Source organism: Uruburuella suis, assembly GCF_004341385.1.
GTDB lineage: Bacteria > Pseudomonadota > Gammaproteobacteria > Burkholderiales > Neisseriaceae > Neisseria > Neisseria suis.
On record NZ_SLXE01000015.1, the window covers coordinates 1 to 56945 of the forward strand.

Annotated in this window: 56 protein-coding genes, 1 other RNA gene, 1 pseudogene and 1 CRISPR repeat array (1 of these 59 running past the window's edge); of the genes and pseudogenes, 25 read left to right on the plus strand and 33 right to left on the minus strand. The window is 54.9% G+C overall.

What is annotated here, in order from left to right:
- A partial coding sequence (locus EV680_RS12020) for a hypothetical protein (RefSeq protein WP_207894304.1) occupies positions 1-282 on the minus strand: 282 nt, incomplete at its 3' end.
- Here EV680_RS12020 and EV680_RS06570 point away from each other — a divergent pair.
- Entirely contained in the window at positions 269-688 is a 420-nt protein-coding gene (locus tag EV680_RS06570) for a hypothetical protein (protein WP_132953950.1), read from the plus strand. The genes EV680_RS12020 and EV680_RS06570 overlap by 14 nt on opposite strands.
- A 252-nt stretch (positions 689-940) precedes the next feature.
- Here the strand turns inward: EV680_RS06570 and EV680_RS06575 are convergent, their stop codons facing one another.
- The 25 genes and pseudogenes from EV680_RS06575 to EV680_RS06695 form a co-directional block, all read right to left on the minus strand.
- A complete protein-coding gene (locus EV680_RS06575; RefSeq protein WP_132953951.1) occupies positions 941-1645 on the minus strand; it encodes a GntR family transcriptional regulator in 705 nt (234 codons plus the stop codon).
- Between the two features lie 204 nt (positions 1646-1849).
- Positions 1850-2266, minus strand: coding sequence for an OsmC family protein (locus EV680_RS06580; RefSeq protein WP_132953952.1), 417 nt, complete (start codon positions 2264-2266; stop codon positions 1850-1852).
- 17 nt (positions 2267-2283) lie between these two features.
- Positions 2284-2778, minus strand: a complete 495-nt coding sequence (rraA, locus tag EV680_RS06585) for a ribonuclease E activity regulator RraA (protein ID WP_132953953.1) — start codon at positions 2776-2778, stop codon at positions 2284-2286.
- 70 nt (positions 2779-2848) lie between these two features.
- Positions 2849-3718 (minus strand): glyoxalase III HchA, encoded by an 870-nt coding sequence (gene hchA / locus EV680_RS06590; protein WP_132953954.1) that lies wholly within the window; start codon positions 3716-3718, stop codon positions 2849-2851.
- Between the two features lie 75 nt (positions 3719-3793).
- Positions 3794-4795 (minus strand): ADP-glyceromanno-heptose 6-epimerase, encoded by a 1002-nt coding sequence (rfaD, locus tag EV680_RS06595; protein ID WP_132953955.1) that lies wholly within the window; start codon positions 4793-4795, stop codon positions 3794-3796.
- A 60-nt stretch (positions 4796-4855) separates the two neighbouring features.
- On the minus strand, positions 4856-5818 hold the full coding sequence (rfaE1, locus tag EV680_RS06600) for a D-glycero-beta-D-manno-heptose-7-phosphate kinase (RefSeq protein ID WP_132953956.1): 963 nt from the start codon (positions 5816-5818) through the stop codon (positions 4856-4858).
- A gap of 61 nt (positions 5819-5879) precedes the next feature.
- A complete protein-coding gene (gene pyrF, locus EV680_RS06605; RefSeq protein WP_132954006.1) occupies positions 5880-6605 on the minus strand; it encodes an orotidine-5'-phosphate decarboxylase in 726 nt (241 codons plus the stop codon).
- Positions 6606-6674: 69 nt separating this feature from the next.
- Positions 6675-7157, minus strand: a complete 483-nt coding sequence (locus EV680_RS06610) for a DMP19 family protein (protein ID WP_132953957.1) — start codon at positions 7155-7157, stop codon at positions 6675-6677.
- A 59-nt stretch (positions 7158-7216) separates the two neighbouring features.
- Positions 7217-8386 (minus strand): lipopolysaccharide assembly protein LapB, encoded by a 1170-nt coding sequence (lapB, locus tag EV680_RS06615; protein ID WP_132953958.1) that lies wholly within the window; start codon positions 8384-8386, stop codon positions 7217-7219.
- Between the two features lie 6 nt (positions 8387-8392).
- Positions 8393-8686 (minus strand): LapA family protein, encoded by a 294-nt coding sequence (locus EV680_RS06620; RefSeq protein WP_132953959.1) that lies wholly within the window; start codon positions 8684-8686, stop codon positions 8393-8395.
- Positions 8687-8819: 133 nt separating this feature from the next.
- A complete protein-coding gene (locus EV680_RS06625; protein ID WP_132953960.1) occupies positions 8820-9713 on the minus strand; it encodes a SphA family protein in 894 nt (297 codons plus the stop codon).
- Between the two features lie 286 nt (positions 9714-9999).
- The gene (gene dmpE, locus EV680_RS06630; RefSeq protein ID WP_132953961.1) at positions 10000-10785 is read right to left on the minus strand and encodes a 2-oxopent-4-enoate hydratase; all 786 of its coding nucleotides are present in this window, start codon (positions 10783-10785) and stop codon (positions 10000-10002) included.
- 159 nt (positions 10786-10944) lie between these two features.
- The gene (locus EV680_RS06635) at positions 10945-12405 is read right to left on the minus strand and encodes a 2-hydroxymuconic semialdehyde dehydrogenase (protein WP_132953962.1); all 1461 of its coding nucleotides are present in this window, start codon (positions 12403-12405) and stop codon (positions 10945-10947) included.
- A gap of 67 nt (positions 12406-12472) precedes the next feature.
- A complete protein-coding gene (locus EV680_RS06640) occupies positions 12473-13399 on the minus strand; it encodes a catechol 2,3-dioxygenase (protein WP_132953963.1) in 927 nt (308 codons plus the stop codon).
- 4 nt (positions 13400-13403) lie between these two features.
- Positions 13404-13751 carry a 2Fe-2S iron-sulfur cluster-binding protein gene (locus tag EV680_RS06645; protein WP_207894305.1) on the minus strand — a complete coding sequence of 116 codons (348 nt, stop codon included), beginning with the start codon at positions 13749-13751 and terminating at the stop codon, positions 13404-13406.
- Positions 13752-13943: 192 nt separating this feature from the next.
- Positions 13944-14141: pseudogene (locus tag EV680_RS06650) on the minus strand (4-oxalocrotonate tautomerase); the annotation flags it as partial.
- 89 nt (positions 14142-14230) lie between these two features.
- Positions 14231-15022, minus strand: coding sequence for a 2-oxo-3-hexenedioate decarboxylase (dmpH, locus tag EV680_RS06655; RefSeq protein ID WP_132953965.1), 792 nt, complete (start codon positions 15020-15022; stop codon positions 14231-14233).
- The gene (gene dmpG, locus EV680_RS06660; RefSeq protein ID WP_132953966.1) at positions 15019-16050 is read right to left on the minus strand and encodes a 4-hydroxy-2-oxovalerate aldolase; all 1032 of its coding nucleotides are present in this window, start codon (positions 16048-16050) and stop codon (positions 15019-15021) included. Before dmpG ends, dmpH begins: the two co-directional genes overlap by 4 nt.
- A 15-nt stretch (positions 16051-16065) precedes the next feature.
- A complete protein-coding gene (locus EV680_RS06665; RefSeq protein WP_132953967.1) occupies positions 16066-16974 on the minus strand; it encodes an acetaldehyde dehydrogenase (acetylating) in 909 nt (302 codons plus the stop codon).
- Positions 16975-17054: 80 nt separating this feature from the next.
- Complete coding sequence (locus EV680_RS06670; RefSeq protein ID WP_132953968.1) at positions 17055-18116, minus strand: NADH:ubiquinone reductase (Na(+)-transporting) subunit F; 1062 nt, start codon at positions 18114-18116, stop codon at positions 17055-17057.
- Between the two features lie 385 nt (positions 18117-18501).
- The gene (locus EV680_RS06675; RefSeq protein ID WP_132953969.1) at positions 18502-18864 is read right to left on the minus strand and encodes a phenol hydroxylase subunit P4; all 363 of its coding nucleotides are present in this window, start codon (positions 18862-18864) and stop codon (positions 18502-18504) included.
- A gap of 74 nt (positions 18865-18938) precedes the next feature.
- The gene (locus tag EV680_RS06680; RefSeq protein WP_132953970.1) at positions 18939-20444 is read right to left on the minus strand and encodes an aromatic/alkene/methane monooxygenase hydroxylase/oxygenase subunit alpha; all 1506 of its coding nucleotides are present in this window, start codon (positions 20442-20444) and stop codon (positions 18939-18941) included.
- 26 nt (positions 20445-20470) lie between these two features.
- Entirely contained in the window at positions 20471-20740 is a 270-nt protein-coding gene (locus EV680_RS06685) for an MmoB/DmpM family protein (RefSeq protein ID WP_243650349.1), read from the minus strand.
- A 20-nt stretch (positions 20741-20760) separates the two neighbouring features.
- Positions 20761-21756 carry an aromatic/alkene monooxygenase hydroxylase subunit beta gene (locus EV680_RS06690; RefSeq protein WP_132953972.1) on the minus strand — a complete coding sequence of 332 codons (996 nt, stop codon included), beginning with the start codon at positions 21754-21756 and terminating at the stop codon, positions 20761-20763.
- Positions 21757-21779: 23 nt separating this feature from the next.
- Positions 21780-22070: a phenol hydroxylase subunit gene (locus tag EV680_RS06695; RefSeq protein WP_132953973.1), complete on the minus strand. Its 291-nt coding sequence runs from the start codon at positions 22068-22070 to the stop codon at positions 21780-21782.
- 330 nt (positions 22071-22400) lie between these two features.
- Here EV680_RS06695 and EV680_RS06700 point away from each other — a divergent pair, with 330 nt between their 5' ends.
- The 3 genes from EV680_RS06700 (at position 22401) to purM (ending at position 25538) form a co-directional block, all read left to right on the plus strand.
- A complete protein-coding gene (locus EV680_RS06700; protein WP_243650350.1) occupies positions 22401-23636 on the plus strand; it encodes a sigma 54-interacting transcriptional regulator in 1236 nt (411 codons plus the stop codon).
- A gap of 60 nt (positions 23637-23696) precedes the next feature.
- Entirely contained in the window at positions 23697-24107 is a 411-nt protein-coding gene (locus EV680_RS12125) for a helix-turn-helix domain-containing protein (protein WP_481557203.1), read from the plus strand.
- Positions 24108-24503: 396 nt separating this feature from the next.
- Positions 24504-25538, plus strand: a complete 1035-nt coding sequence (gene purM, locus EV680_RS06705) for a phosphoribosylformylglycinamidine cyclo-ligase (protein ID WP_132953974.1) — start codon at positions 24504-24506, stop codon at positions 25536-25538.
- Positions 25539-25625: 87 nt separating this feature from the next.
- On the opposite strand, the gene EV680_RS06710 is transcribed toward purM, so the two are convergent.
- The gene (locus tag EV680_RS06710) at positions 25626-27641 is read right to left on the minus strand and encodes an LTA synthase family protein (RefSeq protein ID WP_132953975.1); all 2016 of its coding nucleotides are present in this window, start codon (positions 27639-27641) and stop codon (positions 25626-25628) included.
- A 224-nt stretch (positions 27642-27865) separates the two neighbouring features.
- Between EV680_RS06710 and EV680_RS12185 the strand changes: the two genes are divergently transcribed.
- The 16 genes from EV680_RS12185 (at position 27866) to csm6 (ending at position 44807) form a co-directional block, all read left to right on the plus strand.
- Entirely contained in the window at positions 27866-27991 is a 126-nt protein-coding gene (locus EV680_RS12185; protein WP_279387854.1) for a hypothetical protein, read from the plus strand.
- Between the two features lie 4 nt (positions 27992-27995).
- Entirely contained in the window at positions 27996-28322 is a 327-nt protein-coding gene (locus tag EV680_RS06715) for a hypothetical protein (protein ID WP_132953976.1), read from the plus strand.
- A gap of 305 nt (positions 28323-28627) precedes the next feature.
- The gene (locus tag EV680_RS06720) at positions 28628-29761 is read left to right on the plus strand and encodes an aminotransferase class V-fold PLP-dependent enzyme (RefSeq protein ID WP_132953977.1); all 1134 of its coding nucleotides are present in this window, start codon (positions 28628-28630) and stop codon (positions 29759-29761) included.
- A 110-nt stretch (positions 29762-29871) separates the two neighbouring features.
- Complete coding sequence (locus EV680_RS06725; protein WP_132953978.1) at positions 29872-30108, plus strand: hypothetical protein; 237 nt, start codon at positions 29872-29874, stop codon at positions 30106-30108.
- 14 nt (positions 30109-30122) lie between these two features.
- Positions 30123-32807 (plus strand): type III-A CRISPR-associated protein Cas10/Csm1, encoded by a 2685-nt coding sequence (cas10, locus tag EV680_RS06730; protein ID WP_132953979.1) that lies wholly within the window; start codon positions 30123-30125, stop codon positions 32805-32807.
- Complete coding sequence (gene csm2, locus EV680_RS06735) at positions 32807-33193, plus strand: type III-A CRISPR-associated protein Csm2 (protein WP_207894306.1); 387 nt, start codon at positions 32807-32809, stop codon at positions 33191-33193. Before cas10 ends, csm2 begins: the two co-directional genes overlap by 1 nt.
- Positions 33194-33205: 12 nt before the next feature.
- On the plus strand, positions 33206-33916 hold the full coding sequence (gene csm3 / locus EV680_RS06740; RefSeq protein WP_132953981.1) for a type III-A CRISPR-associated RAMP protein Csm3: 711 nt from the start codon (positions 33206-33208) through the stop codon (positions 33914-33916).
- A gap of 4 nt (positions 33917-33920) precedes the next feature.
- Positions 33921-34856: a type III-A CRISPR-associated RAMP protein Csm4 gene (csm4, locus tag EV680_RS06745; protein WP_132953982.1), complete on the plus strand. Its 936-nt coding sequence runs from the start codon at positions 33921-33923 to the stop codon at positions 34854-34856.
- Positions 34857-34906: 50 nt separating this feature from the next.
- The gene (locus EV680_RS06750; protein ID WP_132953983.1) at positions 34907-36616 is read left to right on the plus strand and encodes an RAMP superfamily CRISPR-associated protein; all 1710 of its coding nucleotides are present in this window, start codon (positions 34907-34909) and stop codon (positions 36614-36616) included.
- Between the two features lie 16 nt (positions 36617-36632).
- Positions 36633-37580 carry a CRISPR system precrRNA processing endoribonuclease RAMP protein Cas6 gene (gene cas6 / locus EV680_RS06755; RefSeq protein ID WP_132953984.1) on the plus strand — a complete coding sequence of 316 codons (948 nt, stop codon included), beginning with the start codon at positions 36633-36635 and terminating at the stop codon, positions 37578-37580.
- A gap of 85 nt (positions 37581-37665) precedes the next feature.
- A CRISPR array of direct repeats spans positions 37666-40132; the repeat unit is 36 nt; unit sequence AATTCAAAAAAGCCCCATCAAATCGGGGATTAAGAC.
- 257 nt (positions 40133-40389) lie between these two features.
- On the plus strand, positions 40390-40704 hold the full coding sequence (gene cas2, locus EV680_RS06760; RefSeq protein ID WP_243650352.1) for a CRISPR-associated endonuclease Cas2: 315 nt from the start codon (positions 40390-40392) through the stop codon (positions 40702-40704).
- Between the two features lie 10 nt (positions 40705-40714).
- Positions 40715-41722, plus strand: coding sequence for a CRISPR-associated endonuclease Cas1 (gene cas1, locus EV680_RS06765; protein ID WP_132953985.1), 1008 nt, complete (start codon positions 40715-40717; stop codon positions 41720-41722).
- A complete protein-coding gene (locus tag EV680_RS06770; RefSeq protein ID WP_132953986.1) occupies positions 41700-41969 on the plus strand; it encodes a CRISPR-associated endonuclease Cas2 in 270 nt (89 codons plus the stop codon). The genes cas1 and EV680_RS06770 overlap by 23 nt, the downstream gene beginning before the upstream one ends.
- A 219-nt stretch (positions 41970-42188) precedes the next feature.
- Positions 42189-42482 carry a CRISPR-associated protein Csx16 gene (gene csx16 / locus EV680_RS06775; RefSeq protein WP_132953987.1) on the plus strand — a complete coding sequence of 98 codons (294 nt, stop codon included), beginning with the start codon at positions 42189-42191 and terminating at the stop codon, positions 42480-42482.
- 31 nt (positions 42483-42513) lie between these two features.
- Complete coding sequence (locus EV680_RS06780; protein ID WP_132953988.1) at positions 42514-43656, plus strand: Card1-like endonuclease domain-containing protein; 1143 nt, start codon at positions 42514-42516, stop codon at positions 43654-43656.
- Positions 43657-43667: 11 nt separating this feature from the next.
- Positions 43668-44807 carry a CRISPR-associated ring nuclease Csm6 gene (gene csm6, locus EV680_RS06785; protein WP_132953989.1) on the plus strand — a complete coding sequence of 380 codons (1140 nt, stop codon included), beginning with the start codon at positions 43668-43670 and terminating at the stop codon, positions 44805-44807.
- 210 nt (positions 44808-45017) lie between these two features.
- Here csm6 and EV680_RS06790 read toward each other — a convergent pair whose 3' ends face one another.
- Positions 45018-45974, minus strand: a complete 957-nt coding sequence (locus EV680_RS06790) for a tRNA dihydrouridine synthase (protein WP_132953990.1) — start codon at positions 45972-45974, stop codon at positions 45018-45020.
- Between the two features lie 104 nt (positions 45975-46078).
- Between EV680_RS06790 and EV680_RS11930 the strand changes: the two genes are divergently transcribed.
- Positions 46079-46225: a hypothetical protein gene (locus EV680_RS11930; RefSeq protein WP_165870918.1), complete on the plus strand. Its 147-nt coding sequence runs from the start codon at positions 46079-46081 to the stop codon at positions 46223-46225.
- Between the two features lie 9 nt (positions 46226-46234).
- Positions 46235-47188, plus strand: a complete 954-nt coding sequence (locus tag EV680_RS06795) for a nucleoside hydrolase (protein ID WP_132953991.1) — start codon at positions 46235-46237, stop codon at positions 47186-47188.
- A gap of 78 nt (positions 47189-47266) precedes the next feature.
- On the opposite strand, the gene EV680_RS06800 is transcribed toward EV680_RS06795, so the two are convergent.
- From EV680_RS06800 to EV680_RS06815, 4 genes are all read right to left on the minus strand, one after another.
- Entirely contained in the window at positions 47267-47779 is a 513-nt protein-coding gene (locus tag EV680_RS06800; protein WP_132953992.1) for a TPM domain-containing protein, read from the minus strand.
- A complete protein-coding gene (locus tag EV680_RS06805) occupies positions 47779-48666 on the minus strand; it encodes a TPM domain-containing protein (RefSeq protein WP_132953993.1) in 888 nt (295 codons plus the stop codon). Before EV680_RS06805 ends, EV680_RS06800 begins: the two co-directional genes overlap by 1 nt.
- A 75-nt stretch (positions 48667-48741) precedes the next feature.
- Entirely contained in the window at positions 48742-49065 is a 324-nt protein-coding gene (locus EV680_RS06810; protein ID WP_425316041.1) for a YnfA family protein, read from the minus strand.
- A 66-nt stretch (positions 49066-49131) separates the two neighbouring features.
- The gene (locus EV680_RS06815) at positions 49132-49722 is read right to left on the minus strand and encodes a LemA family protein (protein ID WP_132953994.1); all 591 of its coding nucleotides are present in this window, start codon (positions 49720-49722) and stop codon (positions 49132-49134) included.
- Positions 49723-50069: 347 nt separating this feature from the next.
- Between EV680_RS06815 and rfbD the strand changes: the two genes are divergently transcribed.
- Positions 50070-50942, plus strand: coding sequence for a dTDP-4-dehydrorhamnose reductase (gene rfbD, locus EV680_RS06820; RefSeq protein WP_132953995.1), 873 nt, complete (start codon positions 50070-50072; stop codon positions 50940-50942).
- 293 nt (positions 50943-51235) lie between these two features.
- On the opposite strand, the gene ffs is transcribed toward rfbD, so the two are convergent.
- An RNA gene (ffs, locus tag EV680_RS06825) (signal recognition particle sRNA small type) lies at positions 51236-51332 on the minus strand.
- Between the two features lie 449 nt (positions 51333-51781).
- Between ffs and EV680_RS06830 the strand changes: the two genes are divergently transcribed.
- Together EV680_RS06830 and EV680_RS06835 are read left to right on the plus strand one after the other, a co-directional pair.
- Positions 51782-55609 carry a DUF3683 domain-containing protein gene (locus tag EV680_RS06830; RefSeq protein ID WP_132953996.1) on the plus strand — a complete coding sequence of 1276 codons (3828 nt, stop codon included), beginning with the start codon at positions 51782-51784 and terminating at the stop codon, positions 55607-55609.
- 306 nt (positions 55610-55915) lie between these two features.
- A protein-coding gene (locus EV680_RS06835; protein WP_132953997.1) for an NADP(H)-dependent aldo-keto reductase crosses the window boundary here: on the plus strand, positions 55916-56945 show its 5' portion. The gene runs 26 nt beyond the window's last position; the window shows 1030 of its 1056 coding nt (coding positions 1-1030); the start codon lies at positions 55916-55918; the stop codon falls past the right edge of the window.

Below are 56945 nucleotides of genomic sequence, written 5' to 3' on the forward strand. Positions count from 1 at the left end.
AAACGCGCCTGCTGCGTTGAAAATGCTCGCAAGGTGTTCAACCTTGCTGTGCTTTTCGCCTTGCAGCCACGCTTTTGCGCTCAAAATCTTACTCGTGGATGAATTGTGAACAGACCCTAGGCGAGCCAACGCAGTTAGGTTATTTTTCGAATGGGTATGAGAAGGAGCAGCGGCGCAGCGGCAAAGCGTGTACACTGCTTTACAGCTTCGCCTATTCGGCTCTGCGCCAATGGGCAAACCCATTCCAACCGTAAAAAGGAAACCGACAATGCCCCAGCTCATCAAACGCGCCGCCCTTCTTTTGGGCACGCTCGCCACATTGGCTGCCTGCCAACACACCCCGCCGAGCGCCGCAGCCGACACTGCGCTTGACGGCCGCTATGCCAGCGAAGGCTACGCCCAACGCGCACAAGGCTACGATTGGGTGATGGTTACCGTGCGTGGCCAAGCCGACAATAAGCTTGCCATCGACATCAATTCCCGCAGCGACATCAAAAAGCCCACTTGCCGCTTCAGCGGCGAAGCCGTAAAAACCGCCGAAAACCGCTATGAAATCGGCGATAAAGGCTCGAGACTGATATTCGTGTTCAGCCCCAACAGCCTGAGCATCGACTCTGCCGATCCCGTGGCTTTGCATTATCCCTGCTCCGGCGGTGCCAGTTTGGCTGATGTTTACCACAAGCTGTAAATAATACCCATTCAAAAAAGTAATATACAAACAGGCAGCCTGTAGGTCGGACTCTCGAATCCGACACTTGTTCGCAGAACAAGGCACGCACATCGCTTTGGCCGTTGGCCAAACGTCGGATTCAAGAATCCGACCTACGCGGATGATGCTGTCGAACTGCTTTTATTTTGTAAGGTTATTTTTTAGAATTGGTATAAAAAGGCCGTCTGAACGCTTTCAGACGGCCTTTTTCACACTTATCAACAAAAAACCTCAGCCGGCAAATTGCTGGTTCAGCCGCTCTTGGCAGCCGCCCAAATGGCGGCGCATCATTTTGCACACGCGCGCACGCTTGCCCTCGCTGAGCAAATCGAGTATTTCTTTATGCTCTTCGTATGAGCCGTTGTTGCGCACCGGTTTGTCGAACACGGCAATCATCAGCGATGAGCGCGCACACAGCGAATTCATCAATTCGAGCAGCACGGTGTTGTCGAGCAGGCGCACCAATTCCACATGAAATGCATTCACCAGGCGCACCCAGCTCACGCGGTCGCCCTGCTCGAATGCGGTTTTTTCTTTTTCGAGCATTTCATAAAGCGGTTGCAGGCGCGCGGGCAGGTCGGGCAGATCCAGCAACATATCCATCACCATTTCTTCCAAAGCAATGCGCAATTCATACACATCTTTGGTTTCTTTGGCATCGGGCACATGCACAAACGCGCCGCGGTTGGGCTGCAAATCCACGATATGATCATGCGCCAGCAGCGACAAAGCGCCGCGCACGGTGTTGCGCGAGCAACTCATTTGGCGGCACAAATCCGATTCGGTCAGCTTTTTGCCCGGCAGCAGCACCCGGTCGGTGATGGCATCCAAAATGGCGGCATACACGCGGAAAAGCTCCGAATCATGGCGCTCTTCGCTGATCATCGACGAGGCAGTCGGCGCATCTACCAGCATGTCATCTTTATTATTTTCCATAAACCATTCTTGCCGTTGAACACGGCTTCTCCATAATAATCGTCATCAATGCCGCTGGGCGGCAGCCTGCCGAATGGCCGGCAAATTTTCGTTATTATAGCCGATTGTTTGCAATGTGACTGATATATAGTGCAGCAAATAAAAAAGCGGAATCTTTCAAAATTCCGCTTGTGCTTTCAGACGGCCTCGGCGCTTTTTCAGGCCTTATGCCGCTGCAATCTCAAAGCTGTGGCTGATTTTGGCGGCTTTGCCCAACATGATAGATGCCGAGCAATATTTTTCGGCCGACATCTGCACCGCTTTTTCAATCGCCGCTTCTTTCAAATCATGGCCGATCACCTTGAAATGAATATGGATTTCGGTAAACACGCGCGGGGTGTCGTCGGCGCGTTTGGCCGTTACCGTGGCTTGGCAATCCACCACGTTTTGCCGCTGCTTTTCGGCAATCAGCACCACATCGATGCTGGAGCAGCCGGCCACGCCCAAAAGCAGCATTTCCATCGGGCTGGGGCCGCGCTTTACACCGCCCTCGGCCGCCGCGCCTTCCATCACCACGCTGTGGCCGGCTTCGGTGCTGCCAACAAAACACATATTATCCAGCCATTTTGATGTTACTTTCATTGGGTTTCCTTGTGTGATTACGATTGGTGCAGCGGCTCGGCAGACACCAAAATGCCGTCTGCATCGCTATAAAGATAGTGGCCGGGAATAAAATCCACCCCGCCGAACGACACGGTGATGTCTACTTCTCCCGCGCCGGCCTTGGCGCTCTTGCGCGGATTGGTGCCCAGCGCTTTCACGCCGAAGGGCATGGTGTTGATGGCTTCGCTGTCGCGGATGGCACCATTGATTACTGCACCCGCCCAGCCGTTGGCCGCACCCGCACCGGCAATCAAATCGCCCATCAAGGCGCTGTAGAGCGAGCCGCCGCCGTCCACCACCAACACTTCGCCCTCGGAATGGCTGTTCATCAGGGTTTTCACCAAGCCGTTGTCGCGCGCGCATTTCACCGTGCGGATTTTGCCGCAGAAATGGCGGTGGCGGCCGAAGCGGTGAAATTGGGTTTCGCACGAAGGCGTGTCGGGGGCGATGTCGATTAAATCGGCGGTGCTGAAATCGTGTTGCTCACTCATGGTTTTCTCCTGAAAATAGGCGGCGCTGCCGCTTTTTTTTATATACGCAAACAAATGTTCAGACGGCCGCTCAACCCAGCTCGGCCGCGCGCGCCAGCAGCACATCGGCGGCCAAAATGCCCAAGGCGTTGGCGGCCAAAGGGCTGTCGCCGGTGAGCAATTGGCGGTCTTGGCACACTTGGCCGCTCATGCCCTCGTTTACCACTTCCATGCCCAACTCTTTGAGTTTTTGCGCCACCAGCCAGCGCAAACGCCCCGGCATATAGCCGATTTCGATGTTGGCACCTTCATCAAGCGCATCGGGAAACACGCACACTTGATAGCCCGCCAGTGCAAAATCTTTACCCGCTTCGGCCAGCGCCACCAGTGCGGCGGGGCCGTGACACAAGGTGATGATGTGGCGGTTGTTTTGCAGCGCCCATTCGAGCACGCGCTTCACCTCGGCGCTGTGCGGCAAGGCATTGAATGCGCCGTGGCCGCCGGGAATAAACACGCCGATATAGGGCGAATCGGGTGCAAGCACTTGTGCCAATACATCGGCCAGTTTCAAGGGCTGCTGCAATTTGGGCAGATAGGTTTGGAAAATACCGGCCACGGCTTCATCGTCTTTGGGCATGGCCCACATTTCAAACTTGGCCGGATTGCCCGACACAGTGGCCACATCGATTTCAAAGCCGGCTTCGTGCAGATGCAGCATGGGCAGCAAGGTTTCTACCGGATGGTTGCCGGTGGAAAAACGGGTGCCGTTTTGCATGGGCAGATAGCGCTCGTCGGCAGCAATCATCAACACTTTGTATTTGCCGCCGGTGTAGGCTTGCGAAAATTGCACGCCGTTAAAATCGGTTTTCGGCGCCACATAAGCATTCAGGGAAAACTCAGACGGGAAAAACGCGTTGTATTCCGCACGGTCGGGCACGGGTTTTTTGCTTAATTCAGTCATTTTCTGTTTCCTTTATGGTGGGGGTGCATCAACAAAAGTATTCAGACGGCCTCGTTTTTTTTCAGACGGCCTTGTTTAAAGATTATTCAACATCCAATGCACATAGCGGCTCACGCCCTCGTTTACATCAAAAAAGTTGCCTTCGTAGCCGGCGGCGCGCAGGCGCGAAATATCGGCTTCGGTGAAGCTTTGGTATTTGCCTTTGAGCGCATCGGGGAAAGGAATATAGCGTATCAGCTCTTCTTTCACCAATTCCGGCAGGCTCAGCGCGCTCTTGCCCTCGGCCACGCGGCAGGCATTCACGGTGGCGGCGGCCAAATCGTTAAACGGTTGGCTCTGGCCTGTGCCCAAGTTGAAAATGCCCGATTGGCCGGGGTGGTCGAAAAAGAAAAGATTCACCTTCACCACATCTTCCACGCTCACAAAATCACGGGTTTGGCCGCCGGCGGCATAGCCGTCGTTGGCGCCGAACAAATTCACATAGCCGTGTTCGCGATATTGGTTGAAATGGTGGAAAGCCACCGAAGCCATGCGGCCCTTGTGCTGCTCGTGCGGGCCGTAAACGTTGAAATAGCGGAAACCCGCCACTTGCGCGGTGAGCCCGTCGGCAATGCGGCGGCGCACCACTTGGTCAAACAGAAATTTGGAATAGCCATACACATTGAGCGGCTTTTCCAATTCGCGCTCTTCACGGAAAATCTCGCCCTTGCCATACACGGCGGCGCTTGATGCATAAAGATAAGGAATGCGCTCATCTTGGCACCAATCGAGCAAATCGAGGCTGTATTGATAGTTGTTGTCCATCATATAAAGGCCGTTTTGCTCCATGGTGTCGGAGCAGGCGCCATCGTGAAACACGGCTTTGATGTCGTGATAAGGCAGCACATGCTCGCGCACTTGGCGGATAAATTCATGTTTGTCGAGATAATGCTCTATTTCGCATTCGGCCAGATTTTTGAATTTATCGCCGTGGGTGAGGTTGTCTACCGCCACAATATCGGTGATGCCGCGTGCATTGAGCGCTTTCACAATATTGCAGCCGATAAAGCCGGCCGCGCCGGTTACGATAATGGTCATCACTTTTCCTTTTCTGCTGAGGCCGTCTGAAAGGTTTCAGACGGCCTGATAAACAAGCCTTTATTGCTCAAGCAAAGCCGCGGCCAATTCGTCAAACGTGCACACCGCCGTGCCGAGCTTGGCCACCACCACGCCGGCGGCGGTGTTGGCCAGATGCATGGCTTCTATCATATCGAAGCCGGCCGCCAGCCCCAAGCCCATGCTGGCAATCACGGTGTCGCCCGCGCCCGACACATCATACACTTCTTGCGCCCGCGTGGGCTGGTGGTCGATTTGGTCTGCACGGTAAAGGCTCATGCCCTCTTCGCTGCGGGTGAGCAGCAAGGCGGCTAAATCCAGGCGGCGGCGCAAGGCTTGCGCTTTTTCGGCCAGCTCTTGCTCGTTTTTCCAGCTGCCCACCACTTCTTTCAATTCGGCGCGATTGGGTGTGAGCAAAGTGGCGCCGGCGTATTTGTCGTAATCGTCGCCCTTGGGGTCGATCAACACGGGCTTGCCGGCTTCGCGCGCCCAATCAATCAACTCGGCCACATGGGTGAGGCCGCCTTTGCCGTAGTCGGACAGCAACACCACATCGTATTCGGGCAGCAAACGGCGGTATTGCGTTTTCACGGCATCGAGAATTTCGCGGTGCGGCGGCTCTTCGAAATCGAGGCGGATTAATTGCTGGTTGCGCGCCACCACGCGCAATTTCACGGTGGTGGCGATATCGGCATCGCGCAGCAGATGGGCGGCTACGCCGTCTTGCTGCATCAGGCTATCGAGCGCGGCGGCGGCTTCATCGTTGCCCACCACCGATAATAAAGCCGCATGGCCACCCAAAGCGGCGATATTGCGCGCCACGTTGGCCGCACCGCCGGCGCGTTGGTCGACATGGCCGATTTTCGCCACCGGCACCGGCGCTTCGGGCGAAATGCGGGACACATCGCCAAACCAATAACGATCCAGCATCACATCGCCCACCACCAACACGCGGGCTTGGGCAAAGCGGTTTTTCAATTGTTTGTCGTCAACATGAAACATCATCGTTTGCTTTCATCTCCATGATTTAATTTTTCAGACGGCCTTTTTTCAGACGACCTGCCTGCTAAACCAGCGCATTCACTTCGCGCAACACCGCCAGCGGGTCGGCGGCTTGCGTAATCGGCCGCCCCATCACCAAATAGCTCGAGCCGGCGGCTAAAGCTTGGGCGGGGGTCATGATGCGGCGCTGGTCGTCTTGATTGCCTTCTGTGTTCAAGCGGATGCCGGGCGTAACCAACACAAAATCCTCACCGCGCTCGGCGCGCAGCAAGGCGGCTTCGTGGGCGGAACACACCACACCGTCGAGCCCGCTTTGCTGCGCCAGATTGGCCAGCGCCGACACTTGCGCCTCAATGCTGCGCCCCACGCCGGTTTCGGCGAAATCCTGCGCATCCATGCTGGTGAGCACGGTCACGCCGATAAGCAGCGGCTTGTGGGCGCAACCGGCCACGGCCTCAGCCGCGGCGGCCATCATGCGCCGGCCGCCCGAGGCGTGCATATCGACCATCCACACGCCCATATCGGCGGCCACTTTGCAGGCTTGCGCCACGGTGTGGGGAATATCGTGGTATTTCAAATCGAGAAAAAGCTTGAAGCCTTGGTTAATCAGGCTTTCGGCCAAGTGGCGGCCGCTGGCGGTGAAAAGCTCTTTGCCGATTTTGAGCTGGCAAGTGTCGGGCTCGAGCCGGCGCACAAAGGCGAGCGTGCTTTTTTCATCGGCAAAATCCAGCGCCACAATCACGGGCATGCGCGCGGCGGCGGAGGGGAAATCGGTGATTAAAGGGTTCATCATGCATTCCGTTATCGAGCGTTCAGACGGCCTTGGCAATAAGCATACAGGCCGTCTGAAACCGGTGTTTCAAGCAAGAAATTTGGCCGGATTCGCCTGCACATATTCGGCAGCGGCGGCCAAATCTTCATCGGCGGCATCGTAATAATCGCCGTCCAGCTCTTCAAAATCGGCAAAGCGCGCGCGTATGGCTTCCAGCGGTGCGCCTTCATCGGCCAGCGCTTCGATGGCGGCACCGTTTTTCTCATAAAGCGCGCGGGCTTGGTCGATTATTTTCGGCGTGGGCTTGATGCGCCAGCGGCGCAGGCTGTCGGCCAGCGGGTTCATAAACACATACTCGCCGTAGCCTGCGGCAATGAGCTGCACAAAACCGCCCTCTTGCACTTGGCTGTCGAGATAGCAATAGGCCATCAGCGTGTGTTGCTCGTCGTTGAGCGCTTCCATCGCGGCCTCGCCTTCTGCTTCGATAAAAGCCAGATAGGCATCGCTGAGCGTGTAGAGAAAAGCGGCCGGGTCTTGCGGGTTGTAATCCGGTGCGGTGAAGCTTACCATATGGGTTCTCCTGCTTTTATTTTATTCAGACGGCCTCAATCGGCAGGCCGTCTGAAACTTTATACTTCAATGCGGTTGGGAGTGAAGGTTTCCCATTTGTTGCAGGCGGGGCAATGCCAGAAAAACACCTGCGATTTAAAGTGGCAGTTGCGGCAGCGATACATCAGCGATTTTTGCAGCTGGCGGCCGATCACGCCGCGCATCATGTCGGCATCGGCTTTCCAGCTGGGCTCCAGCTCGCTGATTTGCAGGCCGAGCAGGCGGTAAACGCCGCCCAAATCGGGCTTTTGCCGCACCAATTCCACCGCAGTTTGCGCCGCTTGCTGCTCGCCGTGCAAGAGCAGCGATTTATCGTAAATCACATTAATCAGGTCGAGCTGCGGAAAGGTTTTCATATAGCCGGTGAGCACATTGAGCCCTTCTTGCGGCAGGCCTTGTGCATCATAAGCGTCATAAAGGCGCTCGCCCACCATGCTCAAATAGGCATGGTTTTGCTTTTCAATCGCCGAATAAGCTTCAACGGCGGCGGCATAATGCCCTTCTTTTTGCTCGATGTCGCCCAAAATCATATTGGCACGGGTGCATTTTTTATTGGCATCGAGCGCTTTTTGCACGGCGGCGCGGGCGGCGGCAAAATCGGATTTAAACAAAGCCGCCTGCGCCAGCTCGCAATAAAATTGGGCGATTTCGAATTGATAGGTTTGCTCGTCGTGGCTGAGCCATTGCGCGGTGGCGATGGCTTTTTCCCAATCGCGGTCTTGCTGGTAGATATTGAGCAGCACTTGGCGCGCTTCTTTGCCCATATTGCCGCTTTCCAGGCCGAGAAAAATCTGCTCGGCTCTGTCCACAAGGCCGGCGCTTTGGTAATTCTGCCCCAATTCAAACAACACGCGCTCGCGCTTTTCGCCCACGGTGTCGGGCGAATCAAGCAGCGCTTGGTGCATGGCGATGGCTTTGTCGTTTTCACCGCGCTGGCGGTAGAGCTTACCCAGGGTGAGGTTGAGGTCATACGATTGCGGCTGCTGGTCGATCACTTCGGCCAATTCGCGTGCGGCTTTGCCGCTGTTGCGGTCGACCAGCGCATCGAGGCTTTTATAGAAGCCCACCGGCACGCTTTTGGCCTGCTTGAGCACGGTTTTCATGTCTACCCGCGCGGCAAACCAGCCCATGGCGAAAAACACCGGCAACAGGATAATCGGCAGCAGCCACATCCAGATTTCGTTTTCCATGCGCGCTTATTCCTTGGCGGCCGCAGGCACGGCCACATCATGGCTGCTCAGGCGGGCGGATTTCTTCACTTCGGCGCGCAGGCGCGCGTTTTCGTTGCGCAGCGAGAGCAGTCGGCCGAAAAGCGCCAGCAGGCCAAACACCGCACCCACCAAAAAAGCACCAAACAACACCAAAATCAGCGGCAGGCTCACTTCTTGACCGGGCAGATAGAAAAACTGCACCGCCTGCGTGTTGCTCACTGCCAGCAGTAAAAACACCAGCAGCACAATAATTTTGATTATCAAATAAACCGTTTTCATCAAATTCTCCGGAGGATGCGGTTGAGGCCGTCTGAAATAATGCACGGCGCTAGTTTAAACGATTTGTGTAAAGCGCACAAAAAAAGCGCCCTTGCCGGGACGCTTTATCATTAAGAAAACCGGAGCCACGGTTTTATTTTGAAAGCGGAAACACCGCTTTGAGCCACACGGCGTTGCCCTCTGGGCGGTTTTGCGCCACCACTTCTTTCTGCCATTTGAGGCTCGCAAACCAGCCTTTGCCGCTGTCGTATTTCACCGAGGGGCCGATGGCGAAGGCGCGGGTTTTGCTGTGGGCGAGCGTTTCGCCGTGTTGTTTGTCGGACGTGGTTTGTTGCAGCGCATAGCCGCCCACGCCGGCCGTCCAGCCGTTTCCGAATGCCCAGCCGGCGGAATAATCGGCGTGCAATTCGTCGCCGCTTTTATAGTCGGTGTCGCTGTTGCGCTGGTTGAAAATATAGCCGATTTTGGCATCGGCCACCACGCCTTTGGGCTGCACATAAGAAACGGCATACACAGGCTCGACGGCCCAATGGTTGGTGCCGATATTGGCCAGATCGTTTTTATCGTAACGGCCGGTGGGCAGATAGGTGTCGAGCGCCACAATGCTGTGCAGCTTGTCGCTGTGGTGGTAGCCCAGCGCTGCGCCGACCACAATGTCGCCTAGGCCGGTTTTGCGCTGGCGGCGGCTGCCGGCTTCCACTTCCAAATCGACCAGCGGCACGATGGTGTGCAGCGCCAAATCGCCGCCGAGCACTTTTTGCGGTGTGACCCAAATCAGGCGCGGGGCTATCACGTTGGCATTGATGCTGAAATTGGGCATGTTGAGGTTATCGCCGTTGTGGTCGTTGAGGCGGCCGGCGTGATAGTGCTGGCCATACACCATGCCATACACGCCCGGCGGCGGCAGCGCACCGGCCATAAAGCCTTCCACGCCATGCGGGTAAATGGATGCGCCGCCTTCGGTGGCATGCGCTTGTGCGGCCAGCGCCAGCAAGGCGATGGCGGGGAAAATGCGGGTGGGGCTCATGGGGTTTCTCCTGGGGGTTGTTGTGTTTTTTTAGGTGGGTTGCAGGCCGTCTGAAAGCTGACGGGAGCGAATTGCCGCTTGAGTTTCAGACGGCCTGATACAAAAACCAGGCAAGCCTTCGGAAACCCTTTTAAACAATATAAAACAAGAACATGCCGAATCTAAACAGGGTTTATGAGCAAACACGCATGCGGTTTCAGCGTGCTGTATAACGCGCGCGTGCCTATGGCACACACCCTACACACGCTTGCGCTACACGCTTGTGCTTACCAAGGCCGTCTGAAACTCAGTTGAAGCGCACGGAAGCTTGGCCGATGCCGCCGACAGACACCGAAAAATAATCGCCCGGCTGCACCCATTCGAGCGGCACCAGCGCGCCGGACAAAATCACTTCGCCGGCTTTGAGGCCGATGCCGAAGCGCCCGAGCGTGTTGGCGAGCCAGGCCACGCAGTTCACCGGGCTACCCAGCGCGGCCGCGCCGGCGCCGGTGCTGATGATTTTGCCGTTTTTCTCCACCACCATGCCGCAGGTGGCCAAATCAAGCTTGCGCGGGCTCACGGCGGTGTCGCCCAAAAGCAGCACGCCGCAGGATGCGTTGTCGGCAATGGTGTCTTGGATTTTGATTTGCCAACTTTCAATGCGTGAATCCACAATTTCAAAACACGGCATCACGCATTCGGTGGCGGCGAGCACATCGGCGGCGCTGATGCCGGGGCCCATAAGGTCTTTTTTCAGAATAAAGGCGATTTCACCTTCGGCGCGCGGCTGTATCATGCTTTGGCCAACGTCGATTTCCTGCCCCTGGCTATACACCATTTTGTCGGTGAGGTAGCCGAAATCGGGCTGGTCCACGCCCAGCATGTGCTGCACGGCATGCGAGGTGAGGCCGATTTTTTTGCCGACGATGCGCTCGCCCGCATCGAGGCGGTGTTGCAGAAATTGCAGCGAAATCTGATAAGCATCATCAATGCTGATGTCGGGCGCTTGCTCGGTGAGCGGGCGCACGCTTTGGCGGCTTTGCATGGCTTGGTAGAGCATGTGGCCGTAGTGGCGGATATCTTCCGGATTCATGGTTGGCTCCTTTGAGGCCGTCTGAAAAAAGGTTCAGACGGCCTGTTTTGTGTGGGTATGTTGATGCGCTTGTGCAGGCTGAAAAGCAGGTGCGCGGCTTTCGGCCTGCGGCCGAATGTCGGATTCGAGAATCCGACCTGCGGGTTTCAGACGGCCTCATCACATTTTGATGCAGATATTCTTCAGCTCGGTGTAAAACTCCAGCCCGTGCACGCCGCCTTCGCGGCCGATGCCCGATTGTTTGGCGCCGCCGAATGCGGTGCGCAAGTCGCGCAGAAACCAGCTGTTTACCCACACGATGCCGGCCTCTATCTGCTCGGCCACGCGGATGGCGCGGCTGCTGTTTTCGGTCCAGATGGCGGCGGCCAGGCCGTAGCGGGTGTCGTTGGCCAGCGCAATGGCTTCTTCTTCGCTGTCGAAGGGGCGGATGTGGCAGCAGGGGCCGAAGATTTCTTCGCGCACCACGCGGGCATCGTCGGAGAGGCCGGTCCAGATGGTGGGCGAAATCCATGCGCCTTCATTGAGTGCGGCACCCATATCGGGCACGCCGCCGCCGATTTCCACGGTAGCGCCCTCTTCTTCCGCAAGCCGGTAATACGACAGCACTTTTTCGCGGTGCTCAAGGCTTACCAAGGGACCGAAATTGGCTTCCGGATCATCGGGGCGGCCGGGCTTGAGCTTGGCGGTTTCTTCTTTCATGCGGCGCAAAAAGGCGTCAAAAAGCGGCCGCTCCACATAGATGCGCTCGGTGCCGAGGCACACTTGGCCGCAGTTGACAAACGCCGAGCGCATGCTGCCTTCCACCGCTTTTTCCAAATTGCAGTCGGCAAACACAATGGCCGGGTTTTTGCCGCCGCATTCGAGCGAAATATTGCGCAAGCCCACCGATGCGGCCTGCATGATGATTTCGCCGGTGCGGGTTTCGCCGGTGAAGGTGATGGCGTCGATGCCCGGATGGGCGGTGAGGAAAGCGCCGGCCGAATCGGGGCCGAAGCCGTGCACCACGTTAAACACGCCCGGCGGCACGCCGCATTCGTTCATCACTTCGCCAAGCAGCGTGGTGGTGGCGGGGGTTTCTTCAGATGGCTTCACCACCACGGTGTTGCCGCAGGCGAGCGCGGGGCCCACTTTCCAGGTCATCAGCAGCAGGGGCAGGTTCCACGGTGAAATCACGGCAATCACGCCTTTGGGCGTGCGCTGCCCGATGTTGAGCGCGCCGGCGCCGTCGGGCGTGTCGAGACGGAAGGCTTCGGTGGGGTGGTTGGCCAGCGTTTCCGAGAAAGCTTTGAAATTGGCCGCGCCACGCGGAATATCAATGTGCGCGGCCATTTTGTGCGGCTTGCCGGTGTCGCGGCATTCGGCTTCGAGAAATTCATCGAAACGCTCGTTGATGCGCTCGGCCACTTTGTTGAGCAACTCGATGCGCGCGGCTTGGGTGAGCTTGCCCCAAGGCTCGCTCAGGGCGGCGCGGGCGGCGGCCACGGCGGCATCCACTTCTTCCCTGCCCGCTTCGTGCACAAGCCCTATCAGGCTGTTGTCCACGGGGCTGCGGTTTTCAAAAGTTTTGCCGCTTTGCGAGCCGATATACACGCCGTTGATAAAATGTTTGAATTCTTGCATGGCTGGTTTCCTGAATAAAAGTAATCTTTCAGACGGCCTGATAAAGATTCAGGCCGTCTGAAAACATTTAAGTCAACACCGACAAAAAGCGCTCATTAAGCTGGCGGTCGTGATAGAAAATGGCTTTGCCCAGCTCTTGCGCATCCCAGGTGATCACGGGGTGGTCTTGATAGCGGTAGCCGCCGCCGGCAAACACTTCGTTGCGGTTGCCCGAGGGGTCGAAGAAATAAATCGTCTGCCCCTGCGTGAGGCCGTGGCGGGTGGGGCCGATGTCGAGCGAAGTGTCGGTCATGGAAATCAGGTCGGCCGCCATCAACACATCCTGCCAAGTGTCGAGGTAAAACGAAGCATGGTGAAACTTGCCTTTTTCGGCATGCTTGATAAAAGCCACATCGTGCGCTTTCATCGACACGCTCAAAAATTGGGCAATGCGCTCGCCATCGGGCGTGAGCACCTGCTCGGCCAAATCAAAGCCCAACACTTCGTTAAACAATTTAAACGTGCCGTCGAGATCATCGCCATAAAGCAGGCAGTGATCGAAACGGGTGGCCTTCATACCTTTCAAATCGCGCGGCCAAGCTTCGGGGTTGTGGCTGCCGATGCCGTAGCGGTCGTTTTGCTCTTTGTCGGCATAAAGCTCAAACACATGCCCCGTGGGCGCGGTGAAGCGCACGCGCCGGCCGCAGCCGGCCAACTCACCCGCTTCGATTTCGGCCACATCCAAGCCGCCGAAAGCTTCCAGCTCTTGCTTCAGCTTACTGAGCGTGGCGTCGTCCACCACCTTGAATGCCATAAAATCCATGCCCGCGCTGTCGGCTTCGCGCAACACCACCGAAAATTTGTCCACTTCGGTCAAGCCTTTGAAATACACGCGGCCTTGTTCATCTTGGCCGGCCTCAATCAGGCCGAGCAAGTCGCGGTAGTGGGCGATGGCCTCTTCCATATCCAGCACACGGATTTGCACGTGGCCCGGACGCATTACACCTTTTCTCATCTCGCTACTCCTTTGGTTTTATTTCTGTGGGGGTGCCGGCCGGCACAAACGAATCGCGCCGCACCGGCTCTTCGGGCGATATTTCCATATCGCTCTGGGGAAACACCCGGCAGGCCAGCACCACGCCCTGCCGGAGATCTTCTTCATTAATGTGCGCCTTGCTCATGGCTTTGCTGCGAAATTGCCCCGACCACACACGCACCCGGCACACGCCGCAGCCACCGCCACGGCAGCCCGCGGCCACATCCCGATTGCAGCGGCGCTCCAACGCGGCCAACAGCGATTTACCCTCGGGCACCTCCACACACAGCGGCGGCGCGGCTTCTTTTTTGATGCAGACAACAGGGCACACTTCACACCTCCTGATATTGAAATATTGTTTTTTAAACAAGTGCTTATTCAATTTAAGGCCGTCTGAAACTTTTTTCACCGAGCCGCCAAACGTGTGCGTGGCTGCGCCACATACCCTACCGCGGGGCAACGCTTGCTTGTTTCATGTGCGGGGTGTGTGCCATCGGCGCGTACGCGTTTTTCGGGTTAAACCCTAACGCCCGCGCGCTTTGGCCGATTCACCGGCGATGCCGAAATGCTGTTTGGGCATTTCATTAATCAGCACCCGCACCGATTCTTTCGGCGCATCGAGCGCGCGCACCAGCGCTTCGGTTACTTCACGAATCACGGCTTCTTTTTGCGCATCGCTGCGGCCTTCCATCATGTGTATCTGCACAATCGGCATGTTTTTCTCCTTATTCCCATCCCCAAAAGCAACCTTGCTGCGTTGTTTCGCCTTGCAAGCTTACTTTTTTGAATGGGTATGATTTGTGAACCGTTTTACTCAACGCGCCCGCTGATGCTGCCCAAGCCCTGATAGCGCACGCTGAAAGAATCGCCTTTGTTTACCTGCACCGCCGCGGTGATGGCGCCCACCATCACAAAGCTGCCGGCCGGCAGATATTCGCCGCGCTCGGCCAGCATATTGGCCAGCATCGCCACCGAAGCGGCGGGGTGGCCGAGCACGGCGGCACCGGCACCGGTTTGCACCACTTGGCCGTTGATTTCCATCACCACGCCCAGCGTTTTCAAATCCAGCTCATGCACCGGCCGGGCGCGGCCGCCCGTGATAAAGCGACTGGAGGAAGAGTTGTCGGCAATCACCGATTTCAGGTCGAATTTGAAATCTTTGTAGCGCGAGTCGATCACTTCCAGCGCCGGCACCACAAAATCGGTGGCAGCGAGCACATCGCCGATGTGGCAGCCGGGGCCTTTCAAATCGGCTTTGGTCACAAAAGCCAGCTCGGCTTCGATTTTCGGGTGGATGAGTTCGTCATACACAATCGCGCCGCCGTCGGGCACGCTGAAATAGTCGGCCAAAAAGCCGTAGCAAGGCTGGGCAACGCCCATCTGGCTCATTTTCGCCCACGAGGTGAGCCCCATTTTCATGCCCACGATTTTGGTGCCGCGTGCTTCTTTGCGGCGGCGGATCGCCCACTGAATATCAAACGCATCTTGATAATCCATATCGGGAAAATCATCGGTGATTTTGGTCACTTCGAAAGCCTGCAATTCGGCGTTTTCCAAGTGCTCGGCCAATTCTGCAATCTGCAGGGTGTTTAAGGTGCTCATGCGCGGTGTCCTTTCTGTTTGGCCATGGTTAAGGCCAAGTCTTCAATCATGTCTTCCTGCCCGCCCACGGTGCCGCGGCGGCCCAATTCCACCAAAATATCGCGCGCGCTCACGCCGTATTTCTGCTCGGCGCGCTTGGCAAACAGCAAAAAAGAGGAATACACGCCGGCATAGCCCAGCGTGAGCGCGTTGCGGTCGATGCGGATCGGGTGCTCCATCATCGGCACCACAATGTCTTCGGCCGCATCCATGATTTTGTAGAGATCGATGCCGTGCTCGGCACCCATGCGCTCGAGCACCGCCACCAACACTTCCAGCGGCGTGTTGCCCGCGCCTGCGCCCAGGCCGGCCACGGAGCCGTCGATGCGCAGCGCACCGGCTTCCAGCGCGGCGAGCGAGTTGGCAATGCCCATGCCCAAATTGTGGTGGCCGTGAAAGCCGATTTCGGTTTCAGACTTGAGCGCTTGGCGCAGTGCGCCGATTTTTTGCGACACTTCATCAGGCAGCATGTAGCCCGCCGAATCGGTGCAATAAATGCAGTTGGCGCCATAGCCTTCCATCAGCTTGGCCTGCGCCACGATTGTTTCAGACGGCACCATATGCGCCATCATCAAAAAGCCCACCGTGTCCAGCCCCAAATCGGCGGCTTTGCTGATGTGTTGCTGCGACACATCGGCCTCGGTGCAATGGGTGGCCACGCGTATGCACGACACGCCCAAATCTTTGGCCATCAAAAGGTGATCCACCGTGCCGATGCCGGGCAAAAGCAGCGCGGAAACCTTGGCCTGCTTCATTTTCGGCACCACCGCGCCCAGATAGGCTTCGTCGCTGTGGGCGGGAAAACCGTAATTAAGCGAAGCGCCGCCCAAGCCGTCGCCGTGGGTGACTTCAATCATCGGCATGCCGGCTTCATCAAGCGCCGTGGCCACGGCCACCATTTCATCCAGCGAAATCTGATGGCGCTTGGCGTGCATGCCGTCGCGCAGGCTCATATCGTGCAAAATGGCTTTTTTACCTTGCAAATTCATGGTTTTCTCCTTAATTCAACGCGCCGGCAGTTTCAGACGGCCTTGAGCCGCTTCTTCGGCAAACATCTCGGCCGTGCGCAATGCGGCGGCGGTCATGATGTCGAGGTTGCCGGCATATTCGGGCAGAAAGTCGCCCAAGCCGCGCACTTCCATAAACACCGACACTTTATTGCCGTCAAACACAGGGCCATTTACCAGCGTGTAGCCCGGCACATAGCGCTGCACTTCGGCCACCATCTGCTTAACCGATTCGGTGATGGCCGCCTGATCGGGCTCGGTTTCGGTGAGGCAGTGAATGGTGTCGCGCATCATCAGCGGCGGCTCGGCCGGGTTGATGATGATGATGGCTTTGCCCTCTTTCGCGCCGCCCACCGAAGCCACGGCCGCGGCGGTGGTGCGGGTGAATTCATCAATGTTGGCGCGCGTGCCCGGCCCCACCGATTTGGACGACACCGTGGCCACAATTTCGCCATACGCCACCGGCTGCACGCGCGACACCGCCGCCACAATCGGCACCGTGGCCTGGCCGCCGCAAGTGACCATATTTACATTCATTTCCAACTTATCGGCATGCGCGCGCAGATTCACCGGCGGCACGCAGAAAGGGCCGATGGCTGCGGGCGTGAGGTCTATCATCATCACGCCCAATTCATTGAGCTTGCGGCTGTTTTCCGCGTGGGCATAAGCCGAAGTGGCATCGAAAGCGATGCGGATATCGTCGGCCAACACATGCTCAAGCAAGCCGTCCACACCCGTGGCGCAAGCCTTGATGCCCATTTCGGCGGCACGTTTGAGGCCGGCGGATTCAGAGTCGATGCCCACCATCCACACCGGCTCTATCCATGCCGAGCGCTGCATTTTCATCAGCAAATCGGTGCCGATATTGCCCGGCCCGATAATGGCCGCTTTTAATTTTTGGTTCACGACTGTTTCCTCTTGTATTTGGCTTTCAGACGGCCTCTGATTTCATACAGGCCGTCTGAAAAGCCTTGTGGTTTGCCAAATCAAATCTTTTTAAACAAAGCCGAACGGGTGGCGCTGCTGCCGTCGGCGGCGGTGAGAAAGCGCTCCATATGAATATCGCGCTCAAACAGGCGGCTCTGCATCAGCGTGGACACGGCCGCATCAATCATCGGCGGCGGCCCGCACAAATAAGCCTTGTGGCCGCTGCATCGGCGGCTGAAATAATCGGCCACGGCTTCGTGCACAAAGCCGTGAAAGCCCTGCCAGTTATCCTCCGGCAATGCGGCGTTGAGCGCGGGAGGAATATAGTGAAACTGCTCATGCGCCGCGGCCAGCGCTTCAAAGCGCTCGCGGTGGTAAAGCTCGGCCACATTGCGCGCGCCTTGGAAAAGATAGATTTGGCGCGCATCGCCCTCTTCGATTAAATCGAGAATCATCGCTTCGGGGCTCGACAAACCGGAGCCGCCGGCGATAAAAATCACATCTTGCGCATCGGATTTGCGCACGAAAAACTGCCCGTAAGGCCCTGATAAATCGAGCGTGTCGCCCACTTTCAATTGCTCGTGCAGCCAAGTGGTGGCCGCGCCGCCTTCCACCTTGCGCACATGCAATTCAACCGTGCCGCCCTGCGAGGGCGGGTTGGCAATCGAAAAAGCGCGCGTGCCCTCCACGCCCGGCACTTGCAGATTGATGTATTGCCCCGCCTGAAACGGCATATAGCGGTCAAGCTTGAGCGTGATGCCCAGTATGGTGGGCGAGAGCATGGCCAGCGCCCTTACTTCGGCTTGATAATCCTGCACCGGATGGCCGGCGAAATCGGGGTCGACATCAATATCGGCTTCGATGGTCATATCCGATTCGGGCAGGCAGCAGCAGGCCAACACCTTGCCCTCGTCGCGCTCCACATCCATCAGCGCAAACGAAGAAGCATTGCCCGCATCACCAAAGCCCTCGAGCACCTGCACTTTGCAGGTGCCGCAAGTGCCGTGGCCGCAGGCAAACGGCAGCCACACGCCTTGGCGCAGCGCCGCAGCCAGAATGGTTTGGCCCTCTTCCACTTCGATCACATCGCCGGTGGGCTCAACAGTTACTTGATAGCTCATGGCTTGTTTCCTTATTTCCCATCACAAATCGCTTGGTTTTCAAAAAGCGGCGGTTTTCAAATCTGCCGGTTTGCACGCTCACCCCCCATATCAACTGCGTCGGTCGGGTTCTCGAATCCGACACTTGTTCGTAGAACAAGCTTTTCAGGGTTGCGGCGAATGTCGGATTCGAGAATCCGACCTACAGCTGAAGCCCGAAATGTTTCAGACGGCCTTACACGCTTATCACCTACTATTCGGGCGGGTACAAATGCTTGAACAGCTGCAATCTTTCAGACGGCCTGTCATCCAACCCCCTCACCCTCAGGGAAAAGGCTGGAGTGAGGCTGGCAAACCGCAGGTTTACATCACCCCACATGCCATATCGCGCCAAATCCCTACCCGCTCACACGCCGCTGCCCTGCCAGCCGTTGAGGCCGGGGGTTTTGAAACGCAGCAGCGATTTATGGTCGAAGCCGAGCTCAGCCAGGGTTTTGCCGTCATCGGGCTGCAAGGGCGCATCGTTGAGCTGCCATTGCACTTCGCTCCATTTGATGTGCTCGAAATCGGGATGCTGGCCGAAGCCTTCTGCCAGCACTTGCTCGCGCAAGGCCTGAAAAGGCATATCGGGCGGCAGCGGAAAGGTTTTGGCGGCGCAAAACAGCAAATGCTCGTCCCAGCCCACATAAACAATAATGTTGCCGCCGAAGTTTTCGCGGCGGTCGCGGATGTCGCCGCGGTAATCGGGGGTGATGGCTTTAACCGGCATGGTGTTTCTCCTCAGTTTTGTTGTTTTGTTTTCAGACGGCCTGTGTCGGCTTGAGGCCGTCTGAACGTTTGGGTTTAAGCCGCGCCTTTTTTCCATTCGTTCCAGCGCCGCTCGTCGGGCGAGCCTTTCATGTCGAGGTTGTCGGCACCCACATTGATGCGGTAATACTCACTCAACACTTTTTCCAAATCCGCGCCCCCACAGTTGCCCTGCAAAATCTGGTGCACCGGCAGCCAGGCTTGGGCGAATTTTTCAGGCTCGTTCACAAAAATATCGTGACAGCCGTCGGAGCACATGTGGTAGCGCTCGCCTTCAAACATGGCGTTGCGGTAGCTGATTTGGCCGGGGTCGCTCTGCATTTCGGTGAAGCCCATCGGCACTTGGCACACTTGGCACAGCTGCGGCAGGCCGCTGGAATAAAAGCGCTTGCCTTCGGCTTCCATTTTTTTGGCCAATTCCCAACGCGGGCGGTAGTATCGGTCGAAAGTTTCAGGGTATTTTTCGCTCAGCCAATCGAGCTCTTCATCGGTGGGAATCCAGGTGTGGAAGCCCGCCGCATGGCCGAAGTTGTAGAAAATCCACCACGCTTGATGCGAAATGTGTTCTTTTTCTTTTTCAATCACTTCGCTGTATTTGGGCGCGCGGATGCCGTAGCGGGCCAAATCTTTGAAAAGCGCGCCGCCGGCTTCTTCGAAATACACTTCCCAAGCTTCTTTCCACGACATCACTTTGTTGGGCAGCATGTAGTCCATCATCATCGCCACGATGGAAAGCAGCCGCGTGCCGCGCCAAAACCATTTGTCTATCCACATTTGCACGATGGGCAGGTTGTCTTCGTGCTGCTCAAGCAGGAATTTGATGATTTCGAGGCCGAGCGTCATGTGGCGGGCTTCGTCGGATTGGGCGCTGAAGCCAAACGTCACCGTGGCCATGTCGCCGTTGTGCGCCGCGCCCGACATAAAGGGCACAAACAAAAGATTGGTCAGCACGTATTCAAACGAAAAGCTGATGGCGAGCAGAAATTCAAACGGCCCGGCCGAGCGCGCGTCTTCAAAAAACGATTTGGGCACGGAGAGATACCACACGCGGTCGTGCATATGGCTCCAATCCTGAAAGCCGTCGAAGAATTTGTTGTAATGGCTCATGGCGTGGATTTGCGTTTGCACATGGCGCAATTCGTCGATCGACTGCATCTGGCAGGCAATGCGCGCGCCGATGCCGCCGAATTGCCGCCCCACATGGGCATAGCCCTGAAAAGCCTGATATTCGAGCGGGGTTACGCCGGTGAGGAAAATCTTGATGGCGTTGAGATAGCGCGGGTCGGAAATATTCATTTGGCCGTTGTTTTGCGCAAATGCATCGAAAATGGCATAAAGTTTTTTCTCTTTTTCGGCTTGGTATTTCCAATAAGCATCCATGGTGAGGCGGAATGGGTCTTCCCATTTCGACCAATCGGTGATTTTGATGCCCTCGAAATCTTCATAAGGGAATGCCTGTTTGCGCTCTTGATAGGAAAATTCCCAATCCAAATCGCGGGTGAGCAGGCGGTATTTGTCTTTAATATTGAGCTTGGCTGCCATTTGTGTTTTCTCCTCTGCCCAGCCGCTTAGCGCTGCCAGCTCAGGCTGAATTGTTCGTCGTCTTCATCCACGTTGCCGCCGATGGTGATCAAATTAAGATGCAATTCCTGCACATCCCAGCTTTGGCCGAGCTTCTCTTCCACCGTGCTGCGGCGCACCACCAGCGAATCTTCGCGCTCCATGCGTATCATCGCGGGCTGGTAAATCACGGTCACGTTGGGGTTGTCGGCTTCCACCGCTTCCACGATGTAGCGCGACAAATCGTTGTCTTGCAGCGCCAGATATACTTTCGACATCACTTTCTCCTTATCTTTTTTCAGACGGCCACGCCGGCTTTGGCGGCGCGTTTGCCGATTTCTTCTGCCGCAGCGCTCATTGCGCCCTCTGCCGCATCGCCCAGCAAAGCTTCGGCCACTTCGCCATAAGCCGCGGCCACTTGCGGCTGCCATTTTTCCAGCCAGCCGGCCAGCAAGGCGCGGTTGGCTTCACTCTCGGCGGCGGCGGCTTTAAACACGCTGTCGCTCCAGGCGGAAATGTCTTTCAGGCAGTCGTGCATAAATTCGGTGAGCATGGCCATATCGCGCGCACCTTGTCCGGCCAACGCCTGCTCGAGGCCGGTGTAGAAAATCTGGCGGATGTGGCTGTCTACCAGCAAAGCCTGCACCCAAAAAAGCGCAAACCAATCTTGCTCCACCAGCATCTCTTCGCACAAAGCGCGCACGCCCTGCCAAGCCGGGTGGCTCATCCATATTTCTTTGGCCTCGGCCAGCGATTGGCCGCTGTTACCGTCGAGCAGCAGGCCGATGCGCGACAAGTATTGCGCCATGCCCATCCGGTCCATGCCGGCATAAAGGCAGGCCTGCGTGATGGCGGTGCCGTAGCCGTAGGCCGCGCCCGACATATGGTTCAGATTGGCGGTTTGCTCCACATGCCGCAGCGGCAGCAGGCCGAACACCACCGCTTTGCGCGCTTCTTCGCCGATAAAGCCGGCCAAATCGCGCTTTTCGAAAAAAGCATAATTGTGTTCGGCCGCATCCTGCATACGGGCGCGGTTTTGCACATAAGCGCCGTAGTAAAACTGGCGCGGGTCGCGCAAGGCATACCAATCGGCCATTTCCAGCGCGGTGTAGTGCTTGTCGTTCAGCTCTTTTTGCGGCTGCCACAGCGGCCGATAGTGAAAATTGGCGGTGGCCTGCGCATCATAAGTGGCTTCCTGATAGCGGGTGGCCGGCTTTTCACCGAAACGGCGCGCAATATTGGCATAGGTGTGGCGCACCGGCGCGATGGTGGCGGTTTTGATTTCCAGAGTCATACAAAGCTCCTGCAAGATGGGTTTCAGACGGCCTGCTGCTCTTGATGCAGCGGCCCCACAAGGGTGTTTTCGCCGTAGCGCCATTTTTCGGCCTCGGCATCGTTTTGCGCCATTTGCGCCGCACTCATTTCCACCACTTCGTTGTGGCGGCAGAAATCGGCAAAGCTTTGCGGCGGCATAATCAATTCCACATAAAGCGTCGGGTCGTTGATGGCAAAATCAAACTCCACAAAACGCGCCCCCGGCTCACTGCGTATGCGGATGTATTTCACCAGCCCGCCGGCAGCCTGATTTCTTAATTTATTTTTTTTCATACATTTCTCCCGAAAAATCCAAGCAGCTTTACATTTAGCAAAGCAAATCATGTGCCAACTTTTAAAAAACAATATACAATATTGATATATAATCAATTTATTATTTAACCCGCTAAAAGCCCCTATTTTTTATCCGGCTTTTTTCACCATTTGATCAAATTCAAAAAAGCCGTTTAAGCATTTGCTCAATTTATCTCATTTACATAAAAATAATACCCGCCGAAAGCATTGACACCCCCGATTCAACGGTGCCACTATCACAAAAAACATCCGGCCAACGCCGCTTTCGGCGCCGCCGGAACATAAAAAAAGCCATGCAAAGGAAGGAATATGAACGCACAAAAAAAAGCCGCCCATTGGGCGCAAGATTTGCTGGATGAAATCCGCTTCGATGTGGAAAACGGCAAAATCTGGTTTCACGGCGAGCGCATGCTGCTCAGCCACGCTTATGCCTTGTGGCAATTTCGGGAAGACTTAATCGAATCGCTCGGCATGGCGCGCGCCAAGCGCTTTTTGCTGCGCTACGGCTATTACGCCGGCATGCAGGATGCCCAAATCGCCAAAAAAATCCGCCCGCACCAAAGCATAGAAGAAGCCTTTGCCGCCGGCCCCCAGCTGCACACCATACGCGGCATGGTCAAAGTCACCCCGCGCCTGCTTTCGTTTGATGTGGAAAAAGGCCTCTTCAAAGGCACGTTCGACTGGCACGACTCTTTCGAAGTGAGCTACCACAAAAAGAAGCACGGCATTTCCAAAGAGCCGATCTGCTGGACGCTCTTGGGCTATGCCAGCGGTTACACCAGCTATTTTCTGGGCAAAGAAATCGCCTTTAAAGAAACCTTGTGCGAAGCCATGGGGCACGACCATTGCCACATCATCGGCAAAACGGTAGACGAATGGGAGGGCGAAACCGATCTCGAGCGCTCGTTTCTGCCCGATTCCATCGAAGAAGAGCTTTTCAGCCTGCGCAACGAAATCAACGAATTAAAGCAGCAAAACCACCACGATTTACTCGACAGCACCCAATTATTCGATGCCGTGGGCGAATCGGCGGCTTTCCGCCAAGTGTGCGATTTACTGGAAAAAGCCTCGCAAAGCAAAGTGAGCGTGTTGCTCGAAGGCGAAACCGGCGTGGGCAAAGAAGCCTTTGCCAAAGGCCTGCATGCCGGCAGCCGCCGCGCCGACCAGCCTTTTGTGGCCGTGAATTGCGCCTGCATTCCGCCCGAATTGGTGGAATCGGAATTATTCGGCGTGGAAAAAGGCGCGTTTACCGGCGCCGTGCAGAGCAAGCCCGGCAAATTCGAGCGCGCCCATTCGGGCACTATTTTTTTGGATGAAATCATCGAGCTCTCGCCACGCGCACAAGCCGCCCTTTTGCGCGTGCTGCAAGAGGGCGAGCTCGAGCGCGTGGGCGGCAGCCAAACCCGCAAAATCGACGTGCGCGTGGTGGCGGCCACCAATGAAAACCTGCTCGAAGCCGTGCAGCAAGGGCGCTTTCGTGCCGATTTATATTACCGCCTCAACACCTTTCCCGTGTTTATCCCGCCCTTGCGCGAGCGCCGCTAGGATATTCCGCTGCTGATTCAATATTTTCTGAAAAAATACACCGCGCTTTATCAGAAAAACATCCCCGGCATCAGCGACTACGGCCGCGAGCTGCTGCTCAACCACCCGTGGCCGGGCAATATCCGCGAGCTGGAAAACGTGATCGAGCGCGGCGTGATTCTCACCGACCACAACCGCCCCATCCAAGCCGAAGCCCTGTTTGCCGGCCTCGCCGCCGCGCCCGCCCTCCTAGCCATTTCCGCCCAAGCAGGCACCTTGGCCAGCGCCCCGGCCGGCAGCAGCAACGAAGCCTATATCCAAAACCTGCTCGAAACCGATTTCAACCTCGATAAATGGAACGAGCAAATCATGCTCGCCGCCATCAAACAAAGCGGCGGCAATATTTCCGATGCCGCCCGCAAGCTCGGCATCAGCCGCCCCACGCTCGCTTATCAGTTGAAAAAATACCGGCAGGAAGATCTCAATCCCTAAACCGCCATTGCATGATATAGTTAAATGAATGAAAAACTTATACAAAAATAAGAAATTTAGCATCATGTGTAGGGTGTGTGGCGCAGCCACGCACGCGGTTTAAACGGCTTCTGCATATGGCTTGCTACATGCGCCTGTATAAGTTTTTCTTTCATTCCACTATATTGAAAGGCCGTCTGAAAAGTTTTCAGACGGCCTTTGCCAAACCCAAGCCTGCCGCTTCCCAATATTGCACTCAAAGAAGCGCTGAATAACGCATTGCGCCGGCGTTTTTCAGAGCCTCCTTAAAAACCCAACCTCAGGCCGTCTGAAATAATTTCCCCGCCAAGCGCAAAGCCGCAGCGAAATCGGGTAAAATACGCCCGATTCCACCTGACCGAAAAGGCCTTGTTTAAAATGAGCAATTCACTGAGCTACCGCGATGCCGGTGTCGATATCGACGCGGGCGACCAATTGGTTGAAAACATCAAACCTTTTGCCAAGCGCACCATGCGCCCCGAAGTGCTGGGCGATTTGGGCGGCTTCGGCGCGCTGGTGGAAATCAGCAAAAAATACCGCAACCCGGTGCTGGTGTCGGGCACCGACGGCGTGGGCACCAAACTCAAACTCGCTTTCGATTGGGACAAACACGACACCGTGGGCATTGATTTAGTGGCCATGAGCGTAAACGATATTCTCGTGCAAGGCGCAGAGCCTTTGTTTTTCCTCGATTATTTCGCCTGCGGCAAACTCGATGTGGCGCGCGCCACCGATGTGATTAAAGGCATTGCCGCCGGCTGCGAAGAATCGGGCTGCGCGCTGATTGGCGGCGAAACCGCCGAAATGCCCGGCATGTATCCCGAGGGCGAATACGATTTGGCGGGCTTTGCCGTGGGCGTGGTGGAAAAAGACCAAGTAATCAACGGGCGCAGCATCGTGCCCGGCGATGTGGTGCTGGGCTTGGCCTCCAACGGCGCCCATTCCAACGGCTATTCGCTCGTGCGTAAAATCATCGAACGCGACCAGCCCGATTTGGATGCCGAATTCGACAACGGCCAAACCCTGCGTCAAGCCATCATCGCGCCCACCCGCCTTTATGTGAAGCCGATTCTGGCCGCGCTCAAACAATTCACCATCAAAGGCATGGCGCACATCACCGGCGGCGGCATCACCGAAAACGTGCCGCGTGTGCTGCCCGAAAACACCGTTGCCCAAATCGATGCCAAAGCGTGGCCGTTGCCGAAGTTGTTCCAATGGCTGCAACAAGGCGGCAATGTCGAAACTCAAGAAATGTACCGCACCTTCAATTGCGGCATCGGCATGGTGGTGATTGTCGCCGCCGAAGATGCCGAAGCCGTGCAGGCATTCTTGGCCGGACAAGGCGAAACCGTGTATCGCTTGGGCGAAATCCGCAGCCGCGTAGGCGACGAGCACCAAACCCAAGTTGTTTAACAATCAACATCAATCAGGCCGTCTGAAACAAGTTTTACAGCAATTTTGAATTGTGCTGTAAAACTTGTTTCAGACGGCCTGATTATTTTACATCTGCTGCGTTACCATCCGGTTGAGCTGCCAATTTAGAAAGTCGGCATATGCGCTGCCTTTATCGATCAAAGCCTGCTCGTCGGCCGTCGGCGCTTCCGCTTTGGCTTCCGCACGCAAATCCGCGCTGTTTTGCCAACGCCGGTATTCGCGGCTGCTCAAATTGAAAAAGCCGTGTTCCGTCAACAACACCTCGCTATTGTAGCCATAACCGCACCACGGTGAAGAGGGTTCTGCCGCCACCAGATTGCAGCCGTTTTGATAATAATCGCGCTCGGATAAGGAAAGCGCATACAAGGTCGGCATCACATCTTTATGCGAGCCTGCCCGTTGGGGCCTGTAAACCGCTTCGTTGCGGTATTCGGGCGGCACATACAGATAAAACGGCACAGCGTGCCCCAGCGCCGTTTCGTTGGGCTCGGGATAGCCGATGGCGCGCATATTGTGGTCGCCCGTGGCCGCAATCACCGTATGCGGCGCGTGTTGTTTCACTTCGCTGATAAAGCGCCCCAATTGGTCATTGCTGTAGCGGAACGTGTTCAGAATTTCATTTAACGCTTCACCTGTCGCCAACTGGCTCAAACGGCTTTGCTCTTGGTTGTCCAACTTAAAGGCCAAGCGTTGATGCGGCGCAGGCAATTTATAAGGCGGATGATTGGTCATCGACATCATCATCACAAACACCGGTTTGCCGCTTTGCTCCGCTTCGGCCAACACCTCTGCCGCATAACGGAACATATATTCGTCCGGCACGCCCCAAGTATCTGATTTCGCTTCGGGATAGCGGGCTTTCAGCGTATTCTCATCCACAAAATCATCTACACCCAAATGCGTGAGAAAATTATTGAAATCGCGCCAGCCACCGTTACCCGCCGTAATATACATCGTGCGGTAACCTGCATCATGGTAGGGCTTGAACATATTGCTGATGAATGATTTATTTTTCGCTGTAGATTGGCTCAAATTCAGCTTGGGACTGCGCACAAAAAAGCGGTGCAGCGAATCGCTGGTGCCGTCGCCCTCGGAAACAAATTTGCGGAACACCCAATCTTGCTTAAAGTGCGGTGCCAATGCGCCCATCAAATCACGCTGCGGCGTATCCAACTGCAAGAGATGGCTGCCCATACTTTCCATCACCGCCAACGCCACATTCGGGCGGTGCGCCTCCACCGCAGCGTTATGCGGTGTTTTTACCACAAATTGCGACAACGCCGCCGATGCCGCCGGCTTGCCCTGCAAACGGCTGATAAGCTTGATTCCGTCTTCATCAGAAACCTCATCAAAAGAGCCGCTGTTCTTATATTCTTTACGCGCCCAATCCAAGGAAATCAAAGCATTGGGCACCAATCTGTTGAGTTGCGATGCCGCAGAAATCTGTGCCGAATCCTGCCGTAAAGGAAACTTACCCATCGAGCCGCGAATGCCCGCCGCCAGCAACAATAGCGGCAACACCGCCAAAACAGCTTTCAGCCAAAGGCCGTCCGTCTGCCGGACACGCTCTCCTGCCCGCAAACGCACGCGGGAAAGCAGCTTGTACCCCGCCCCCCCGACCACAGCCAAGCCCAGCAATACGCTTAAAACAGGGAAGTCAGACCACATGGTTTTCAACACCGCCGCAGGGTCCTCATCGACCAATCCGAACACAAACACATCAAACTGGCGCTCATAAACCCCGAAATAGAACACATTCGCCACCGTTGCAGTGAGCAGCAACAACAAAAGCCCGAGCAACAGCTTGTTTTGATGGCGGTCAAACCAGGCAGCCGATTTCACAGTTGCCAAACAGGCCGCCCCCAACAACAAAGGCAAAGCCACAACAATGGCACTGATTTTAATATCAAACTGCAATCCCTTGAAAAACATAGCAAAAACATCGGCCGCATATTCGTTTTTCACCGTATCCGACACATAGCGGTAAAATAAAAAAGCACGCCCCAGCCCCAAAATCAGCAACGACAGCAAAAACACCGCCAGCCATTGCACCAACCATTTTTTATAAAATAAATACCGCATTTCCCATCCTCAAATAACAGCCCGAGCTTTAAATAACAGCCCGAGCTTTCAGACGGCCTCAGGCTTACCGTATATCATCAAGCGGCACATTATACTGACATTTATCATCCGCCCGACAGCGGCAAATAATACCAATTCTAAAAAAATAAGATAACAAGGCGGCGAGCCGAAAATAGTGTAGGAAATTCTAGCGTTGTTTACAGTATTTGAAAGACAATACTGCAATGAGCATCCTCAAACACACCCAAGCCGAACACCAACAAGCCATGAGCGATTACGTTACCCGACATTGGGCGCAATACCGCGCCGGTGAAATCGACTTTGCCCAAGCCAAAGCACTGGCCAAATAAGCCAATGAACAAACACAACCAATCCGACATTCTCAGCATCAACCAAGTGCAGCTTTTGCTCTCTGAAAAGCGCACCTCGCTCTCGGTGATGCGCACCGGCATTGCCATGCTGGCGCTGCCGCTCTCCATTTTCAGCGCCCTGATTGCCACCTCCAAATATTACGAAATCACCCATGTGTGGCCGCTTTTGGCGCTGGTGAGCAGCATCAATCTGCTGCTGATTGCCTTTTCCGCCTACCTGATTATCCGCTCGCTGCGGCGCATGCACCGCTACGACCAAGCCATCGCCGCCATCAAGCGCGAACATGAAACGCTGAAAAAGCTGATTTGAGCACAGCAGGCGAGTTTTGAGCCAAAACATTGCCGCGTGATGAAATGTGAACAGACCCTATAGATACGGCAACTAATTATTGAATATTCACATCCTCTTGCCCGCAGCAGAAACCTGTTCCCTCTCCCGTGGGAGAGGGCTAGGGAGAGGGCAACAAGCCAAAGGCTTGTTTGCCGGTATCTGAAAATGTTCAATATTTAATTGCCGAATCAACAAGGTCGTCTGAAAACCCGTTCAGACGGCCTTTAAGCTTATCCGCAATAATGCTAATATCCGCCACACACCACAACAAACGGAGAAACTGCATGACCACCCTGCCCCGCCCCGAAATCGATGAACACGGCCTGCTCGAATATTCCGTGGTTTACACCGACCGCGCCCTCAACCACATGTCGCAAAAGTTTCAGACGGCCTTGCGCGAAATTTCCGCCACGCTGAAAAAAGTGTATGGTGCCGATTATGCCGCCGTGGTGCCCGGCAGCGGCACGTCGGGCATGGAAGCCGTGGCCCGACAATTGGCGCGAGATGAAAAATGCCTGATTATCCGCAACGGCTTTTTCAGCTTCCGCTGGACGCAGATTCTCGAGCAAGGCCGCATCGCCGCAGACACGCGCGTGTTCACCGCCCGCCAGGCCGACGAAGCGCAAGCGCCGTTTGCGCCCGCGCCAATCGAAGAAGTGGCCGCTGCCATCGCCGAATACCGCCCTGCCGTGGTGTTTGCCCCACATGTGGAAACCGCCTCGGGCATTATGTTGCCCGACGATTATATTCAAGCGCTCGCTAAAGCCGTGCACGCCGTGGGCGGCTTACTCGTCATCGACTGCATCGCCTCGGGCTGCATCTGGCTTGATATGCAAAAGCTCGGTATTGATGTGTTGATTTCCGCGCCGCAAAAAGGCTGGAGCGGCTCTCCCTGCTGCGGCCTGGTGATGCTGAGCGAAGCCGCTTATCAAAAAGTGCAAGCCACTGAATCCGACAGCTTCTCGCTCGATTTGAAAAAATGGCTCGCCATCATGGCCGCTTTTGAAAACGGCGGCCACGCCTATCACGCCACCATGCCCACCGATGCGCTTCTGATTTTGCGCGAGGTGATGCAGGAAGCCGAAGCCATCGGTTTCGATAAGCTCAAAGCCGCACAAACCGAATTGGGCGCAAAAATGCGCGCACTCTTGGCCGCACAAGGCTTCCCCAGCGTGGCCGCGGCCGGCTTCGAAGCCCCCGGCGTGGTGGTGAGCTACACCACCCATCCCGAAATCCAAAACGGCAAAGCTTTTGCCGCACAAGGCATGCAGATTGCCGCCGGCGTGCCGCTGCAATGCGGCGAACGCAGCGATTTTTCCACCTTCCGCTTAGGCCTTTTCGGCTTGGACAAGCTGCAAAACATCGAGCGCACCGTGGCCGCATTTGCCGATATTTTGGCGCGGGTGGAAAACGCTTAAAGCCAATACTGCAAACAGGCCGTCTGAAACGTTTCAGACGGCCTGATATATTGTTGTTTCTACTGTTCTTCAACACAAGTACGATTAGGCCGCAGGCCGTAATCGTATACATGGCTGTTCCCGCACCGCCGTCTTATACCAATCTACCAATTCAAAAACAAGCTGCCAAGGCAGTAAACCGAAGACAATACGGATACGGCAAGGCAGCGGGGTTATTTTTTGAGCCGGGTATTTTAGTTGAAATGAAAGCTTCTAAAAATACACAAATTTGTAAGACGGCAAAAAGTGTATATGTTTTGATAAACTGTATAAAAGTTCCAAAATTAATTCAATTTAACATTAAGTGAAGCGGAGTATTTCTATGCATTATGCCACCGCCAAAGTTGCTTTTGCTGTCTATCTGTATGGTTTGGGCAAATTTGCCGAGCGCGCCCGGCCGGAAGTGCCGGATGAAACGTTGCAAACCTATATCCGGATGTATTGTCCGGGAAAGTTTGCCGATGGCAAACCATCTGATATCCACACCCACAAGCATGCCGCCTACACTGCGTTGGCATGGGATATTCTAGAGCGGCATGCGCCGGATTTGGTGCGCGGCGATATGTATCCGTTTGCCGGCCGTCAAGCGGGTGAAGACAAAACCGATTCGCTGCTCAATGCCTCGGCCATGCACCACAAGCCCGACACCTTTCTGCAATGGATTATCGCCACAGCCGAGCGCGTGGCTTCCGGTTTCGAGCGGGAAGAATTCGAGCGGCACAACCAAACCGACGGTAACCAAGGCCTTAATCCCAAAAGCAAAACCGGTAAAAACCATGATCAGGCGCGCTTGCTGACCCTGTTTGAACAAATTTCCTTAAATGGTGAAGTGAGGCCGTCTGAAAATGCCGGATTGGATTACTGCTATCCGCTCAAGCCCCTATCGCCCGAAGCCATTTTCCCGCAATGGCGCGACACCGCCGAGCCGGCTGATAACGCACAGGCGCAAAAGGCATACCGCGACTTATGGCAGGATTTTCTACACAATTTGAAACGCATTCCGGCTTCACACCGCAGCAACTGGAATTTATGGCTGGATCATTTCGATACCCTATGGCAAACCTACACCCAGGCTATTCCTGCGGCAACCGCATTTGGCATGAAACCCGAGGTATCGCTGTATGACCACAGTAAAACCACCGCCGCGTTGGCGGCTGCTCTATGGCGCTGGCACGAAGCGGAAGGGAAAACCGATGTCGATGCTGTTTCCGCACTCAAAAGTCGCAGCGATTGGGACGAACAAAAAATCCTGTTGATACAGGGCGACTTTTTCGGCATTCAAAATTTTATCTTTGCCTCAGGCAGCCAAACCAATAAAAAAGCGGCCAAACTCCTGCGCGGACGTTCGTTCCAAGTTTCTCTGTTTGCCGAACTGGCTGCACTGAAAGTATTGCGCGCCTGCGCCTTGCCGCCGACTTCGCAGATTCTCAATGCAGCGGGCAAATTTATGATTGTTGCGCCCAATACTGCTGAAGTGCGCGAGGCTGTAACAAAAGTGCGCACAGAGATTAACCAGTGGTTTTTGCAACACAGCCTCGGCCAAGTGGCCCTGGGCCTGGCAACCCAACCCGCCGCTTGCAGCGATTTTGTTGATAAAAAGCGTTTCAAGGCACTGGTCAAACAGTCTTTTGAAGTGTTGGAACAGGCCAAATTGCAACGCTTCAATTTAACCGGCGCAGCGCCTGCCGTGTTGAATACCGATTATGAAAAAGGTGTTTGCCTTTATAACCAGCAACTGCCGGGTGAGGAAGGTGAAAAAAATCATGCTGTTTCCCGCCTTTCACAAGATCAAATCGATTTAGGCAGCGAGCTTACCCACAAAGAGCGCCTGATGGTGCTGGATGGTGCAGATGAGGTTTCAGACGGTGTTCATACCCGCAAGCTCAAGCTGCCGATATTCGGCTTTACCGTGGCCTTTACCGAAGAGCAAGACATCAGCGGCAAGTTCGGCAACCAAGCTAGAGCGGGCAGCCTGTTGCGCTTTTGGGATTTCAGCCTGCCGCAAAACATCCGCGATACCTTATGGCACGGCTATGCGCGGCGTTATATCAATGCCTATGTGCCGCACTTTAGCGAAGTTGATGAATGGCCGTGCAACAAATACGCGCCCGTTAAAGACACGGAAGATGCAGAAGAAGTGCGCGAAAGCAGCCCGAAAACCTTCAGCCATCTGGCCTGCGAAGAACGACACACAGAAAACGGCGACACCTTTGCCGGCAAAGTAGCCATTGCCGCGCTCAAAGGCGATGTCGACAACCTTGGCAATATTTTCCAGCAAGGCTTGAGTGAGCCGACTTTTGCCAAAATGGCCGCCTTGTCGCGGCAGATGAACCACTTTTTCAGCCTGTGGCTGCCCGCCTATTGCGCCGAATGTTATCCCAACACCTACACTGTATTTGCCGGCGGCGATGACTTTTTCCTTATCGGCCCGTGGCTGCAAACCCAAAAGCTGGCTGCCGATATGCGCATGCGCTTTGCTGATTATGTGGCAGGCAATTCAGGCATCACATTCAGCGCAGGCATTGCCGTGACCAAGCCCGGCCTGCCCGTAGGCAAGCTGTCGGCTTATGCCGAAGAAGCGCTGGAAGCCGCCAAAGCCTATCCGGAAAACAAACAGGAAGCCACCAAAGGATACGGCAGCAAAAACAGCATATGCCTCTATGGGCAAACTGTATCGTGGCAGCAATGGGGCGATATTCAGACGGCCTTTGAACGGATAGGCCGTCTGAGAGAAGACTACGGATTAAGCACCGGATTTATCTACAATATGCTGCAATTTAGCGAACAGGCAGAAGCAGAAAAAAGCGGCAATATCGCCGCCGGCATGTGGCGCAGCCGCTTTGCCTACCGCATCCGCCGCCACGTAAACGACAGCAAAAACATGACCGACAAAAACAACGGCTATGCCCGGCTTACCGAAGCCTTTTACCAAAACGGCATTGGGAAATTGGGTGCGAAATACCGCATTCCCCTGTTTAACCACTTCTACCTACTGAGGGCAAAATAATGGAACTGAATAAGATCAAACTGGACAAGCTGGAAATTGATATTTTCAGCGACACTGCCAGAAATGCTGCCGAACATATCAGCCAGAATAAGGATAAAAACAAATCCACCCAACTGCGTAAATTCTACGATGAGCTGACCATGTGGCACGACAAAGTGTTTCAGGCAGCCTCACGCGAAGAAGCCTATCAAAACGCGGCCCCGTTTATTCAAATGCTGAAAGCCAAAGCCGCTTATTCCAAAGGGCGAAAACATGTGGACGATAATTTTGTTGACGTTTTCAACCAAATCATCGGCCAAATCCACAGCCCCGACAGCCTGAAAAACGCCAAACTGTTTTTTGAAGCCGTGCTCGGTTTCCGCAAAGCCAACGAAGAGAAAAAATAACCGGAGAACATCATGCAATTAACCAATATCCACATTCTTGAAGCCACCCTGATTTTAGAAACCGGCCTGCACATCGGCGGCGGCGACAGCGAAATCCACATCGGCGGCATCGACAACGAAGTCATCAAGCATCCCGTCAGCGGCGAGCCTTATATTCCCGGCAGCAGCCTGAAAGGCAAAATCCGCAGCCTGCTCGAATGGAAAAGCGGCGCAGTGCAGGAAGCTCCGCTGGGCAAAACAGAATACGACCGCGCCCAAAACGAACAACAGCAAGCCGTTAAAGCCATTTTGCAGCTGTTCGGCATCAGCGGCGACACCCAAAACGAAGACTTTCAAAAAGAAATCGGCCACACCCGCGTATCCTTTTGGGATTGCCCCTTGAATAAAGACTATGCCGACCGACTTCGCGAAGACAACCTGCCGCTCACCGAAGCCAAAAGCGAAAACCGCATCAACCGCATCGCCGGAACAGCCCAAGACCCGCGCCAAACCGAGCGCGTGCCCGCCGGTGCCCGATTCGACTTCAAGCTCACCATTAAAGAATTCGACGGCGATGACAAAGCCCTGTTCGACACCCTGCTGCAAGGCTTGAAACTCTTGGAATGGGACAGCCTTGGCGGCAACGGTTCGCGCGGCTACGGCAAAGTGGCCTTTACCGCGATCACGCGCAATGGCGAAGACATCAGCTCATGCTTTGCCGCCATCCAACCTTTTGCGAAATAACATTATGCAAGCATACCGATTGATTATCCAACCCGAAACCGCCTTCGGCACGCCGCTGGTGGGCGACACCCTGTTCGGGCAAATCTGCTGGGGCATCGTCGAGCAATACGGCGAAACGCGGCTCGAGCAATGCCTGCAAGGCTATACCGACAAGCGCCCGTTTCTGATTGTTTCCGATGCCTTGCCCAAAGACCATCTGCCGCTGCCTACCCTGCCGTCGGCCTACTGGCAGCAAGATGGAGAAACCGACCGCAAAAAGCTCAAAAAACGCCAATGGCTGCCTGAAACCGCTTTGGCAGAAAGCAGCCGCCGCTGGCAGATGCAGGCTAAAAGCAACCATGAACTTGCCCCGCACCTTATCAGCCGCCACAGCCAGCCGCACAACAGCCTCAACCGCCAAACCCACACCACCGGCGCGGGCGGGCAGTTTGTCCCGTATGAAAGCGAGCAAATCTGGTATGCCGCAGAGCATGACTGGCAGATTTACCTGCTGCTGGACGAAGGCCGTCTGAACGCTGCGCAGTTGCAACAAATATTGGAAAATATCGGATTGAGCGGCTACGGACGCGATGCGGGCGCAGGGCTGGGCAAATACCGCATCATCAGCCTTGAAGCCACCGATTTATTTAAACGCCACGCAAAAGACAACGCCGTGTTCACCCTTGCCAACAGTTGCCCGCAAGACCTGGGCTACAATGCCGAGCGCAGCTATTACCACACCCAAACCCGATTCGGCCGCCACGGCAATGTGCAGGCCACCGCCGGGCAGCCGTTCAAACAGCCTGTATTGATGGCGCAAACCGGCGCAGTATTCAGCGGCGCGGTTTCAGACGGCCATTATGTCGGGCAAGGGATAACAGGCATTTCCAAAAGCCAGCCGCAAGCTGTGCAGCAAGGCTATGCCCCCGCGATCGCCTTTACGCTTGAAACCGATAAATAAAAACTAAACCGCTGCTTTCAGACGGCCTAGAAGAAAAAACGGAGCGCATCATGCCGCAAAATTTTCTACAAAACCACCAACTGTATCTCACCCCCTTATCGCCGCTGCATTTAGGCACAGGCGAAGACTACGAGCCAACCAATTACGTGATTTCAGACGGCGCACTGTATGCCTTTGATCCGTCGCAAGCTGCGCTTACCCCGCAGCAGCGCAACGAACTGCTGCAAACGGCCCAGCGCGGCGACACCTTGGCGATACAGAATTACTTCAAAAAGCACGGCAGCACATTTGCCGATTGCGCCTACAAAATTGTGGGGGTAAGCAGCGCCTTGGCAAGCGAATATGAGAAACTGGGCAAAGTGGCCAACCGCGAGCAGAGCGGTCAAAAAGTGGGCAATAGTTTTATAATTGAGCGCACCGCCGTCAATCCCGTCAACCACCAGCCCTATATCCCCGGCAGTGCGCTCAAAGGCTGCCTGCGCACCGCCTGGCTTGACCAACTGGCCGAAAAGCAGCCTTACAGCAAAGGCAGACCCAGACAAAACGATGCCGCCCATTATGAAACCGAATTGCTTGGCAGCTTCGCTTCAGACGGCCTGCGTCTGCTCAAAACTGCCGATTTTACGGCAAACGGCACTATCGCCACCCAAATCCAATATGCGGTTAATAAGAAAAAGCACATCGTTTATAAACGCGATATAGATGGTGTTTTTGTTTTAGATGGCAATGGCAACAAAATTATTGTGCAGGCCAAAGGTGTGACCGGCCGCCGCGAAACCATCCAACACGGTCAATACCGCGCATTTGGCGGAAGCTGCACCCTGCAAAGACTGCTGTTGGCGCATAACCCACCTATCAAACAGCCCAATGCAAGCCTGCCCAAAACACCACTACAAAACCTGCAACAAATCGCCCAAAATGCCAACCGCTATCATCTCAAACGCTTTGAAGCCGAAAACAGGCTGCTCGACGAGCGCGGCCTGATTCATCCGGAATGGCTGCAACACACCCGCAATCTGCTGGCTGCATTGAAGCCGCAGTTAGACGATGGCGAAATCATGTTGGTGCGACTGGGCAAACATGGCGGTGCAGAAAGCAAAACCCTGAGCGGCTTGGCACAAATTAAAATCAACGAAGGCAAAGATCCGGAGACCGGCAGACAACGCAGCAGTTTTCAGCAACACACCAAAACCGTGTGGCTGGCCGCTCAAGCCGCCACCGAAACCCACGGCTTGTTACCGTTTGGCTGGGCATTGGTTGAAATCGACCCGCAAGGCGGCAATGCCGCCCTGCAAAACTGGTGTCAACAAAACAGCAGCCATTTGAACGACATTCAAGCCCTGCAAGCCAAGCTGCACGAACGAAAACAAGCCGCAGCCGCTCAGAAAGCCGCCATCCGCGCAGAAGCCGAAGCTGCCGAGCGTGCCAAAATCGAACAGGCCGCCGCCGAACAAGCCGCTGCCGCCGCTCACGCAGCCGAGCTGGCCGCCATGAAACCCGCCGACCGCCTGATTGCCGACTGGACGCAAAAGCTGCGGGACTTCCCGTTCGACCCCCGCAACGACACCGCCAGCAACGTTTTTTTCAACCAACTGAAAACCGCATGGGAACAAGCCACCGCCGAGATGGATGACAACAGCAAGCAGCAAATCGCCACCGCCTTCTCGTTCAAAAAACTGGAAAATCTCAAACGAGGCTTTTTTATCAACAAGCGTGAAAAAGAAATCAAAGCCATGTTAAAACAACTGCGCGGTGAATAAAGGCCGTCTGAAAACCATGAACCCTAAAAACCCCCTCAACCTCCCCGCCGAGCTGCCCATCGCCCGTTACCGTTTCGGCTTTGCGCTGGAAAGCGAAATGCGTCTGCCCGAATATGCCGGCTCCACCCTTCGCGGCGTATTCGGACATGCCCTGCGCCGCCTTGCCTGCATGACCCGGCAAAAAGAATGCAGCGGCTGCCCGCTGCTGCAAAGCTGCCCCTACAGCCGCATTTTCGCCACCCCGCCCAACCCCGCACTCGGCAAAAGCAAAAGCCAAAATCCGCCGCAGCCCTACATTATCGAAGCCCCTGAAGATGGCAAATATCATTATAAAAGCGGTGAAACCTACCATTTCAACCTTGTGCTGATCGGAGGTGCCCGAGCGCAACTGCCCCTGATTGCCTTCGCTTTTGCCCAAGCATTCGAGCGCGGCATCGGCGCAATCAAAGGGCGTGGCAGCTTGCAACACATCGATATCGAAACCGCACAAGGCTGGCAGCCGGTATTTTCAGACGGCCGAATTCAGGAGCACGCCAACAGCCTGATTCTGCCCGAACGCTATCCCACCGCAGCCACCCTGCATATCCGCACCCCCATGCGCCTGCAAAGCAAAAACAGCGTATTGGGCATACACCGCATCAGCGCCGACATCCTTCTGCGCCAACTCATGCGGCGCACCTCCGCCATCGCCACCGAACACTGGGCACAGCCGCTCAATGCCGATTTCCCGCACCTGAGCCGCGCAGCCGCCACAGTCAGCGCCACCGGCGAATTACAATGGCGCGACTGGAGCCGCTATTCCAACCGCCAACAACAAGCCATAACCCTCGGCGGCATCACCGGCACTTGGCGGTTTGACCATTTGCCGCTAGAATTCGCCCAATTGCTGCATATCGGCCAATGGCTGCACATCGGCAAAGAAACCGTATTCGGCCTCGGCCGTTATCAGTTAAGCGATGGTTAAATCATGATTAGCTTTATTAAGACAGAAAAGTCCGGAAACAGCATTTTCAACCTTTTGATTAATCTAAACAAAACCACGCCCTGCTAATTCAAAAAAGCCCCATCAAATCGGGGATTAAGACCTCCGCTACACCCTCAGGCAGGTAGTGCTTGGAAATTCAAAAAAGCCCCATCAAATCGGGGATTAAGACTACTGCACGACTACCGTTCTTTCTGTCGCACTTCGAATTCAAAAAAGCCCCATCAAATCGGGGATTAAGACCGCGCATTGTCATACACCAGCGCATTGCCATACAATTCAAAAAAGCCCCATCAAATCGGGGATTAAGACGGTTGCGCCATTCCCATTTCGCATCTTCGATTTCAATTCAAAAAAGCCCCATCAAATCGGGGATTAAGACATTTTGATGGTTTTGCTCATGCGGCGCGGCCTATAATTCAAAAAAGCCCCATCAAATCGGGGATTAAGACATCATACCCGTCTTCACCCATATAACTATATGAAAATTCAAAAAAGCCCCATCAAATCGGGGATTAAGACTGTTTTACTCATGGCTCTACTCGATAATTAAGAATTCAAAAAAGCCCCATCAAATCGGGGATTAAGACGAGTACTTCCTTCGCAGCCTCCAGCAAGCGTTCAAATTCAAAAAAGCCCCATCAAATCGGGGATTAAGACTCGGTCAATATTTCGGGTTGCTTTTTGCGTTCAAATTCAAAAAAGCTCCATCAAATCGGGGATTAAGACTGTGACATCCGTTTCAACTGAAACGTTCTTATGGAATTCAAAAAAGCCCCATCAAATCGGGGATTAAGACCTCGGGTTTCAGGCGGTATTCCATGTTGTCATAAAATTCAAAAAAGCCCCATCAAATCGGGGATTAAGACAAATGTGGCCGTGACGGTCACACGAATACGCGTAAAATTCAAAAAAGCCCCATCAAATCGGGGATTAAGACTTAGGCGCTTTAGGCGCTGCCTTAGCGGCTGTAGAATTCAAAAAAGCCCCATCAAATCGGGGATTAAGACGTCACGGGCTCTCCATTGATGTACATCTCGGCAATTCAAAAAAGCCCCATCAAATCGGGGATTAAGACATAGAGCGTCAAACCCTCCAGCGCTAGCTCCTGAATTCAAAAAAGCCCCATCAAATCGGGGATTAAGACTCCAAAGTTACTTCTAAGATCCTGTCGGTATAGAATTCAAAAAAGCCCCATCAAATCGGGGATTAAGACTATCAAGATGTCTACGATTGGCCTAAAGCGCGACAATTCAAAAAAGCCCCATCAAATCGGGGATTAAGACTGCGCGGATTGTTGTATTTTCCCGTTGATTCACAATTCAAAAAAGCCCCATCAAATCGGGGATTAAGACGCATCAAGCCCCTTGGCCTGCTCGTGTGCTTGCAATTCAAAAAAGCCCCATCAAATCGGGGATTAAGACGCATTTGGTTTTCTTTAACGCCATATTCTTTTAATTCAAAAAAGCCCCATCAAATCGGGGATTAAGACACATCATACCCGTCCTCACCCGTATCCCAGTAGGAATTCAAAAAAGCCCCATCAAATCGGGGATTAAGACGTAGTGGTTGATGCTGCTACCGTCCAAAGTTACCAATTCAAAAAAGCCCCATCAAATCGGGGATTAAGACGTAATTCTTTAGCAGCACTTACTGATTCCATTTTCTAATTCAAAAAAGCCCCATCAAATCGGGGATTAAGACACCCGAAGCCCGGCTATGTTTTGGGTGCCGACGAAATTCAAAAAAGCCCCATCAAATCGGGGATTAAGACGTTGCTGGCCGCCGAATAGTGGCCTGTGTTGCAATTCAAAAAAGCCCCATCAAATCGGGGATTAAGACGCAGGCCGTCTGAATGGCAGGCTATGCCCTATCAATTCAAAAAAGCCCCATCAAATCGGGGATTAAGACTTTTATATTCCCTTCTTTAACGGTTGGTTTTAAAAATTCAAAAAAGCCCCATCAAATCGGGGATTAAGACCCGATGCACTTGCCTATCGCGCGCGCATCGAGGAATTCAAAAAAGCCCCATCAAATCGGGGATTAAGACCGGTATTTTTTATCTTCATCATATTGTTTTTGCAATTCAAAAAAGCCCCATCAAATCGGGGATTAAGACCCCATGCGGTTTCTCTTTTGTCGCACAAATCTTGTAATTCAAAAAAGCCCCATCAAATCGGGGATTAAGACGCATGCCACCGCCCAATATTGGCGCAAATGCCAAATTCAAAAAAGCCCCATCAAATCGGGGATTAAGACGCCACGTCGGTGCTGGTGGCGGTGATTTTGCAATTCAAAAAAGCCCCATCAAATCGGGGATTAAGACACCTGAAAAAGATTGGCGCCGGTGAGCTTTTTGAATTCAAAAAAGCCCCATCAAATCGGGGATTAAGACGCATTGGCTCTACTCCATCAAAAAAGCCGCTATTCAATTCAAAAAAGCCCCATCAAATCGGGGATTAAGACAGAAAACTAACTCCGTCTGAGGTAAGATTAAAAATTCAAAAAAGCCCCATCAAATCGGGGATTAAGACTCGGGCGGCGGTTTCTTCTGCCAGCCCGGTTAAAATTCTTAAATTTTAAAAATGTTCAAGTTTTAATTGCCGCTTCTATAAGAAATAACAAACTGCCTGAAATATTTAGAACTTAATTGTTTGTTTTTAATGTTTTATTTTTTCAGACGGCCTGAAAACACCGATAAAGAGAAAGCCGGCAAATTGATACAGATAACATTTATCTCACAAATTTGTATGGCTGGCGAACGGCAAAATAAAGCCATATCATCGTGGATATGCAGTTTATTTGCTGCCGGTTTTCAGGAAATGATGCGATGAAAAGGCATTTATATTTATGGGCTTACGATATTTCCTGCAACCGTTCACGGCGGCAGGTGCGGGAAATTTTGCGCGGCTATGCGGTGGGCGGGCAGAAGTCGCTGTTTGAATGTTGGTTAACAGAGCGGGAATTGGCAGCTTTATGTGCAACGCTGCCGGCCTTACTCGGCAAAAATGACCGGCTGCAGGTGGTTCGTTTGAGCGAATCGGCACAGCCGTTTTTTTATGGTTGTGCGAAAAGTATGGCTTATGAGCCGTTTGTAATCGGATAGGGGGGAAGAGATGGCAACTTTATTTATCGACCGCAAGGGCTTGTCGCTGCGAGTGGATGGGGCGGCACTGGCATTTTATGATGGGGAAAAACGGGCGGGCACGGTGCCGCTTAAGGTGCTGGAGCGGGTGTGTATCCGGGGTGATTTGCAGCTTTCGGCTTCGGTGTTGGGCAAATTGGGTGAGCAGGGTGTGGGGGTGTTGGTGTTGAGCGGGCGCAAACGTGCGCCGGTGCTGCTGATGCCGAGCTTGCGGGTGGATGCGCGGCGGCGGGTGGTGCAGTTGCGCTTGTCGGCGGATGAGGATTTCTGTTTGCAGGCTGCGCGTGGCTGGGTAGCGGCGAAAATCAGTGCTCAGGCGGCTTTGTTGGCGCGGTTGGCGGCGCGTGATGCGGTGCGCCAAGCGCGATTGGCGGCTGAGGAGCAGGTGTTGGCCAATGTGGCGGCGCAAATCGGCCGGGCTGCGGATTTGGCGGCCTTGCGTGGCTTGGAGGGGGCAGCGGCGGCGCATTATTTCGGTGGTTGGGGCAAGATATTGCCGGATTCGTGGGGCTTTTCGGGGCGCAACCGCAGGCCGCCGCGTGATGCGGTGAATGTGGTGCTGTCGCTGGGTTATACGATGCTGCATTTCGAGCTGGTGCGGCAGATTTATCTGGCGGGGCTGGATCCGTTTGTGGGCTTTTATCACGGGGTGGCGCACGGGCGGGAATCGCTGGCGTCGGATTTGCTGGAGCCGATGCGGCCTATTTATGATGAATGGGCGCTGGCTTTATTGGCCGATGGCGTGCTGCGGCCGGAGGATTTTTCGATGCGCGGCGAGGGGTGTCAAATGGGCAAGGCGGGTAGATTGCGCTTTTATGGGGCGTTTGAAACAGCGGCAAAAGGCTGGCGGCCTTTGATGTATCGTGCCTGCATGGATTTGCTCTCGGCTTTGGGCGCAGCTGCGGGTGAAACGGAGGGATTTGTGCCGTCTGAACTGATGATATTGGAGCGGGAAGATGCGTTGGCTGATTGCGTATGATGTGGTAAAACCGGCGCGTTTGCAGCGGATATACCGTTTGCTGTGCGGCCATGCGCTGCCTTTTCAGGAGAGTGTGTTTCTGCTGCGCGGAACGCAGGCGGATTTTGAGGTGTGTATGGCGGCCTTGTTGCCGCTGCTGCATTGGCAGAAGGATGATTTACGGGTGTATCCGCTGCCTAAGGGCGGTTTGTGCAAGGCTTTGGGAAAGGCGGGGCTGCCGGATGGTGTGTGGCTGCATGGGCAATGAGCAAACAAAGTTGTGCAACTTTCACGCCGGTGTTTTGTTGGGGATAATGTATTTTGTCAGTTCGCATCAAAGGGAGATTATCAAGGTCGTTATTGGTCGCAGTATGCGCTATTAAGCGCAAACGCGGGTAGCCGGTAGCAACAGGCTTTGGGGCGGTGCGGTACCTGAAAACTATTTTTCAGAGTATCAAGGCTTTTCAGCAGAGAATTGGGTAATAATATGACGGTTTATTTTGTGTCGCGCCATGAAGGCGCAGTTGCGTGGATTAAACAGCAGCCGCAATGGCAGGTGGATGTGTTTGTGCGCCATTTTAATCCGGCCGATATTGCGGTGGGCGATGTGGTGCTGGGCACGCTGCCGCTGCATTTGGCGGCAGAGGTATGTGCACGCGGTGCGATGTTTTATTTTTTAACGCTGCCGCAAACGGCCGATGGGCGTGGTTTGGAATATTCTGCCGAGGAAATGCAGCAGATGGGCTGCGGCTTGCAATGTTTTGAGGTGCGGGCGTTGTAGGCCGCCTGAAAGAGAATAAAGGAAGAAAATCATGAGAAATTTTGATGTGCATGTGTGTTTGGTGTCTAAGCAGCCGTTGCCTAATTTGATTCCGATATTGGTTTCCGACCCGAAACCGAAAGAGGTGATTTTGTTGGTCAGCCATGAAATGAATGAGCGCGCCGGCTGGCTGGAAACGGTGTTAAAAACATATCATATTCATGTATCGAAAGTTTCAATTGCTGATTCTTATGATAAAGAAGCTTTGGAAAATCAAATGCTTGATTTGAAATTGTTTGAAAATTATACAAGTCAGAATATTTTGATGAATATTACCGGCGGCACCAAGTTGATGGCCATCAGTGCTTATAGCGTGTTTTCCGCCAATGATTCAGTCTGTGCTTATTTTGTGGAGCGCAGCAATGAGTTGGTCTATTTGGATCAGGCGGGGCAAAAGTTTGTTTTAGAGCCGAAATTGAAAATTAAAGATATTTTGTTGGCGCATGGTTATGAGTTAGTGGGCAAGCCGTTGCAGCAATTGCCGATGAATAAGCCGCATTTGACTAGAGAGTTGGTTCAAGGCGACTTCGGTTCGGCGATTTCGGCTATCAACGGTGTGATATCGGATAAAAAGTTAACGGCAGATTTTCCGGAAAAAGGTGATAAGGAGCGGATTAAAACGGTTTTGGATAAATTTGAGCGTGAAGGATTGCTGCAATATGATTTGCAGCAGATTACCTTTACTGATAAGGCGGCTTTGAAATATGTCCATGGTGGCTGGCTGGAAGAGCACGTTTTATCGGCTGTTAAGGACATCAAGGGATTGCAGGACTATGCCTTGGGCGGCGAAATCATCAAGCTGGGGGCGACCGCTTCAAAACAAAAACAAGATGGAAAAGCGGACAACGAGCTGGATGTTATTGTTTTGATGAATAATAATTTACATATTATTGAGTGTAAAACGGTAAATTATACAAGTCCTTTCAATAAGGGAGAGGGAAACAATGTGATTTACCGTTTGCAGGCTTTTCAAGAGCAGGAATTGGGCGGTTTGAAAACCAAAGTGGCGTTGGTGTCTTATCGTGATTTGGACGAACCAACCAAAAAGCGTGCAAAGGACAATCAAATCCCCTGTTATGAATCTAGGAATATAGTGAATCTGAAGAACAATTTGGAAGCTTGGCTGAAAAAATAGAGCAGACTTTAATGGATATTAAACAAAAAATCCTTGTTGCGGTTACGGGAATGTCGCCGCAAATCGTAACCGAAACGCTTTATGCGCTGCACACGCAACACCAATGGCTGCCTGAAGAAATCCATGTGCTGACCACGCAGACGGGGGCGGAAAATATTATCGGTTCTCTGCTGGGTGAGAACGGCTTTTTCAGGCGCCTGTGTGCGGAATATGCTTTGCCTGCTATCCGTTTCGATACGGATTGTATTCACGTGATTCAGGGGGAAACAGGTGAGCCGTTGGCGGATATCCGTTCGCCGGGGGAAAACAATCTGGCGGCCGATCAGATTGTACGTTTTATTTATGATCTGTGTGCCGATGAGCAAACCGAATTGCACGTGTCGATTGCCGGTGGCCGCAAGTCGATGGGGTTTTATATCGGCTATGCGTTGTCGCTGTTCGGGCGGCGGCAAGACAGGCTCTCACACGTATTGGTGGAGGAGGCCTTCGAGCAAAACCGTGAATTTTTCTACCCGCCCAAACATAGCACACCGCTGAATACGGAACGCTTTGGTATGCGTGATGCGGCAAAGGCGCAGGTAATGTTGGCCGATATTCCGTTTGTACGAATGCGCGAGGGTATGCCTAAATTGGCTTTGGCCGACAATTGGAATTTTTCACGGGCAGTGGCGCTCACGCAGCAAAGCCTGAGTGATTTCAGCTTGGTGGTTGATTGTTCAAGCATGAGTATTATTTGTAGTGGCTCAAAACCGATTAAGCTGGATGTACAACACTTCAGCCTCTACAAAACTATGGCCGAGTTTAAACAGGAAGGCTTGGCTTGCGCGGTTGGAGATAAGCAATTACTGGAACGATACTGGAAAAATTACTGTGGGTTTAAACCAGGTTGGCAGAGCCACAGTAAGCAGATACAAGAGGATATCAACAAGGCAAGAAAAGAATTTGACAAAGAATTATTTCTCGACGAAAAGCCAAAAATGGAGCGGATTTTTCATGAGAGTAAATCACGCATCAAAAAGAAATTGGAATCGCATTTGAACGATTATGCCCGATATTATGAGATTGAAAGCCGGGGTGGCAATAGCCAGAAACAATATCAATTGGCTACGCCGAAAGAAAACATCCAGATAGTGGGTTTGAAAAAAAGCTAGCCGTATAAACCAAACCGGGAGTATTTAAAAATCGGGAATGTTTAAAAATCTGTGTCAATCCACTAAACTTGTTCCAACAGGGGACAACACATGAACAAACCCGCCTTCGCGGGTGCGACGGGTATCCGGTTTTGTAAAGGTCTCATCCTGCCAAGCCAAAGGCCGTCTGAAACGTTTCAGACGGCCTCATCTTTGCCAATTCAACCAAGCTTAATCAAATGCAAACTGCGCCAGCGCGCGCTTCACTTCATCGGCTTCTTTCAGGGTGCGTATGCCGTCAAACACTTCCTGCGCCTGCGGATACACGCGCTTCATCATGCCCAGCCATTGCTTCAGCCGCGCCACCGGATATTTATTGTTGGCTTCTTTGGCCAAACACAAATCGAAAAAAAGCCGTATCCAGCCCATAATTTCGGCAAAATCTGCCTCTTCCACCGCGCCGCCTTGCGTATATTGGCGGATTTGGCGCGCCAAATCGGGGCGCATCACCGCGCCGCGCCCGAGCATAATGCGCTCGCAGCCGCTCTCTTGCCGGATGGCCAGATAATCTTGCAGGGTAAACACATCGCCGTTGGCAATCACCGGTATCGCCACCGCATCGCGGATTTTGCGCACCCAAATCCAGTGCGCCGGCGGCTCGTAGCCCTCCACTTTGGTGCGCGCATGCACCGCCAGCGCCGAAGCGCCGCCCTCGGCAATGGCCAGCGCATTTTCCAGCGCCAGCGATTTATCTTCAAAACCCAGGCGCATTTTGGCGCTGAGCGCGATGTGTTCGGGCAGCGCCGTGCGCAGGGTTTTCACAATATGGTAAATGCGCTGCGGCTCTTTGAGCAGCACCGCCCCGCCCTGATGCTTGTTTACCGTGGGCGCGGGGCAGCCGAAATTCAAATCGATTTTGTCGGCACCGAAGCGCACCGCTTCGAGCGCATTGGCCGCCATGTTTTCCGCATCGCTGCCCAAAAGTTGCACCGTGCACGGCACACCGGCAAAAGTGCGGTTGCCCTGCGCGATTTCCGGCACATATTTCAGCCAGGTCGGGCGCGAATGCACGGTGTGTGTGATGCGCACAAATTCGCTCACACATTCGTCAAACCCGCCGATGCGCGTAAGCAAATCGCGCATCACGTCATCCACCAAGCCCTGCATGGGCGCCAAAATCAATTGCATAGAAACGGTAGGCCGTCTGAAACGGCAGCTTAAACATAAAAGCCGTATTGTACCGTTGTATCGGCTGGGTTACACTTTCATTTTCAACCCCCGCATGGCCGGCCATGAAAACCGTGCTGTTTGCCCTGATGTTGATGGCCGCTTTTGCTGCCGGCATGTATACCGAGCGTTTTTTGGCACAAGATGCCTGCCTCGACCAAGGCGGCGTTTATCAACACAATAATTGCCGCACCGAACCACCCCAGCCTTAGGAAATCAATATGTCTGAAAAAATCCGCCTGATTATCGACACCGACCCCGGCCAAGATGATGCCGCCGCCATTTTGATGGCACACGGCTTAGCCAAACGCGGCCTGATTGATTTTATGGCGCTCACCGTAGTGGCCGGCAACGTGAGCCTGCACCACACCGCCACCAATGCACGCATCATTTGCGACTGGGCCGGCGAAAAAGATTTTCCCGTGTATGCCGGTGCCGGCAAGCCCTTGCTGCGCAGCTTGGTAACCGCCGAAGAAGTGCACGGCAAAACCGGGCTCGACGGCGTGGAATTGCATGAGCCTGCCTGCCCCTTGCAGCCGGTGCACGCCGTGCCCTATCTGATCGACACCTTGCGCAAAGCCGATGATGCGAGCATCACCATCTGCCCCATCGGCCCCTTAACCAACATCGCCCAAGCGCTCAGCCTCGCGCCCGATATCGGCCGCGCGATTAAAAACATCGTGCTGATGGGCGGCAATTATTTCGAAGCCGGCAACATCACCCCCGCGGCCGAATTCAATTTTTATGTCGACCCGCATGCCGCCCAAGTGGTACTGCAAAGCGGCGTGCCCATCACCATTTTGCCGCTCGATGTCACCCACAAAGCCACCATCACCACCCCGCGCATGGATGTGCTGCGCCAACAGCCCAACGCCAACGGCAGCCGTTTGGCCGGCATTTTGCAAAGCTACGAGCGCTTCGACACGCAAAAATTCGGCCTCGAAGGCGGCCCCCTGCACGACCCCTGCGCCATCGCCTATGCCGTGTTTCCCGAATTTTTCAGCGGCCGCGATTGCCATGTGGCGGTGGAAACCCAGAGCGAGCTCACCATGGGCGCCTGCGTGGTCGATTGGTGGGGCACCACCGGCAAACCGGCCAATGCGCATTGGGTAACCGATGTCAACGCTAATAAAATGTTCCACGAAATGGCCGAATCCATCAGCCATCTGCCTTAAACCATCGCGCAAAAACAAAGGCCGTCTGAAACTTTTTTCAGACGGCCTTTCACACAATATTCCACACAAACCGCACGCTCAGCGCAACACCACCTCATTGGGCAATTCATCGAAATCCGCCGCTTGTGCGCGCGGGAAATGGGTGCTCAGAATCTGCGTCACCTCTTGCAAGCCCGCCACCAAGCCGCTCACAAACGCCTCGCGCCGGAAATCCGCCAGCATGGTTTGGCACACATGCTGCCACTCTTCCTCGGCCACTTTGGCAGAAATGCCCCGGTCGGCCACGATTTCCACCGCGTGATCGGCAAACGACACATACACCAGCACGCCGCTGTTGTGTTCGGTGTCCCACACGCCCAATTCGCCAAACCATTGCCAAGCGCGGGTGCGCGTGTCCAAGCCTTTGAGCACAGCCTCGCTGCTGTAGCGCGATTCAATCACAAAACGGATCTGGCCGGTGTGGTTTTGCTCCGACAAGCCGATTTTTCGGCTGATGCGCGCCAAATCAGCACCGGGAAAATAACGCTCCACGCGTGCGCGCGGGTGCAGCCAATGCTGCCACAAACGTTTGAATTTATTTTGCTCCTGCATTACCACCCTCCCGATGCGCCGCCGCCGCCGAAGCCGCCACCGCCACCACTGAAACCGCCACCGCCGCCAAACCCACCGCCGCCGCTCCAGCCGCCACCGCCGCGCGTGCCGCCAAAACCGCCGCCGCCCAGCCCGCCGCCGGAAATAAACGCGCCGCTGCCCAGCACAAAGCTCACCACGCTGCCCAGCAGCGCCACCAACACAGCCGCCACCACGCCCCAGCCCAACACCGCCACCGCCACGCCGAACACCGCGCCGCCGGTGAGCAGGCTGCCGAGCGTGCGCCCGAAAATCGCTTTCAGAAAGCCGCCCACAAAAAAAGGCACAATCAGCAGCATCATCCAGCCATCGCCCGAGCCTTCGCTGCGGGTTTGGGCGGCGGGCGCGGGCAAGGCTTCGCCGGCAATCAATTTTTCAATTTGGCTCACCGCCGCATAAATGCCGGCATCGGTTTGGCCTTTTTGCAGATAAGGGCGCAACACATCATCAAGAATGCGCTTGGCATACACATCAGGAATCGCGCCTTCCAAGCCGCGCCCCACCGCCAAATGGGTTTTGCGCTCATCGCGCACCAGCAGCAGCAACACCCCGTCGCTCACCTCTTTGCGCCCCGGCTCATATTGCTGCATCGCGCGGGCGGCATAGTCAAACGGCGTTTCCGGTGCAATCGAGGGCACGGTGAGCACGATAATCTGGCTGCCTTTTTCGCGGCTGTATTGCATCAAATGCGCATTGAGCTCGGCGCGCGCTTCGGGCTGCATCATCTGCGCGCTGTCGAGCACCGGCGCGGTGAGCGGCGGAATCGCGGCCAAATCGGCCGCCCACAGCCACGCCGCGGCCAGCAGCATCAAGGCAAACGCGCTTAGGCGTTGAAAGGCAGATAACATGAATATCCTTTTGATTTCAAGTTTTCAGACGGCATCCATCTGAAAAGGCCGTCTGAAAAAAGGCCGTCTGAACAATTATGAGCGCGCGCCCAGCATAATCACCGCCATGCCGCTCAAACACAGCGCTGCGCCTATCCAGTCGGTGGTTTGCGGCTTAATGCCGTCCACCGCCCACAGCCACAGCAGCGCCATGCTGATATACACGCCGCCGTAAGCGGCATACACGCGGCCGCTGGCGGTCGGGTGCAGCGTGAGCAGCCAGGCAAACAGCGCTAGGCTCGCCGCCGCCGGCAGCAGCAGCCAAGGTGAGCCTTGCTGGCGCAACCACACATAAGGCAGCCAGCAGCCCACAATTTCAGCCAGCGCCGTGGCGGCAAAGAGTAAAAAAGTTTTCAGCATCATCATATATTTCAGACGGCCTATCATGCACAAGCAGGCCGTCTGAACCATTCGGGCGCAAGCCGTTTAAAAGCTTACTTTAGGCGCATCCGACACCGCCGCTTCGTTTTCCACGCTGAAATTGGCGCGTGCCTTCATGCCGAAAAGCTTGGCGGTGAGGTTTTGCGGAAACTGGCGCAAGGTGGTGTTATACGTTTGCACAGCCTTGATGTAGTTGTTGCGTGCCAGCGAAATGCGGTTTTCCGTGCCCTCAAGCTGCGCCTGCAAATCGCGGAAATTCTGGTCGGCCTTAAGCTGCGGATAATTTTCCGACACCACCAAAAGCCGTGAGAGCGCGCTGCTCAATTCGCCCTGCGCCTGCTGATATTGCTTGAGTTTTTCCGGGTCGGCCGCATCATCGGCCGTCATCTGAATGCTGCCCACTTTGCTGCGCGCTTCCGTTACCTGCGTAAACACTTCCTGCTCGTGCGTGGCATAGCCTTTTACCGTGTTGACCAGATTCGGAATCAAATCGGCGCGGCGCTGATATTGGTTGAGCACTTCCGACCAGGCCGCATTGGCCGCCTCGTCTTGCGACTGCATGGTGTTGTAGCCGCAGCCGCTCAATGCAAACAATGAGGTAAACACGGCCATCACGGCCAGCCATTTTTTCAACATAGGATTTACTCCGTAAAATCAGGAACAAGCGAAAATGCACACGCACCACGCACGGCAGAGGGCAAATCACACCCACCTCAAAACAGCCCTGCTGCATAGGCTCGCCGCCTTGCAAGCTTACTTTTTTCAATGGGCATCAGGCCGTCTGAAAACAACCGCTTGAGTATAACCCAAAGCCGCCGCCGCGCAAACCGGCCGCCCAACACGCATCTATCAAACAAACGCGCGGCTACATTTCACTACCATTTTCAGACGGCCTGTTTCATAATAAGACTTTTCGATAAGACATTCGGCAACCCGCCCGCTTTCCGTCAAACCCCAAGGCAAACCCAGGAGGAATCCACCCGATGAGAATTTTACTGACCGGCTCGAAAGGCCAGCTCGGCCGCTGCTTTAAAGACCGCCTGCCCGAAGAATGGGAGCTGATTGCCGCCGATTCAGCCACCCTCGACATCACCGATGCCGAAGCCGTGCTCAATATGGTCAAAAATTTCCAACCCGACGCCATTGTCAACGCCGCCGCCTACACCGCCGTTGATTTGGCCGAAAGCCAGCGCGCCAAAGCCTTTGCCGTCAACGCCGCCGCCGTGGCAAGCCTGGCCGCCGCCGCCCGCGCCGTGCATGCCAAATTCATCCACATATCCACCGATTATGTGTTTGACGGCAGCAGCAAAGTGCCCTACACCGAAACCGCCCCGCCCGCACCCCAAAGCGCCTACGGCCAATCCAAGCTCGCCGGCGAATTGCTGGCGCTGGCCGCCAACCCCGACAGCGCGATTGTGCGCAGCGCCTGGATATTCAGCGAATACGGTCGCAATTTCGTGAAAACCATGCTCGAAGCCGCCGCCGAGCGCGACGAGCTTTATGTGGTGCAAGACCAAACCGGCTGCCCCACTTATGCCGGTGATTTGGCGCAGCTGCTGATTAATATGCTGGAAAAAGCCACCTTCCCGCGCGGCATTTTCCATTATTGCGGCAACACCTCAACCAGCTGGCACGGCTTTGCCGAAGCCGTGTTCCACACCGCCGCCACCCTCAACCCCACCTTCAAAACCCCGCACCTGCACCCCATCGACACCAGCGGCTACCCCACGCCCGCCCCGCGCCCCGTTTATAGCGTGCTCGATTGCCACAAAGCCTGCCAAGAGCTGGGTGCCGCTCCTTCCGACTGGCAAAAAGCACTCGGCAGCGTGGTGCGCAAATTGAATACTCAAGCATAAACATACTGTGCATAAATCAATACAGGCCGTCTGAAAAGTTTCAGACGGCCTTTATTTATCTGGCAAACAACGATTTTTTAAAACGTTTCCCATGCTTCATTCCGGCGAAGTGCGCAGGTCGGATTCTCGAATCCGACGCTTGTTCGCAGAACAAGGTTTTCAGGGCGGCAGTAAATGTCGGATACAAGTATCCGACCTACGGCTTTCTTGGCTGTTTGAATGGTTTCAGACGGCCTGATTTCCCCACACCAAAAGCCAAACGCCGCAGGCAAAAGCTGCGGCGTTTTCAATGAGGTGGCGAGCCAAACCCCTGGCACTGGCGCATCAGAGTGGGCTGCTGGCTTCCGCCCCTGACCCGTTGTCCCAACTTACCATGCAGGGAGACCCGCCGTAAAAAAGCTATTATAGCCGCCCTATTGCCTTGCGCACAAGCCCGAAATCCGCCCAATCGTAAACAGCCGTCTGAAAAAAGCCGCACCGGCGCTGCACTTGTCAACAATTTCTCGCCGCCAATATGAGCCGCATGCATGCTGTCCGCCATATTTTTCCATTGAAAAGTCTTTGAAATGACATTACATTCAAACTTTCCCTTTGGCTTTCAGACGGCCTGCTTTTTCTTGAGGCCGTCTGAAAAAAAAAGCAAACATCTGCCAAGCGCCGCCGCATAAAATCCTTTAAAATAGCGGGCACACATGTTTGATACCCATTCAAAAAAGTAAGCTAACAAGGTGGAAGCCTGCGACAGTACACACGTACGGCAAGGCGAGCCAACGAAGTTAGGTTATTTTTTTGGATTGGTATGAGCACACACGAAAATAATACGGAACGGACACAACACAATGAGCAACACCGCCCAGCGCATCCGCGAAATCCCTTATAACTACACCTCATATTCCGACCGCGAAATCGTCATCCGCCTGCTCGGCGATGATGCGTGGAACACACTGCAAACGCTGCGCAGCCAGCGCGTAACCGGCCGCTCGGCGCGCATGTTGTTTGAAGTATTGGGCGATATTTGGGCGGTGGTGCGCAACCCCTATCTGGTTGACGATTTGCTCGACCACCCCGCCCGCCGCGAAGCGCTGGTGAAAGAAATGCGCCACCGCTTGGGCGAAATCCACAAACGGCGCGACGACAACGAACAAGTGGCCGCGCTGGTGCAGGCGGCCGAAGCGGCGGTGGCGCGCTTCGACGGCAGCTTTGACGAAACCAAAACCCGCCGTGAGCAAATTCTCAAACGCCTGAGCAAAATCACCAAAAAACACAATATTATGTTTGACGGCTTGGCGCGCGTGTCGCATGTCACCGACGCCACCGACTGGCGCGTGGAATATCCCTTTGTGGTGGTCAACCCCGACACCGAAGCCGAAGTGGCGCCCTTGGTGCGCGCGCTGATTGATTTGGAGCTCACCATCATCCCGCGCGGCGGCGGCACCGGCTACACCGGCGGCGCGGTGCCGCTCGATGCCATGAGCGCGGTGATCAACACCGAAAAGCTCGATAAACACAATGGCGTGGAATATGTCGAGCTGCCCGGTCTCGAAGGCCGCCGGCCGGTGATTCATTGCGGCGCGGGCGTGGTCACGCGGCGCGTGGAAGAAACCGCCAATGCCGCCAAGCTTGTGTTTGCGGTGGATCCCACTTCGGCCGATGCTTCCTGCGTGGGCGGCAATGTGGCGATGAACGCAGGCGGCAAAAAAGCGGTGTTGTGGGGCACGGCGCTCGATAATCTGGCGTGGTGGAAAATGGTCAACCCCGCAGGCGAATGGCTCAAAATCGAGCGCGTGCGCCACAATTTCGGCAAAATCCACGATGAAGAAACCGCCGTGTTTGATGTGCACACGCTCGCTTCAGACGGCCTCAAAGTGGTGAAAACCGAGCGGCTGGAAATTGAGGGCAGCAAATTCCGCAAAGTCGGCCTCGGCAAAGACGTCACCGACAAATTTCTCGCCGGCCTGCCCGGTGTGCAGAAAGAAGGCACCGACGGCATCATCACCAGCTGCGCTTTTGTGCTGCACACCATGCCCAAACACACGCGCACCGTGTGCCTGGAATTTTTCGGCACCGTGGCCAACGCCACGCCCTCGATTGTGGAAATCCGTGATTACCTGCTCGGCCACGAAGCCGTAGCGCTGGCCGGCCTCGAGCATCTCGATTGGCGCTATGTGCGCGCGGTGGGCTATGCCACCAAAGCCGCCGGCAAAGGCCGCCCGAAAATGGTGCTGATTGCCGATGTGGTGTCAGACGATGAAAACGCCGTGGCCGAAGCCGCCTCACACATTGTGAAGCTCGCCAACGCGCGCGACGGCGAAGGCTTTATCGCCGTGTCGCCCGAGGCACGCAAAACCTTCTGGCTCGACCGCAGCCGCACCGCCGCCATCGCCAAACACACCAACGCCTTTAAAATCAACGAAGACGTGGTGATTCCGCTCGAACGCCTGGGCGAATATTCAGACGGCATTGAGCGCATCAACATCGAATTGTCGATTAAAAACAAGCTCGCCCTGTGCGATGCGCTCCTGCCCTATCTGCAAGGCAGCCTGCCGGTGGATCAGATGGGCACCGATCTGCCCAGCAGCGAATTGCTGGGCGAGCGCGCCAACCACGCATTGGCCCATGTGGCGCAGGTGCAGGCGCGCTGGCAATGGCTGCTCGACAACCTCGATGCGCCGCTGGCCGACTATAAAGCGCGCTACGGCAGCGCCGTGCACGCCGCACCCGAAGCCCGCGATGAAGAAAGCTGCTTTACCGCCTTTCGCGATTTCCGCCTGCGCGTGTCGGTAAAATCCGACATCATGAAGCCTTTATCCGAGATTTTCAGCGGCAAGGCCGACACCAAAATCACCGAAGCGCTGGCCAAAATCCACAGCCGCGTGGTGCGCGGGCGCGTGTTTGTGGCGCTGCATATGCACGCGGGCGACGGCAATGTGCACACCAATATTCCCGTGAATTCCGATGATTATGAAATGCTGCAAACCGCCCACAAAGCGGTGGATCGCATTATGGCCATCGCCCGCCGCTTAAACGGCGTGATTTCGGGCGAACACGGCATCGGCATCACCAAGCTCGAATACCTCACCGATGAAGAAATGCAGCCTTTTTGGGATTACAAAACGCGCATCGACCCGCAAGGCCGCTTCAACCGCGGCAAGCTGATGAAAGGCGCCGATTTGCGCCGCGCCTACACGCCCTCGTTCGAGCTTTTGGGCGTGGAATCGCTGATTATGGAGCAATCCGATTTGGGCACCATCGCCGAATCGATAAAAGACTGTCTGCGCTGCGGCAAGTGCAAGCCCGTGTGCTCCACCCATGTGCCGCGCGCCAACCTGCTCTACAGCCCGCGCAACAAAATTCTCGGCGTGGGCCTGCTCACCGAAGCCTTTTTATACGAAGAGCAAACCCGCCGCGGCGTGTCGCTGCGCCATTTCGACGAGCTCAACGATGTGGGCGACCATTGCACCGTGTGCCACCGCTGCGTGAAGCCCTGCCCTGTGAATATCGATTTCGGCGACGTTACCGTGGCCATCCGCAATTATCTGGGCAAAAGCGGCAAGCGCAAATTCAACCCCGCCGTGGCCGCCGGCATGGCTTTTCTGAATGCCAAAGATCCGCGCACCATTAACCTGCTGCACAAAGGCGTGATCGATGCCGGCTTCAGGCTGCAAAACTGGGGCTACCAAATGGGCAAAAAATTCCGTTTGGGCACCAAAAAGCAGAAAGCCGCCCCCAAAACCACCGTGGGCGCCGCGCCGATCAAAGAGCAAGTGGTACATTTCATCAACCGCCCGCTGCCGCGCAACGTGCCGATTAAAACCGCCCGCGCCTTGCTCGGCGTGGAAGACAACAAAACCGTGCCGATCATCCGCAACCCCGCGCTGCCGGAAGACAGCGAAGCGGTGTTTTACTTCCCCGGCTGCGGCTCCGAGCGCCTGTTCAGCCAAGTGGGCTTGGCCACCCAGGCCATGCTGTGGCACGCCGGTGTGCAAACCGTGCTGCCGCCGGGCTATCTTTGCTGCGGCTACCCGCAAGACGCCGGCGGCAATGCAGCCAAAGCCGAAGAGATGACCACCGAAAACCGCGTGCTCTTCCACCGCGTGGCCAACACGCTCAACTACCTCGACATCAAAACCGTGGTGGTGAGCTGCGGCACCTGCTACGACCAGCTGGAAAAATACCGCTTTGAAGAAATTTTCCCCGGCTGCCGCATGATAGACATCCACGAATTTCTGCTCGAAAAAGGCATCAAGCTCGATGGCGTAACCGGCCAGCAATACCTTTACCACGACCCTTGCCACTCGCCCATCAAAACCACCAACCCCACCGCACTCACCGGCCAATTGATGGGGCAGGAAGTGTTGCTGAGCGACCGCTGCTGCGGCGAGAGCGGCATGTTTGCCGTGAAGCGCCCCGACATCGCCACGCAGGTAAAATTCCGCAAGCAGGAAGAAATCGAGAAAAACAAAGCCGCACTGCCGCCGGGCGAGCCCGTGAAAATGCTCACCTCCTGCCCCGCCTGCCTGCAAGGCCTGAGCCGCTACAGCGACGACAACGCCATGCCCGCCGACTACATCGTGGTGGAAATGGCCAAGCACATTCTCGGCGAGCAATGGCAAAACGATTTTGTGAAAAAAGCCACAGAAGGCGGCATTGAAAAAGTGTTGCTCTAACCAGCTGATACAAAAAGGCCGTCTGAAATATTATTCAGACGGCCTCTCGATTAAATTTCTTCTTATACCAATTCAAAAAAGTAAGCTAACAAGGCGGCGAGCCGCAGACAGTACAACTAGTACGGCAAGGCGAGACAACGAAGTTAGGTTATTTTTTTGGATTGGTATTATTTCAAATTCAAACAAAGGATACTCCCATGCTGATGCGCCGTATCAAACAAGTTGTTGTGGCCTATTTGGTGCAAAAAGCCGTACGCCATATTTCCCGCAAAATGCAGCAACGCCGCTAACCGAAAGGACACCGCCATGCAGTATAACGAACTGGGCCGCACCGGCATAAAAGTGAGCCGAATCTGCCTCGGCACCATGACTTGGGGCGAGCAAAACACCCAAGTCCAAGCACACGAGCAGCTCGATTACGCCCTCTCGCAAGGCGTGAATTTTATCGACACCGCCGAAATGTATCCCGTGCCGCCGAATCAAGAAACCTATACCACCACCGAGCAATACATCGGCGCGTGGATTCAGGCGCGCGGGCGGCGTGATGATATCGTGCTCGCCAGCAAAATCGCCGGCCCCACCGGCAACAACAATCTCGACGGCTATATCCGCGGCGGCAACAACAATTTTTCGCGCGCGCAAATCATCGAAGCCTGCCACGCCAGCCTCAAACGGCTGCACACCGATTACCTCGACCTTTACCAATTGCACTGGCCCGAGCGCCAAACCAATTTTTTCGGCAAACTCGGCATGAACGAAATCAGCGCAAACGAGCACTACACCCCGTTTGACGAAATTCTCGACGCCATGGGCGAATTGGTGCGGCAAGGCAAAATCCGCACCTACGGTTTGTCCAACGAAACCCCGTGGGGCACGCTGCGCCATTTAAACGCCCACGAAGCCCGCCCCGGCTCGCCCCGCATCGCGTCGGTGCAAAACCCATATAACCTGCTCAACCGCAGCTACGAAGTGGGCATGGCCGAAATCTCGCTGCGCGAAAACGTGCCGCTGTTGGCTTATTCGCCGCTCGCTTTCGGCGTGCTTTCCGGCAAATACCGCCACGGCCAAAAGCCCGAAGGCGCGCGTCTCACCCTGTTTGAACGCTTCCAGCGCTACAGCAAGCCCAAAGCTGCCGAAGCGGTGGAGCGCTATGCCGCCATCGCCGAAGCCGCCGGCCTCTCGCTCGCCACCCTTTCGCTGGCTTTCGTAAACCAGCGCACCTTTGTGGCCGCCAACATCATCGGCGCCACCACCATGGCGCAATTGCGCGAAAACATCGCCAGCGCCGATGTGGTGTTGGGCCAAGACATCCTGGCCGCCATCGATGCCGTGCACG

Excerpts from the sequence above, each read along its gene's own strand:
- EV680_RS06610 (WP_132953957.1), bottom strand. The coding sequence starts at position 7,157 with ATGGTAAGCTTCACCGCACCGGATTACAACCCGCAAGACCCGGCCGCT.
- rfaD (WP_132953955.1), bottom strand. The coding sequence starts at position 4,795 with ATGACCATTATCGTAACCGGCGCGGCCGGCTTTATCGGCTGCAATATT.
- csm4 (WP_132953982.1), top strand. The coding sequence starts at position 33,921 with ATGCAAGCATACCGATTGATTATCCAACCCGAAACCGCCTTCGGCACG.
- pyrF (WP_132954006.1), bottom strand. The coding sequence starts at position 6,605 with ATGAACCCTTTAATCACCGATTTCCCCTCCGCCGCCGCGCGCATGCCC.
- EV680_RS06750 (WP_132953983.1), top strand. The coding sequence starts at position 34,907 with ATGCCGCAAAATTTTCTACAAAACCACCAACTGTATCTCACCCCCTTA.
- EV680_RS06710 (WP_132953975.1), bottom strand. The coding sequence starts at position 27,641 with ATGCGGTATTTATTTTATAAAAAATGGTTGGTGCAATGGCTGGCGGTG.
- EV680_RS06695 (WP_132953973.1), bottom strand. The coding sequence starts at position 22,070 with ATGAAAAAAAATAAATTAAGAAATCAGGCTGCCGGCGGGCTGGTGAAA.
- EV680_RS06580 (WP_132953952.1), bottom strand. The coding sequence starts at position 2,266 with ATGAAAGTAACATCAAAATGGCTGGATAATATGTGTTTTGTTGGCAGC.
- cas1 (WP_132953985.1), top strand. The coding sequence starts at position 40,715 with ATGGCAACTTTATTTATCGACCGCAAGGGCTTGTCGCTGCGAGTGGAT.
- hchA (WP_132953954.1), bottom strand. The coding sequence starts at position 3,718 with ATGACTGAATTAAGCAAAAAACCCGTGCCCGACCGTGCGGAATACAAC.
- cas6 (WP_132953984.1), top strand. The coding sequence starts at position 36,633 with ATGAACCCTAAAAACCCCCTCAACCTCCCCGCCGAGCTGCCCATCGCC.
- EV680_RS06625 (WP_132953960.1), bottom strand. The coding sequence starts at position 9,713 with ATGAGCCCCACCCGCATTTTCCCCGCCATCGCCTTGCTGGCGCTGGCC.
- EV680_RS06620 (WP_132953959.1), bottom strand. The coding sequence starts at position 8,686 with ATGAAAACGGTTTATTTGATAATCAAAATTATTGTGCTGCTGGTGTTT.
- EV680_RS06800 (WP_132953992.1), bottom strand. The coding sequence starts at position 47,779 with ATGCAGGAGCAAAATAAATTCAAACGTTTGTGGCAGCATTGGCTGCAC.
- EV680_RS06810 (WP_425316041.1), bottom strand. The coding sequence starts at position 49,065 with ATGCTGAAAACTTTTTTACTCTTTGCCGCCACGGCGCTGGCTGAAATT.
- csm2 (WP_207894306.1), top strand. The coding sequence starts at position 32,807 with ATGGAACTGAATAAGATCAAACTGGACAAGCTGGAAATTGATATTTTC.
- EV680_RS12185 (WP_279387854.1), top strand. The coding sequence starts at position 27,866 with ATGAGCATCCTCAAACACACCCAAGCCGAACACCAACAAGCCATGAGC.
- EV680_RS06575 (WP_132953951.1), bottom strand. The coding sequence starts at position 1,645 with ATGGAAAATAATAAAGATGACATGCTGGTAGATGCGCCGACTGCCTCG.
- dmpE (WP_132953961.1), bottom strand. The coding sequence starts at position 10,785 with ATGAATCCGGAAGATATCCGCCACTACGGCCACATGCTCTACCAAGCC.
- rraA (WP_132953953.1), bottom strand. The coding sequence starts at position 2,778 with ATGAGTGAGCAACACGATTTCAGCACCGCCGATTTAATCGACATCGCC.
- rfbD (WP_132953995.1), top strand. The coding sequence starts at position 50,070 with ATGAGAATTTTACTGACCGGCTCGAAAGGCCAGCTCGGCCGCTGCTTT.
- EV680_RS06725 (WP_132953978.1), top strand. The coding sequence starts at position 29,872 with ATGGCTGTTCCCGCACCGCCGTCTTATACCAATCTACCAATTCAAAAA.
- EV680_RS06635 (WP_132953962.1), bottom strand. The coding sequence starts at position 12,405 with ATGCAAGAATTCAAACATTTTATCAACGGCGTGTATATCGGCTCGCAA.
- EV680_RS06675 (WP_132953969.1), bottom strand. The coding sequence starts at position 18,864 with ATGCCGGTTAAAGCCATCACCCCCGATTACCGCGGCGACATCCGCGAC.
- EV680_RS06700 (WP_243650350.1), top strand. The coding sequence starts at position 22,401 with ATGAACGCACAAAAAAAAGCCGCCCATTGGGCGCAAGATTTGCTGGAT.
- cas2 (WP_243650352.1), top strand. The coding sequence starts at position 40,390 with ATGCAGTTTATTTGCTGCCGGTTTTCAGGAAATGATGCGATGAAAAGG.
- EV680_RS06815 (WP_132953994.1), bottom strand. The coding sequence starts at position 49,722 with ATGTTGAAAAAATGGCTGGCCGTGATGGCCGTGTTTACCTCATTGTTT.
- cas10 (WP_132953979.1), top strand. The coding sequence starts at position 30,123 with ATGCATTATGCCACCGCCAAAGTTGCTTTTGCTGTCTATCTGTATGGT.
- EV680_RS11930 (WP_165870918.1), top strand. The coding sequence starts at position 46,079 with ATGAAAACCGTGCTGTTTGCCCTGATGTTGATGGCCGCTTTTGCTGCC.
- EV680_RS06805 (WP_132953993.1), bottom strand. The coding sequence starts at position 48,666 with ATGTTATCTGCCTTTCAACGCCTAAGCGCGTTTGCCTTGATGCTGCTG.
- EV680_RS06790 (WP_132953990.1), bottom strand. The coding sequence starts at position 45,974 with ATGCAATTGATTTTGGCGCCCATGCAGGGCTTGGTGGATGACGTGATG.
- dmpH (WP_132953965.1), bottom strand. The coding sequence starts at position 15,022 with ATGAGCACCTTAAACACCCTGCAGATTGCAGAATTGGCCGAGCACTTG.
- csm6 (WP_132953989.1), top strand. The coding sequence starts at position 43,668 with ATGGATATTAAACAAAAAATCCTTGTTGCGGTTACGGGAATGTCGCCG.
- csm3 (WP_132953981.1), top strand. The coding sequence starts at position 33,206 with ATGCAATTAACCAATATCCACATTCTTGAAGCCACCCTGATTTTAGAA.
- EV680_RS06690 (WP_132953972.1), bottom strand. The coding sequence starts at position 21,756 with ATGACTCTGGAAATCAAAACCGCCACCATCGCGCCGGTGCGCCACACC.
- dmpG (WP_132953966.1), bottom strand. The coding sequence starts at position 16,050 with ATGAATTTGCAAGGTAAAAAAGCCATTTTGCACGATATGAGCCTGCGC.
- EV680_RS06570 (WP_132953950.1), top strand. The coding sequence starts at position 269 with ATGCCCCAGCTCATCAAACGCGCCGCCCTTCTTTTGGGCACGCTCGCC.
- EV680_RS06770 (WP_132953986.1), top strand. The coding sequence starts at position 41,700 with ATGCGTTGGCTGATTGCGTATGATGTGGTAAAACCGGCGCGTTTGCAG.
- EV680_RS06685 (WP_243650349.1), bottom strand. The coding sequence starts at position 20,740 with ATGTCGAAAGTATATCTGGCGCTGCAAGACAACGATTTGTCGCGCTAC.
- lapB (WP_132953958.1), bottom strand. The coding sequence starts at position 8,386 with ATGGAAAACGAAATCTGGATGTGGCTGCTGCCGATTATCCTGTTGCCG.
- purM (WP_132953974.1), top strand. The coding sequence starts at position 24,504 with ATGAGCAATTCACTGAGCTACCGCGATGCCGGTGTCGATATCGACGCG.
- EV680_RS06780 (WP_132953988.1), top strand. The coding sequence starts at position 42,514 with ATGAGAAATTTTGATGTGCATGTGTGTTTGGTGTCTAAGCAGCCGTTG.
- EV680_RS06680 (WP_132953970.1), bottom strand. The coding sequence starts at position 20,444 with ATGGCAGCCAAGCTCAATATTAAAGACAAATACCGCCTGCTCACCCGC.
- EV680_RS06720 (WP_132953977.1), top strand. The coding sequence starts at position 28,628 with ATGACCACCCTGCCCCGCCCCGAAATCGATGAACACGGCCTGCTCGAA.
- EV680_RS06640 (WP_132953963.1), bottom strand. The coding sequence starts at position 13,399 with ATGAGAAAAGGTGTAATGCGTCCGGGCCACGTGCAAATCCGTGTGCTG.
- EV680_RS06715 (WP_132953976.1), top strand. The coding sequence starts at position 27,996 with ATGAACAAACACAACCAATCCGACATTCTCAGCATCAACCAAGTGCAG.
- EV680_RS06670 (WP_132953968.1), bottom strand. The coding sequence starts at position 18,116 with ATGAGCTATCAAGTAACTGTTGAGCCCACCGGCGATGTGATCGAAGTG.
- EV680_RS06830 (WP_132953996.1), top strand. The coding sequence starts at position 51,782 with ATGAGCAACACCGCCCAGCGCATCCGCGAAATCCCTTATAACTACACC.
- EV680_RS06795 (WP_132953991.1), top strand. The coding sequence starts at position 46,235 with ATGTCTGAAAAAATCCGCCTGATTATCGACACCGACCCCGGCCAAGAT.
- rfaE1 (WP_132953956.1), bottom strand. The coding sequence starts at position 5,818 with ATGATGTTTCATGTTGACGACAAACAATTGAAAAACCGCTTTGCCCAA.
- csx16 (WP_132953987.1), top strand. The coding sequence starts at position 42,189 with ATGACGGTTTATTTTGTGTCGCGCCATGAAGGCGCAGTTGCGTGGATT.